The 57,671-nt window shown below is 43.1% G+C and carries 42 protein-coding genes (2 of these 42 only partly in view); 21 read left to right on the top strand and 21 right to left on the bottom strand.

The window, feature by feature from the left end:
- The 3 genes from glmS to AN394_RS01255 all read left to right on the top strand — a co-directional run.
- Positions 1 to 1,737, top strand: the 3' portion of a protein-coding gene (gene glmS / locus AN394_RS01265; RefSeq protein WP_055020628.1) for a glutamine--fructose-6-phosphate transaminase (isomerizing). Its footprint begins 84 nt before the window's first position; only the last 1,737 of its 1,821 coding nucleotides appear in the window; its start codon lies off the left edge, out of view; its stop codon occupies positions 1,735 to 1,737.
- Between the two features lie 130 nt (positions 1,738 to 1,867).
- Positions 1,868 to 3,454 (top strand): amidohydrolase family protein, encoded by a 1,587-nt coding sequence (locus AN394_RS01260; RefSeq protein ID WP_055020627.1) that lies wholly within the window; start codon positions 1,868 to 1,870, stop codon positions 3,452 to 3,454.
- 169 nt (positions 3,455 to 3,623) lie between these two features.
- Positions 3,624 to 4,742, top strand: coding sequence for an alpha/beta hydrolase (locus AN394_RS01255; RefSeq protein ID WP_152968910.1), 1,119 nt, complete (start codon positions 3,624 to 3,626; stop codon positions 4,740 to 4,742).
- Between the two features lie 19 nt (positions 4,743 to 4,761).
- Here AN394_RS01255 and AN394_RS01250 read toward each other — a convergent pair whose 3' ends face one another.
- On the bottom strand, positions 4,762 to 5,910 hold the full coding sequence (locus AN394_RS01250) for a serine hydrolase (protein ID WP_055020625.1): 1,149 nt from the start codon (positions 5,908 to 5,910) through the stop codon (positions 4,762 to 4,764).
- Positions 5,911 to 6,314: 404 nt separating this feature from the next.
- Between AN394_RS01250 and AN394_RS01245 the strand changes: the two genes are divergently transcribed.
- The 3 genes from AN394_RS01245 to AN394_RS01235 all read left to right on the top strand — a co-directional run bounded on the left by AN394_RS01245 (position 6,315) and on the right by AN394_RS01235 (position 8,689).
- Entirely contained in the window at positions 6,315 to 7,466 is a 1,152-nt protein-coding gene (locus AN394_RS01245; RefSeq protein ID WP_055020624.1) for an RNA ligase RtcB family protein, read from the top strand.
- Complete coding sequence (prfH, locus tag AN394_RS01240; protein ID WP_055020623.1) at positions 7,463 to 8,101, top strand: peptide chain release factor H; 639 nt, start codon at positions 7,463 to 7,465, stop codon at positions 8,099 to 8,101. Before AN394_RS01245 ends, prfH begins: the two co-directional genes overlap by 4 nt.
- Positions 8,102 to 8,368: 267 nt before the next feature.
- Positions 8,369 to 8,689, top strand: a complete 321-nt coding sequence (locus AN394_RS01235) for a low molecular weight protein tyrosine phosphatase family protein (protein ID WP_055020622.1) — start codon at positions 8,369 to 8,371, stop codon at positions 8,687 to 8,689.
- Positions 8,690 to 8,708: 19 nt separating this feature from the next.
- Here the strand turns inward: AN394_RS01235 and AN394_RS01230 are convergent, their stop codons facing one another.
- The 4 genes from AN394_RS01230 to AN394_RS01215 are packed head-to-tail and all read right to left on the bottom strand — an operon-like array spanning position 8,709 to position 13,050.
- Entirely contained in the window at positions 8,709 to 9,524 is an 816-nt protein-coding gene (locus AN394_RS01230; RefSeq protein WP_055020621.1) for a nucleotidyltransferase domain-containing protein, read from the bottom strand.
- Entirely contained in the window at positions 9,521 to 10,777 is a 1,257-nt protein-coding gene (locus AN394_RS01225) for a multifunctional CCA addition/repair protein (protein ID WP_055020620.1), read from the bottom strand. The genes AN394_RS01230 and AN394_RS01225 overlap by 4 nt, the downstream gene beginning before the upstream one ends.
- A gap of 15 nt (positions 10,778 to 10,792) precedes the next feature.
- The gene (gene rtcA / locus AN394_RS01220) at positions 10,793 to 11,821 is read right to left on the bottom strand and encodes an RNA 3'-terminal phosphate cyclase (protein ID WP_055020619.1); all 1,029 of its coding nucleotides are present in this window, start codon (positions 11,819 to 11,821) and stop codon (positions 10,793 to 10,795) included.
- A gap of 2 nt (positions 11,822 to 11,823) precedes the next feature.
- Positions 11,824 to 13,050 (bottom strand): RtcB family protein, encoded by a 1,227-nt coding sequence (locus AN394_RS01215; protein ID WP_055020618.1) that lies wholly within the window; start codon positions 13,048 to 13,050, stop codon positions 11,824 to 11,826.
- A 201-nt stretch (positions 13,051 to 13,251) separates the two neighbouring features.
- Here AN394_RS01215 and rtcR point away from each other — a divergent pair, with 201 nt between their 5' ends.
- The gene (gene rtcR / locus AN394_RS01210) at positions 13,252 to 14,844 is read left to right on the top strand and encodes an RNA repair transcriptional activator RtcR (RefSeq protein ID WP_235576232.1); all 1,593 of its coding nucleotides are present in this window, start codon (positions 13,252 to 13,254) and stop codon (positions 14,842 to 14,844) included.
- A gap of 96 nt (positions 14,845 to 14,940) precedes the next feature.
- Here the strand turns inward: rtcR and AN394_RS01205 are convergent, their stop codons facing one another.
- The 3 genes from AN394_RS01205 to AN394_RS01195 form a co-directional block, all read right to left on the bottom strand.
- Positions 14,941 to 18,156, bottom strand: coding sequence for a S41 family peptidase (locus tag AN394_RS01205; RefSeq protein WP_082422927.1), 3,216 nt, complete (start codon positions 18,154 to 18,156; stop codon positions 14,941 to 14,943).
- A gap of 157 nt (positions 18,157 to 18,313) precedes the next feature.
- Positions 18,314 to 19,675, bottom strand: a complete 1,362-nt coding sequence (locus AN394_RS01200) for a hypothetical protein (protein WP_055020616.1) — start codon at positions 19,673 to 19,675, stop codon at positions 18,314 to 18,316.
- Between the two features lie 28 nt (positions 19,676 to 19,703).
- Positions 19,704 to 22,118 carry a TonB-dependent receptor domain-containing protein gene (locus tag AN394_RS01195; RefSeq protein ID WP_055020615.1) on the bottom strand — a complete coding sequence of 805 codons (2,415 nt, stop codon included), beginning with the start codon at positions 22,116 to 22,118 and terminating at the stop codon, positions 19,704 to 19,706.
- Positions 22,119 to 22,256: 138 nt separating this feature from the next.
- Between AN394_RS01195 and AN394_RS01190 the strand changes: the two genes are divergently transcribed.
- The 3 genes from AN394_RS01190 to AN394_RS01180 are packed head-to-tail and all read left to right on the top strand — an operon-like array spanning position 22,257 to position 23,671.
- Positions 22,257 to 22,760: a DUF2796 domain-containing protein gene (locus tag AN394_RS01190; protein ID WP_055020614.1), complete on the top strand. Its 504-nt coding sequence runs from the start codon at positions 22,257 to 22,259 to the stop codon at positions 22,758 to 22,760.
- On the top strand, positions 22,757 to 23,224 hold the full coding sequence (locus AN394_RS01185; RefSeq protein WP_054563009.1) for a Fur family transcriptional regulator: 468 nt from the start codon (positions 22,757 to 22,759) through the stop codon (positions 23,222 to 23,224). Before AN394_RS01190 ends, AN394_RS01185 begins: the two co-directional genes overlap by 4 nt.
- A 45-nt stretch (positions 23,225 to 23,269) precedes the next feature.
- Positions 23,270 to 23,671, top strand: coding sequence for a MerC domain-containing protein (locus tag AN394_RS01180; RefSeq protein WP_054563008.1), 402 nt, complete (start codon positions 23,270 to 23,272; stop codon positions 23,669 to 23,671).
- Positions 23,672 to 23,731: 60 nt separating this feature from the next.
- Here the strand turns inward: AN394_RS01180 and AN394_RS01175 are convergent, their stop codons facing one another.
- Positions 23,732 to 23,977 (bottom strand): DUF3297 family protein, encoded by a 246-nt coding sequence (locus AN394_RS01175; protein ID WP_171037140.1) that lies wholly within the window; start codon positions 23,975 to 23,977, stop codon positions 23,732 to 23,734.
- A gap of 85 nt (positions 23,978 to 24,062) precedes the next feature.
- On the bottom strand, positions 24,063 to 24,527 hold the full coding sequence (locus tag AN394_RS01170) for an energy transducer TonB (protein WP_054563006.1): 465 nt from the start codon (positions 24,525 to 24,527) through the stop codon (positions 24,063 to 24,065).
- Between the two features lie 178 nt (positions 24,528 to 24,705).
- Here AN394_RS01170 and AN394_RS01165 point away from each other — a divergent pair, with 178 nt between their 5' ends.
- Both AN394_RS01165 and AN394_RS01160 read left to right on the top strand, forming a co-directional pair.
- Positions 24,706 to 26,790, top strand: a complete 2,085-nt coding sequence (locus AN394_RS01165; RefSeq protein ID WP_055020613.1) for a TonB-dependent siderophore receptor — start codon at positions 24,706 to 24,708, stop codon at positions 26,788 to 26,790.
- The gene (locus tag AN394_RS01160; RefSeq protein ID WP_055020612.1) at positions 26,780 to 27,925 is read left to right on the top strand and encodes a DUF1624 domain-containing protein; all 1,146 of its coding nucleotides are present in this window, start codon (positions 26,780 to 26,782) and stop codon (positions 27,923 to 27,925) included. The genes AN394_RS01165 and AN394_RS01160 overlap by 11 nt, the downstream gene beginning before the upstream one ends.
- A gap of 62 nt (positions 27,926 to 27,987) precedes the next feature.
- On the opposite strand, the gene AN394_RS22475 is transcribed toward AN394_RS01160, so the two are convergent.
- The 5 genes from AN394_RS22475 to AN394_RS01135 all read right to left on the bottom strand — a co-directional run bounded on the left by AN394_RS22475 (position 27,988) and on the right by AN394_RS01135 (position 36,265).
- Complete coding sequence (locus AN394_RS22475) at positions 27,988 to 32,934, bottom strand: S8 family serine peptidase (protein WP_055020611.1); 4,947 nt, start codon at positions 32,932 to 32,934, stop codon at positions 27,988 to 27,990.
- A 159-nt stretch (positions 32,935 to 33,093) separates the two neighbouring features.
- On the bottom strand, positions 33,094 to 34,278 hold the full coding sequence (locus tag AN394_RS01150) for an ATP-binding protein (RefSeq protein ID WP_152968909.1): 1,185 nt from the start codon (positions 34,276 to 34,278) through the stop codon (positions 33,094 to 33,096).
- Positions 34,279 to 34,284: 6 nt separating this feature from the next.
- On the bottom strand, positions 34,285 to 34,995 hold the full coding sequence (locus AN394_RS01145) for a response regulator transcription factor (protein ID WP_055020609.1): 711 nt from the start codon (positions 34,993 to 34,995) through the stop codon (positions 34,285 to 34,287).
- Entirely contained in the window at positions 34,995 to 35,378 is a 384-nt protein-coding gene (locus tag AN394_RS01140; protein ID WP_055020608.1) for a DUF3019 domain-containing protein, read from the bottom strand. The genes AN394_RS01145 and AN394_RS01140 overlap by 1 nt, the downstream gene beginning before the upstream one ends.
- The gene (locus AN394_RS01135) at positions 35,378 to 36,265 is read right to left on the bottom strand and encodes a MipA/OmpV family protein (protein WP_152968908.1); all 888 of its coding nucleotides are present in this window, start codon (positions 36,263 to 36,265) and stop codon (positions 35,378 to 35,380) included. The genes AN394_RS01140 and AN394_RS01135 overlap by 1 nt, the downstream gene beginning before the upstream one ends.
- A 354-nt stretch (positions 36,266 to 36,619) precedes the next feature.
- Here AN394_RS01135 and tkt point away from each other — a divergent pair, with 354 nt between their 5' ends.
- Positions 36,620 to 38,620 carry a transketolase gene (gene tkt / locus AN394_RS01130; RefSeq protein WP_055020606.1) on the top strand — a complete coding sequence of 667 codons (2,001 nt, stop codon included), beginning with the start codon at positions 36,620 to 36,622 and terminating at the stop codon, positions 38,618 to 38,620.
- 121 nt (positions 38,621 to 38,741) lie between these two features.
- Here tkt and tal read toward each other — a convergent pair whose 3' ends face one another.
- A complete protein-coding gene (gene tal / locus AN394_RS01125) occupies positions 38,742 to 39,695 on the bottom strand; it encodes a transaldolase (protein WP_054562997.1) in 954 nt (317 codons plus the stop codon).
- A gap of 231 nt (positions 39,696 to 39,926) precedes the next feature.
- Here tal and AN394_RS01120 point away from each other — a divergent pair, with 231 nt between their 5' ends.
- The 6 genes from AN394_RS01120 to AN394_RS01095 all read left to right on the top strand — a co-directional run bounded on the left by AN394_RS01120 (position 39,927) and on the right by AN394_RS01095 (position 47,760).
- The gene (locus AN394_RS01120; protein WP_055020605.1) at positions 39,927 to 41,579 is read left to right on the top strand and encodes a ribulokinase; all 1,653 of its coding nucleotides are present in this window, start codon (positions 39,927 to 39,929) and stop codon (positions 41,577 to 41,579) included.
- Entirely contained in the window at positions 41,576 to 42,271 is a 696-nt protein-coding gene (locus AN394_RS01115; protein ID WP_054552270.1) for an L-ribulose-5-phosphate 4-epimerase, read from the top strand. Before AN394_RS01120 ends, AN394_RS01115 begins: the two co-directional genes overlap by 4 nt.
- A 23-nt stretch (positions 42,272 to 42,294) precedes the next feature.
- Positions 42,295 to 43,794 carry an L-arabinose isomerase gene (gene araA, locus AN394_RS01110; protein WP_054562995.1) on the top strand — a complete coding sequence of 500 codons (1,500 nt, stop codon included), beginning with the start codon at positions 42,295 to 42,297 and terminating at the stop codon, positions 43,792 to 43,794.
- Between the two features lie 136 nt (positions 43,795 to 43,930).
- On the top strand, positions 43,931 to 44,515 hold the full coding sequence (locus AN394_RS01105; RefSeq protein WP_055020604.1) for an HAD family phosphatase: 585 nt from the start codon (positions 43,931 to 43,933) through the stop codon (positions 44,513 to 44,515).
- 71 nt (positions 44,516 to 44,586) lie between these two features.
- A complete protein-coding gene (locus AN394_RS01100) occupies positions 44,587 to 45,798 on the top strand; it encodes an aldose epimerase family protein (RefSeq protein WP_054562993.1) in 1,212 nt (403 codons plus the stop codon).
- Positions 45,799 to 45,810: 12 nt separating this feature from the next.
- Positions 45,811 to 47,760 carry an RICIN domain-containing protein gene (locus AN394_RS01095; RefSeq protein WP_235576231.1) on the top strand — a complete coding sequence of 650 codons (1,950 nt, stop codon included), beginning with the start codon at positions 45,811 to 45,813 and terminating at the stop codon, positions 47,758 to 47,760.
- An 864-nt stretch (positions 47,761 to 48,624) separates the two neighbouring features.
- On the opposite strand, the gene AN394_RS01090 is transcribed toward AN394_RS01095, so the two are convergent.
- Together AN394_RS01090 and AN394_RS01085 are read right to left on the bottom strand one after the other, a co-directional pair.
- Positions 48,625 to 49,020 (bottom strand): DUF4019 domain-containing protein, encoded by a 396-nt coding sequence (locus AN394_RS01090; protein WP_054562991.1) that lies wholly within the window; start codon positions 49,018 to 49,020, stop codon positions 48,625 to 48,627.
- Between the two features lie 174 nt (positions 49,021 to 49,194).
- Positions 49,195 to 49,629, bottom strand: a complete 435-nt coding sequence (locus tag AN394_RS01085; RefSeq protein ID WP_055020603.1) for a DUF4019 domain-containing protein — start codon at positions 49,627 to 49,629, stop codon at positions 49,195 to 49,197.
- Between the two features lie 503 nt (positions 49,630 to 50,132).
- On the opposite strand from AN394_RS01085, the gene AN394_RS01080 reads away from it, so the two are divergent.
- Positions 50,133 to 51,083, top strand: coding sequence for a diguanylate cyclase (locus AN394_RS01080; RefSeq protein ID WP_054562989.1), 951 nt, complete (start codon positions 50,133 to 50,135; stop codon positions 51,081 to 51,083).
- A 4-nt stretch (positions 51,084 to 51,087) separates the two neighbouring features.
- Here the strand turns inward: AN394_RS01080 and AN394_RS01075 are convergent, their stop codons facing one another.
- From AN394_RS01075 to AN394_RS01065, 3 genes are all read right to left on the bottom strand, one after another.
- A complete protein-coding gene (locus AN394_RS01075) occupies positions 51,088 to 51,585 on the bottom strand; it encodes a hypothetical protein (protein WP_235575496.1) in 498 nt (165 codons plus the stop codon).
- Between the two features lie 52 nt (positions 51,586 to 51,637).
- A complete protein-coding gene (locus AN394_RS01070; RefSeq protein ID WP_055020602.1) occupies positions 51,638 to 55,081 on the bottom strand; it encodes a LamG-like jellyroll fold domain-containing protein in 3,444 nt (1,147 codons plus the stop codon).
- A gap of 354 nt (positions 55,082 to 55,435) precedes the next feature.
- A complete protein-coding gene (locus tag AN394_RS01065; RefSeq protein WP_054562986.1) occupies positions 55,436 to 56,398 on the bottom strand; it encodes a glycoside hydrolase family 43 protein in 963 nt (320 codons plus the stop codon).
- Between the two features lie 598 nt (positions 56,399 to 56,996).
- Between AN394_RS01065 and AN394_RS01060 the strand changes: the two genes are divergently transcribed.
- Positions 56,997 to 57,671: the 5' end (the start) of a TonB-dependent receptor gene (locus AN394_RS01060; RefSeq protein WP_054562985.1), read on the top strand. 2,142 nt of this gene lie beyond the right edge of the window; only the first 675 of its 2,817 coding nucleotides appear in the window; the start codon lies at positions 56,997 to 56,999; the stop codon falls past the right edge of the window.

The raw sequence follows: 57,671 nt of genomic DNA, 5'->3' as shown, positions 1-57,671 counted from the left end.
TATGACTCGGCAGGTGTGGCTTTACTTAAAGGTACTGAGCTTAACACTGTAAAAGCAGTAGGTAAGGTTGCTAACCTTGAAGCGGCACTGAATGAAGCCGCTGTAAAAGGCACTACAGGTATCGCACATACGCGCTGGGCAACTCATGGTGGCGTAACTGAAGCGAATGCTCACCCACATGTTTCGAATAGCGAAATTGCTCTTGTTCATAACGGTATTATCGAAAACCATGCCAGCCTACGCGATGCACTTAAAGGCGACGGTTATGAGTTTTTATCAGAAACAGACACTGAAGTTATGGTGCACCTTATTCACCAACTTCGCCAACAACACGATACGCTTTTAGCAGCAGTACAAGCTGCTGTTAAGCAGTTTGAAGGCGCATTTGGTACAGTTGTTTTTGATAAAGCGAACGACAACGAAATCATCGTAGCGCGCTCTGGTAGCCCACTGGTGATTGGTTTAGGTCTTGGTGAGAACTTTATTGCCTCTGACCAACTTGCTCTATTACCTGTTACTCGCAGTTTTATTTACCTTGAAGAAGGTGATGTTGCACGTATTACCCGTGACAGTGTTGAAATCTTTGATGCAAACGGCGACGCAGTAGAGCGCGAAGTGATTGAATCAAACATTACGCAAGATGCATCAGGTAAAGGCGAATATCGTCACTACATGCTGAAAGAAATTTACGAGCAGCCACTTGCTGTACGTAACACCCTTGATGGCCGCCTAGTTAATGATACTGTAGCGATTGATGCCTTCGGCGATAGTGCTCAGCAAATCTTTAAAGATGTAAAACACGTACAAATTATTGCCTGCGGTACATCATATCACTCAGGCATGGTTGCTCGTTACTGGCTTGAGCAGTTTGCAGGCGTAAGCTGTAACGTTGAGATTGCCTCTGAGTTCCGTTACCGCGAATCATTTGTACATGAAAACAGCTTACTTGTGACCATTTCACAGTCTGGTGAAACAGCCGATACGCTTGCTGCACTTCGTCTTGCAAAACAGCAAGGTTACATGGCGTCAATGACCATTTGTAACGTGCCGGGTTCATCGTTAGTACGTGAATCTGATTTAGCCTTTATGACTAAAGCCGGTGCTGAAATTGGTGTTGCATCAACTAAAGCCTTCACCACACAACTTGTTGGCTTACTAATGCTAACAGCATCTATTGCCCAAGAAAAAGGCTTAGATCAAAGTGCGATTGTGAATGCAATCAAAACACTTCCTAACAAGTTAGAAGAAGCATTATTGCTTGCAGAAGGGATTGAAGATTTAGCTGAAGAGTTTGCTGATAAGCACCACTCACTGTTCTTAGGTCGTGGTTCACAATACCCAATCGCGATGGAAGGTGCGCTTAAGCTGAAAGAAATTTCGTACATTCACGCAGAAGCATACGCAGCGGGTGAGCTTAAGCATGGCCCTCTTGCGTTGATTGATGCTGACATGCCTATCATTGTTGTAGCACCAAACAACGAACTACTTGAAAAGCTTAAATCAAACGTAGAAGAAGTACGTGCCCGTGGCGGTATTATCTATGTATTCGCAGACAAAGACTCAGCGTTTGAATCTGACGAAACAATGCGTGTAATCAACGTAAACCATGTAGATGACGTTATTGCTCCAGTTGTATATACAATTCCATTGCAGCTACTTTCATACTACGTTGCGGTTATTAAAGGCACCGACGTAGACCAACCTCGAAACCTAGCAAAATCGGTTACGGTTGAGTAAGTTAAAGCATCAAGAGCCGGCTAATTAGCCGGCTTTTTTGTGCCTGTAATTTGCTTAATTACTGTTCACTGATGCAATTTGTATTGCAATTGATTAGGATGGTTAAACACTCTGGCTAAGGATAATAACAATGAAAAAGCGCAGTGTTTTAACCTCTATAGGATTGACCGTATTAGTACTCAGCTCGGGGATTGCTTATGGGCAATCTTTTGATCTCATCATCAAAAACGCGATGTTGCTCGATGGTCGTGGTGGCAAAGCGGTTCGCGCAGATGTTGGTATTGAAAGCGGCAAGATCACTAAAATTGGTGATATGGCGGCTGACAAAGCTCAACAAGTTATAGATGCCAATGGCAAGGTTGTAGCGCCGGGCTTTATCGATTTACATTCCCATGCTGAGCGTTCAATTGCAGAGCTGCCTCGGCTCGATAACTTAGTGCAGCAGGGTATCACCACTATTTTGGGCGGTAACTGTGGTTTTTCTCCTGTCGACTTTAAGCAATTTTTTGCGCAAACCGAGCGTTCACCTCTAGGGCCAAATTTAGCCTTATTAATTGGCCATAATGATGTTCGTAAAGCTGTTATGGGTGAAGAGCAACGACTTGCCACTGCTGATGAGTTAAAAGCAATGCAAGCACTGGTAGATAAAGCGATGCAACAGGGGGCGTTTGGTTTATCGACTGGGCTAAAATATGTTCCTGGTGTGTACTCAAACTTTGCTGAGGTAAAGGTGCTTGCCGAAACCGCTCATGCTCAGCATGGATTTTTTGCCTCTCATATGCGGGACGAAGGCGCAGAGATTGTCACGGCAATGAATGAAGTGCTCGATATTGCAAAAGAGACCGGTATTCCTGTGCATATCTCTCATCATAAGCTGATTGGTCATCCAAATTGGGGTGAGAGTAAGCACACTATTCAGATGATTCGCGATGCTCGCAAAGTGGGTTTCGATGTCACCCTCGATCAGTATCCTTACACGGCTTCTTCTACGCGATTTGCTATATTATTTCCTGCATGGTCATTGGCTGGTGGCCAAGCTGAAGTTGAAAAGCGTCTACAAGATCCAGAGTTAAGGCAAAAAATAAAACAAGGCTTGATCAAAAATATCCGTGAAGACAGAGGCGGTGGTGACCCCGCAAGGCTGCAAATAGCGCATTATACGGCAAACCCTGCATGGGATGGGCTAACCTTTGCTGAAGTATTAAAACGTGAAGGGCGAGCGCAAAGTATTGACGAAGCCGCTGAACTTGCCATGGAAATTCAAGCAAATGGCGGTGCTCAGGGGATCTTCCACGCTATTAATGAAGATGATGTTAAGTACATCATGGCTTACCCAATTACTGCAATCGCCACCGATGCGGGTGGTTCAGAGCTTGGTCAAGGCAACCCACATCCACGCGGGTACGGCACCTTCCCCAGAGTACTAGGTCATTATGTGCGTGAACAAGGGGTAATTTCGTTACCAGATGCAATACGTAAAATGACCAGTTTACCTGCAGCAAGAATGGGCCTAACTGACCGAGGAGTGATAGCACAAGGCTATGCTGCTGATATTGTTATACTCGACCCTGCGGCGGTTGCTGATAAATCAACGTTTAGCGCACCACATCAGTACGCAGAAGGAATTCAATACGTCATTATTAATGGCCAAGTCATTAAATCACCGGATGGCATGACGGGTAAAAGCGCTGGGCAAATATTGCGCCATACGCTTTAGCTAAAAGAATGACTTATATGTACTTTTATACGAAAATGTACATAAGTTATCTTTGTTTGTACCTGCAATTCTGTTAGCTTAAAAAATTACCAATATTTCTTAAGGATAAGTCGTGCGACTATTTAAGTTACTCTGTATTAGTGGTTTTTTACTCTGTACTAGCCATGTAATGGCTCAACCAGCTGCAGATGATGCGGTTACACATTACAGCCAGCATACGCATACTATCGAATCAAGTAATCTTAGTGAGCAACGCACTGTCGTTGTGCAATTGCCAAAAAGCTATCAAACACATCCCAACAAAAGGTATCCCGTTATTTATCGTTTAGATGGGGCCGGTAATTTACCATTGATTAATGCTGTGCTTGAGCGCTTACAACAAAATGATCAAGCGCCAGAGGTGATTGTAGTTGCAATTGAAAGCACTAATCGACTTAGAGATTTTTATCCGACAGTGAACAAAGAACCACAAGGGCCTGTTGGCGAAGGCGGTGGTGCAGCAAAGTTTTTAGCTTTTGTAGAGCAAGAACTGATGCCTTTGGTTAATAAACAGTATCGTACTCATGATTATAGAGTTATCGCAGGAGCCTCAGCTGCGGGTGTATTTGCTCTTTACGCTATGCAGGCTGACCCTGAGTTATTTCAAGCGCACATTGCTTATAGCCCTGCGGTATGGTGGAACTATGGCGCCCCTGCTAAGAGTCTAAATGCCTTTGTTACTAAAGCCAAAAGTATTAACAGCTATGTATATATGAATATCGGCGAAGAAGCCGGCATTATGCGCGAAAGATATGATGATATGCAGCAAACGATGCAAAATAGTAAAGTGCAAAATTTGCGCTTTAAGAGCGACGCCTTTGCAGGCGTTTCGCATAACCTAACCTCAGCTGCTGGGGCATTTAATGCGTACCATGGCTTATTTTTATCTAAACATATGCCTTTGAGTGCATTGGGCGATGATGTTTCATCAATTGATGCTTATTATCAACGTTTATCTCAGCAATGGGGCGAGCAAATAGCGCCACCAGACCGCGCTGTTAGGATGCTGGGTTACAGCTTAACGGATAACCAGCAATTTGAGCGGGCTATTGAGGTGTTTAAGTACAATATCAAAAACTACCCTAAATCAGCGTATGCACTGTCAGCTTTGTCATATGGCTATGAAATGCAAGGTAATGTTCGCCAAGCATTAGTTCAAATTGAGGCTGCAATCGCTGTTGCCGATGACTCTTATCCCTACCCAGATTACTTAAAAGAGACAAAAACGAGGTTACAAGGGCTGCTATAGTTAAGTTGCCTTAAACAAATCAATGGTCTTGGTGATAATAGCTCAGGGTTTGTAGGGCAAGCGCGAATACATCTGCGCTGTTATCACCATTAACGTTTTTAACCACAGTCACCGCGCGTTGATGTTCAACACACATAATGGTCATAGTAATGCCACCCATACTACAGCCAGAGTGCATCACAGCATGTGGCATGTCGGCCATCAATGCTTGTAGTTCAGTATTTTGTTGGTATTTTTCTCTTTGCTGATAGTTTTTGAAACCTGTCATCCAACCAATACCAAAATTGACCTGTTCACCATTATTGAGTGTGGCAGGAGTAAACATTTCATCCACGGTGCTTGCTTTTAGATAATTGCCTAGCGTGTGAGCTACTGCAAACTTGACGATATCACTTGGTGTTGCAATAAACCCACCGCCTGCCCATTTATAGCTGTGATCGGTCTGCGGTGAGTTAATTAAACGGCCCTGATCAACGCTATAAGGTCTTGCACGATGTGGGATCAGGGTAAACTGCTCATCAAAATATGTGTCGTTTAACTTGAGTGGCGCGAAGACTTCTTGTTCGATAATTTGTCGAAAGTTGCGTTTCGGATCAGCGCCTTCCATCGCAGCGCTAACTAATGTCCAAGCAAATGTTGAATACTGCTGTTTGGTGCCCGGCTCAAACCGTAGGGGATCATTTTTAAACATGGCTAAAGCGCTATCAATATCGCCATACCATTTGTTGAGTAAAAACTCATTGGCGCCTTTTTTGTAATGGCGGATCCCTGCGGTATGTGACGCAAGCTGACGGAGTGTTAAAGTTGCGTGTTTCTCTGGCCAGTTAGTTACATAGTCGGTTACAGGTTTGTCTAAGTTAATCAACCCCTTGTCGTAAAGGCGCATCATAGCGGCAGTGGCAATAAGTTTAGAGACACTGCCAATGCGAACCTTATGCTCGGGACTCATTAAAACTTGGTTTTCGATATCGGCAAAACCATAACCCTTTGCTGCGATTATTCCTGATTTATCGGCTACCGCGACAGTAATGCCCGGCACCGTTTTCGCACTTACCGCCGATTGAAAGGCGGCATCAATCGCTTGTGGTAGTTCAGCTGCGCTAGTGACATGGGCAGCAATCAACAGTGGTAAGCTGATGAGTGAGCGAGCTATACGGTGTTTGAGCATGGCGGCATCCTTTTTGAGTAACCTTGCAGTCACTCTTGTTATTATTTTTAAGGCATTTTTAGATTGCTCAAATTTTCTCTAGATGACAACCCATAGTCGCTTAATTGCACATTTTTCACGTTGTGATGAACATTTAAAAAGGGCGTAAATAACAACGATTGATTATTTTTTAGTTGCTTTCACTTTTTAAGGTGTTTACAATCGCCGCGATTTTAACCATTCACACACTGTAGAGGAGTAAACAATATGACTTATACAACTTGTTCCTTTGCAGGTCGTTTTCTTGCCTAGCTCGAAGCTATTTCTTTATTAGCTTTTCAAAGCTAAGCCTGATCAATTAATCAAAGACCTGCCAAATCATTTTTCGTTAGCATTTTTCTATTGCAGAGAAAGGAATTGGTATTATGGGCAAGTCCGTCCAAAAACTTACTGATAACGTTAGCCTTATTGCGTCTAAAGAGTCGTGGATTGAAGGGCTAGCAATACAACAATTAATTAAAACTTCTGAATTACCTGGTATGCACGCTGTAGCGGGTATGCCCGATTTACACCCAGGTCGAGGTTACCCCATTGGGGCTGCCTTTTTTACAGAAGGTAGAATTTATCCCGCTTTAGTGGGGAATGATATTGGCTGCGGTATGTCGCTTTGGCAAACCAATACTAAGTTAGCCAAGTTAAATGTAGATAAGCTCGCAAAACGCTTAAGCGATGTTGAACAGCCACTAGATGAAAGTTGGCACACATTGATTAGCGAGCGAAAACATGAACTGGCTATCACACAAACTGGTTTTGATAGCGCCCTTGGCACCATAGGTGGTGGCAATCATTTCGCCGAATTTCAGGCGATTGAAGAGGTGTTTGATCAACAAGCCTTGCTTGCTTTAGGCCTACAACCTAAACAATTGCAGCTATTGGTGCATTCTGGCTCTAGAGGGTTAGGGCAAGCTATTTTAGTTAAGCATATTGCAGAGCATAACCATGATGGCCTTGAGGTAGTAAGTGATGCCTTTACAGATTATATGGCCAAACATGACGAAGCACTGCGTTGGGCTCAGTTAAACCGAGAACTGATCGCACGGCGTTTTTTACAAGCTATTCGCGCTGGTGGCGAACAGGTTTTAGATGTAAATCATAACCTTGTAAGTCAATCACAGATTGCAGGACAAGCGGGCTGGTTACATCGAAAAGGCGCTACACCTAGCGATCAAGGGGCTGTGATGATCCCGGGCTCTCGCGGTGATTACAGTTACTTAGTTAAGCCAACGGCGGAGCAAAACGTAAACTTACGCTCCCTTGCACATGGCGCTGGTCGCAAATGGAAGCGTGGAGAATGCCAAGGCCGTTTGAGTCACAAGTTTAAAAAGGAAGATTTATATCGCACTGCGTTTGGTAGCAGGGTGATCTGTAATGATAAAACGCTGCTTTATGATGAAGCACCACAAGCTTACAAAGACTGCCAAACAGTTATTGATGACCTAGTTGATGCAGGGCTGGTTACTGTAATTGCTAAATTAAAGCCTGTGCTTACCTTTAAAACACAAGGAGCGTGCGGATGATCTTAGTGCAATTATCGTCAGGGGCGGGCCCTTTAGAGTGCTGTAAAGCGGTGGCTATGGCAGTTAAGCGCCTTGAGTGTGATGCTAAAGCGTTAGCTATTAAGGTGAATACTCTCGCAGTAGAGCAAGCTGAGCTTTCAGGCTGCTACAAATCGGTATTGCTTGAATTAACCGGTGCTGAGCCGCGAATTTTAAAACAGTTTGCTCAGCAATGGCATGGCTCGATGTTGTGGGTTTGTCAAAGCCCATTCAGAGCAAGGCATAAGCGTAAAAACTGGTACTTTGGCGGTCAACTATTTGAAATGGCAGAGCAAAAATTTGATTGCGAGATCCGCTTTCAGCAATGCCGCGCAAGTGGCGCGGGAGGCCAACATGTAAACACTACTGATTCGGCTGTTCGTGCTACCCATGTTGCGACAGGAATTGCTGTTCGCGTAGAGAGTGAACGAAGTCAGCATGCGAATAAGCGTTTAGCCCGAGCTTTGTTAATGCAAAAACTGGCAGAGCAAGCTCAGCAGGCTGCAAGCCAGCAGCAAAAGTCGCGGTGGCAACAACACAATGAGCTACAACGGGGTAATCCGATTCGTACGTTTAAGGGCCCTGAATTTAGCCAGACTCACAAAGGAAAAGGTTAGCAAACAACATGGAAAACTGTTGATACCCAAACCATCTCAAGATGCGAGTTTCAGTTGGAATTAAAAGCGATTTAGGCAAGGCATTGATTGCAAGTAATAGTGGTTCTATTGTTAAGATCAATAACGCAGTATAAATCGCTTTTAAACCAACCCTTTGGGCGCTTCACAGGCACTTACTCTCATCGTTGTTACTTCTTAAAAGGGACTGCCATTCTTGCAAAGTAACGCCTTGATATTAAACACCGGTGAAACGCTGAATTCTGTATTTTGAGGTGGCTTGGGTATCTATGTAGCCGTAACCAGTGGCGTAGCCCAACGGCAGAAAAGGTATTCAACCAATACAATGGCATTAAAGCCCGCTCTGCAGGCACAAGCCCACGAGCGAGGCACACGGTAACAACCGCTGATATTAATTGGGCAGATATAATTTTTGTGATGGAACATAAGCATAAACAACGCCTTAAAGCGCAGTTTAGCCGTTTATTACAGCACAAGCCGATTCAGGTACTCGATATACCCGATGAGTTCCAATATATGGATGAGGCACTCATTGAAACTTTAGTTGATGTCGTAAATCAATACTTGTAGAAAAACAGATACAGTGAGCTTAGGATTCACTGTACCTTGCTAATGTTTCTTTAAACAACTGATTTAAAGCATCAAAATCGACGACTTTCTTCTTTACGTTAGCTGTGTAGTTTTCATGCCGTGTTAACTCTGCTTCAATAAACTCATTAATTACAGGCACAGCTGGCGCGTATTCTTTTTCTAGGCTTACCCTTTTTCGGGCGAGCAAATCTGAAATCGCAGCATCCAATGCAAGGTTCTCTTTGACAAGCTCCCTTAGTTTATCAAACTCAATCGGAGCTGGTTCATCGTATTTTTCGAGCCACATAATCGCCAGTAGTGGTCGTAATACGTAAAAGTATTTCTTCAGCGGAACGCGCTCTTTTTTCAGATACTCTCTAAAGTTACCTTTTGCCATATGCAGGTAATGATAAATGCCTTTATGAGATGACACTATCTGTGGCATTAGCCGCTTTGCATGTGCAGCAAAATAGCCATCATCAACATACACTATGGGTGATTGTATCCACTCAATAAACGCGGGATTTGATTTGCTGAATAGTTTGAGTGCTTTACGAATATCCCAACCATTTATATCGATTTCATCGACGATTGGGTATTCAATTACATCTCTTTGCTCTTCAACATCAATTGCTACATACCAATCTTTAGCATGCGCATAAATAAAGCGCACATCATAATCACTGTTAGGACTTGCAAATCCCCATGCTCGGCTACCCGACTCAATAGCAAATAACACTTTAACGTTATGTTCTGCTTCTGCCGCTTTTATGCGTCGCATTATTTCAGCTCTTACACTGTCATCGATTGCTGAGTGTGCTGTTGTGTTATTCATTTTGTTTCCTTACTACTTTGCTCTGTGAGGTAATCTCGTAGTTGCTTTATTTCTGCTTCGCGAACTGCTTTTCCGATGGCTATGCCGCTTTTACCTTGGCGTATTGCTTGTTGCACAAGTGCTTTTTTATCTAGCTTGTTTAGTTGTTTGACTAAATCCAGTGCAAGTGTTCGCTGCGCATAAGGCCGATCTATAAAACTTGGTCCCCGTCCTTGCGCATCACACTGACACGCATCCAAAAACTGCAAAAACCGCGCAGGCTTATTTTGCGCATTTAGCTTGTCGACAAGTAATTTATGTACTGTTTTTGGTGTTAGCTGTGCGATTTTGTGACAACGCGTATGATTGTCACTGGTTAATGCTGCCAGCTCATAAAACCGTTTAGGCACTTTTAAACGCTGACAAAACGCCTTGATCACTGCTACGCCGCGTTGTTCATGGCCATGTAAATTACCGTTTAGCTCAAAGCTCGTCGCCTTGCCAAAATCATGCGTTAATGCGGCAAAGCGAGTTTCTACATCAAAATTTAGCTGAGCCGCTCTTTGCAAAACTAACAGTGTGTGGGTGTAAACATCGCCCTCAGGGTGGTGTTCTTTTGGTTGGGGAACACCACTCATTGCATCTATTTCTGGAAACACACCTAAACCATACAGCGTCTTGAAGTAAAGCTCAGGGTGAGGCTCAGCAAGTGCTTTTTCGGTTTCTTTCCAAACCCGTTCTGGCGTTAAATAAGCTAATTCACCTTGTTGGTGTATTTGCATCATTAATGCCTTGGTTTCCGGATGTATACTAAAGCTTTCACCAAAACGAGCTAAAAATCGAGCCACTCTCAGTACACGTAATGGATCTTCAGCAAATGCGGCTGATGTATGTCTAAGTACTTTGTTATTTAAATCTTGTTGGCCGTTAAATGGGTCTATAAGCTCGCCATCGGCACTCATCGCCATTGCATTGATAGTTAAGTCACGCCTTGCTAGGTCATCTTCTAGAGTTACGCTGGTACTGGCATTCACCGTGAACCCTTTGTAACCACGACCTTGTTTTCGTTCAGTGCGAGCTAGGGCATATTCTTGCTTGGTGGTTGGATGTAAAAAGACTGGAAAATCACTACCAACAGTTTCAAAACCTAGGGCTAACATGGTTTCTGGTGTTTCACCCACAACAACAAAATCTTGATCAGCTGCCGCTCTGTTTAGCAATTTGTCGCGAACTGCACCGCCGACTAAATAAACATGTTTTAATGTGTTTTCCATTGCCGATCATCCTAATTAGGTATCAGTTAATGATACCTGCCAAAGGTTATCATCAAGCTGAGTAAACGTTATCTCTACATGGAAAAGCGTTTTTATGACCTCTGCATTGGTTAAGCTGTGCAAGCTTGGTTCACTAGTTTTGAACTCGCCTTTACCGGCCAAAGCTAATGGCAAGAGCAACTGATCTGCCAGATATTCTTCTACTGCCGCTGCTGATTGGGTAAATTGTGTAACCTGTTTTACGGCTTTGAGAGCCACCTTTTGTGCTGCAATACCATGTTGACCAATAACTTCAAAAATACTGTTATGAGTGTCTGATGTTATCTGTAGCTGCAAGCTGTTTCCTGCTCCAATACTTTCTACTCGAGTTATCGTGGTTTCAGCGCCTGCCCAATCAAGGTACTGTTTTACAGTGCTAATTTCACGCTTCGCAACATGCCCCGGTAACTTGTTAACAAGTACTTTAATCGCCTTTTTGGCATCCTTAGTTGGCTGTGCAAAATGCGTAAAGGGCTTTAATGTTTCACACGGGTAAATGGTTAACTGCCATTTGCCACCACCGGCAGGGTAAAAGCCATACTTGGCAACTGTGAGCTCACAATACACCCCCATTTTTGCTAAAGCTGGCAAATAACAGTGCTCAAAAAAGCACAGTGAAGGTGACATGCCATTATGTGTGCCACCCTCAAAGGTTATGGTAGAGGGCTGCTTTGCTGTCGCTAATGCCAGTAATACAGTTTGGCATACAAGCGTTGTACTGCCTGCTGTGCCAATCGCAAAGTGATAATCCCCCGCTTTTATTTGTTTAGGCGCAAAGCGAATATGGTTTGAGCCCAATTCAACTCCTGCAGTTTCGGCATCACAGATTTGTTGTGCTGCTAACACACAGGTTAGGTGCTGGCGTAACAGGCCAGGCTTTTTTCGCTTGGCACGAATATTAACGACTTCAATGGCTTGCTTGGTTAACATGGATAAGGTGAGGGCGGTGCGAAGTACTTGCCCTCCGCCTTCACCTTGTGCTCCATCGATTATTAAATAGTTCATTATCATCCTTTTACGCAGACTATTTGCTTTAGTGTATGTACAACCTCAACCAAGTCTTGCTGTGCTGCCATAACCTTTTCAATATCCTTGTACGCATGCGGAATTTCATCAATCACCGCGGCATCTTTACGACATTCTACCCCTTGGGTTGCCGCTATTTGATCTTGAATATTAAAGACCTTTTTAGCTTTTGTACGTGACATGACTCGGCCAGCTCCATGACTACAGCTATTAAAGCTATCTGGGTTTCCTAAGCCGCGAACAATAAAAGAGCGCGCTCCCATACTTCCGGGAATGATCCCCATTTCCCCTTTTTGTGCACGTACAGCTCCTTTGCGTGTTACAAAACAATCTTTGCCAAAGTGATGCTCACGTGAGATATAGTTATGATGACAGTTAACAGCAAGCTCCGCGGTTTCAAAAGCGATAGGTATTTGCTTTTTAAGCGCTTTGATTGCGTTAAACATCATGATCTCTCTGTTTTTAGCTGCAAAATCTTGCGCCCATTCTACAGCCTCAACATAGTCATCAAAGTATTCGCTTCCTTCTTTCAGATACGCAAGATCCATATCAGGTAAGTTGATTTGATGACGCCCCATCTCTTTTTTAGCCAGCTCGATAAAGTAAGTGCCTATGCGGTTACCAACTCCTCGGCTACCTGAGTGCAGCATGATCCAAACTGCATTGTTTTCATCTAGGCAAAGTTCTAAAAAATGATTGCCTGTGCCCATCGTACCTAGGTGATTTACATGATTACTGTTTTTAATTGCAGGGTGCTTAGCGCAGATTTTCTCAAACCGCTTCTCAAGTTTTTGCCACTCACCTGCAACAACATCAGGAATATTATGCCAAGCACCTCGGTCACGAGCTCCTCTACCACGGCCCGTTCGACCATGTGGTACCGCAGCTTCAAACGCATGACGAATTGCCGCCAGATTATCGGGCAGTTGCGAAGCCGTTAACGTTGTTTTAGTTGCAACCATACCGCAACCAATATCAACACCTACCGCTGCGGGGATCACTGCATCTACAGAGGGAATGACGCTACCTATTGTGGCGCCTTTGCCCATGTGAACATCTGGCATGACCGCGATATGAGAATGAACTAGCGACATTTGCGCAATATTATTTAATTGAGCAATAGCTGCATCTTCAAACGGTACGCCTTTTGTCCATGCCTTTATAGGTACCTGTCCTTGTTGTTCGATTGTGTTGTAGTTATTACACATAATTTGAATCACTCCTAATTAATCACACTTATCTATTCCAAGAGCTGTGCCACAACTAAAAAAGAGTGTTTTTTATTTCTTAACATAATGATTTTTATGTTTTTTATTCTGTTTTTGTAGTTTGTGCTGTGTGATGAGGTACTTGACGATAGTGTTATTTGGTATTTAAATGGATACAGTTTCTATCTGTAAGGATATATTTTGAAAAGTGCGATTGTGGTGAGTATTCTCGGAACTCAATTAGACTATGTGGGTAAGCGCGTTGACCGTTGGGCAAGATGGCGACCCAATGTCAGTTTATGTAGTCAAGAAGAGTTCATCGTTAATAAGCTGTATATGATGCATGACACTCATAGCTCGCGTTTAGCGAATAATGTTGCAGTAGATATTGAGTCAGTTTCCCCAGAAACCACGGTATGCCTTGAAAATATTAACTTTATAGACCCTTGGGATTTTGAAGAGGTTTACGCCAAGCTCTATGATTGGTGCCATCAACAGCGTTTTGATACTGAACAGCACGATTACTTTTTTCATATCACGACTGGCACCCATGTTGTGCAGATATGTATTTTCTTATTAACCGAGAGTGGTCATTTTCCTGGGCGTTTAATTCAAACATCACCCGATAAGCATAATCAAAATAAAGCGACAGGTAAGATTCAAATTATTGATTTGGACTTATCTAAGTATGATCAACTTGCCACTCGTTTTGATAAAGAGCATTTAGAAGGTAATGCATTTTTAAAAGGCGGTATTCAAACTAAAAACAGTGCATTCAATAAGTTGATTGCGCAGATTGAAGTTGTGGCTATTCGTTCAGATGATCCTATGCTTCTGACGGGCCCTACGGGAGCTGGTAAAAGCCAGTTGGCAACGAGAATTTATAAACTGAAAAAGAAGCGCGCCATTTTAAAAGGTGAGCTTGTGTCGGTTAACTGCGCCACGTTACGTGGTGAAAATGCCATGGCTGCTTTGTTTGGCCACACAAAAGGAGCCTTTACAGGTGCTCAAAAAGAGCGAAGCGGTTACTTACTAACTGCAAATAATGGTGTGCTGTTTTTAGATGAAATTGGCGAGCTTGGTTTAGAAGAGCAAGCAATGCTGTTACACGCCATTGAAAATAAGACCTTTCATCCAGTGGGCAGTGATCAAACTGTTGCGAGTGATTTTCAACTAATAGCTGGCACTAACAAAGATTTAAAAGCCGAAGTCGAAAAAGGGTTGTTTCGTGAAGATTTATTAGCGCGTATCAATTTGTGGAGCTATCAGTTACCGGCATTAAAAGACAGAAAAGAAGATATACCAGCCAATATTGACTATGAAATGGGTTTATTTGAGCAAAAAACTGGGCAGCGAATTCAATTCAATAAAGAAGCAAAGCAGCTGTTTGAGCAGTTTGCTATGTCGAAGCGAGCGGTATGGCGGGGAAACTTTCGTGATTTAAGCTCTGCAATTACTCGTTTATGTACTTTAGCGAGCTCTTCGCGTATCACCGTGACTGATGTTAATGACGAAATCGCACGGTTACAAGAATCATGGCAATCTAATGTGCAACCAAAAGCGTCTAATCGCCTTGCTCACTATTTGTCAGAAGAGCAAATAGCGAATTTAGATCAGTTTGATATTGCTCAGTTAAATTATGTGCTTAGTATCTGTGAGCAGCATTCAAGCATGGCCTCAGCTGGTCGTGAATTATTTGATGTGAGTCGTACCAAAAAAGCACAAGCCAATGACTCAACTCGATTACAAAAATACTTACGTAAATTCAATTTAGCATGGTCTGACTTAGCTTAAATTATTTGTATATACAAGTTAAAAGGTAGTTCTTTTAATTAAAAATAAACCCCGCATTGCTGCGGGGTTTTTTGCTTTTTAACAACCAGTTAAGAATTAAAAGTCAGTCGGTGCTGCTGGCACGGTGAGTGGCTTTTTCGGGTTGTCTTTTAGCTCTTTTAATAGCTCTTCTACGGCACGTTCAATCGATGGATCTTTACCTTGGTAGATTAGCTCTGGGCGGTCAACAACTTTAATGTCTGGGGTGACACCTTCGTTTTCGATGATCCAGTTGCCATTGTTATCTAAAACGCGGAATGTTGCCGCGATAACTTGGCCGCCATCGACAAGGCTTGGGTTACCTGAAATACCAATTAATCCACCCCAAGTACGGGTACCAATAAGCTTACCTAACCCTGCTTGGCGGAAGTAGTAAGGAATAGCATCACCGCCTGAACTTGAGTAACCATTGATCAGCATGGCTTTTGGACCATCATGAGCAAATTGTGGTGTTTTCGTTGGCTCAACACCGCGGCGCTTCCAATAGTTAAGTGGTTTACGAGCAAGCCAAGTGATCATGTGCTCAGGAATAAAGCCACCGCCATTGTATCGGTCATCAATAATCATGGCATCTTTGGTGGTTTGCGGCATGTAGTTTTTGAACATGGCGCGGTTACCCTCAAACGCTGTATTTGGTAAGTGAACATAACCAATACGACCATTTGATAGCTTATCAACGTAGGCTGCACGAGAGTTAACCCAGTCTAAATAACGCAAACCTTGCTCGCTCGCTACAGGCTTAACGGTAACTTGCCATGCACCTTTGCTGCGCGGTTTACTGTTAAGGACTAGCTCAACTTGCTCACCTTGAGTGTTCTCTAGTAATTCGTAGAAGTTAGCTACGTCTTTTACTGAGCGGCCATTTACGGCAATGATGTAGTCGCCGTTATGTGCTTTTACCCCTGTTGTGCCAAGTGGTGAGCGGAAGTTTTCATGCCAGTTTTCACCTTGGAAGATTTGCTCAATTTTTACGTATCCAGATGGATCGCTGGCAAGTTTTGCACCCAATAAGCCGTGCTTTTTACGCTCTGCTTTTGGCATATCACCCGACTGCACATAAATGTGGCCTGAGTTAATTTCACCTGCGATTTCACTGAGAATGTAATCTAGGTCACTACGGTGTGAGATAGCATCAGCCATAGGTTGATATTTGGCTAAAATTGCGTCCCAATCTTGGCCGTGATGGTTTTCATCGTAGAACCAATCACGTAATGTACGCCAGCCTTCAACATACATTTGCTGCCATTCAATTTGCGGCTCAATTTTTAAGGTCATGTTACTAAGATCAAGCTTATTCGCTGCTAGGTCTTGTTTTGCTTTTGGCTCAATTAAGCTGTAATCGTTACCCGCATGCACTAACAGGTGCTCACCGTTGCTCGAAATAGTGTAGCTGCTTACCCCTTTAGCCACAGTTTCAAGCTCGCTGTCATGAGCTGTGCCTATTAATTGTAGGCCGCCATTAGCCAGTGTTAGCACGCCACCTTTTACAGCCGTTAAACCGCGATAATCTCCAGCCGGTGCATTTAAAGCGGTAACGCGCTGCATAAAGTCGCTGCTTTGCAGGGTATTTTTCGCTTTCTTGTCGTCATCTTTTTGTTTATCGCTGACGATCGCTGTTTCGTCACTTTGTAGTGCAATAAGTGGTTTGATGCTGTCATTTACGGCAGCGGCATAAATACGCGTTGCGCGATTAAACATGTAGTCAAACTCGTAGCTGCTAAAGGCTAAGTTAAAGTCGCGCTCAGAACTAAAATACAGGTATTGACCATCAGGAGAGAAAGTTGGGTTTTGCTCATTGGTCATTTCATCCGTTAAGCGAGTCACTTTCTTTTTATCAATATTGTAGTGCCACAGTGAGGCATAGCGGTTTTCATTGTTTTTTACATACACAATGTCTTCGCTATTTGGTGACCAAGTATACTGGCGAATACCTTCTTCATCGTAGATGCTGGTATCAATTTTGTGTTGTTTACCTGATTTTGCGTCTATCCACCAAAGTGTGTGGTTTTTATCTGCAAATAACAGTTTTGAGCTATCTGGTGACCAAATAGGTGTAAAACGCCAAATAGTTCCGTTGCTGGTTAGCTGCTTGGTGGCATTATTTTTACTGCGGTCTTTTAAGTAAATTTCGTATTCGCCACTTTCATCGCTCATATAAGCAATATAACGGCCATTTGGCGACCAACTTGCGTCAATTTCGCGGCCTTTTGCTGTATAAGATAAGTTACGTGTTGGGCCTTGTTTAACCGGTACGCTAAATAGCTCACCGCGGGCAGTAAAGAGTGCACGCTTACCATCATGAGAAATCGACATTGAGTCGATAAAGTCACTCACATTTTTTGTGTACGGCATTGCGTATTGACGCACACCAGCAATGTTAATGCTCAGCTTGCTGCTTTTTTGAGTTTTTGGATCAAAGCGATAAAGGTAACCACCGTTTTCATAAACAACAGCATTTGGGCCAGCTGATGGCCACAGTACGTCAAAGTCTTTATGGTTGGTCAGCTTTTTCGGCTCAGCGCCTTTTTGGTATTGATACAAGTTAAGTGTGTAATCTCGGTCAGATACAAAGTAAATGTTGTCGCCAACCCAGGTTGGTTGCTGATCGGTAGCGCGATTAGTGGTTAGCTGCTCTGAGGTATTGTTTTTTAGATCGTAAACCCAGACATCTTGCGCACGACCGCCACGGGTACGCTTCCAAGTACGAAATTCACGGTCAATTGGCGTGTAAACATATTTACTACCATCTGGCGAAAGCATACCGCCGCCAGTTTCTGGAATAGCCAGAGGCTGCTCAAGGCCTCCGTCAGCAGGAACCATGTATGGACGACCCATACGTTTACCCCACGGTGTGCGGTTAGCACGAAACACCACATTTTTGCCATCCGCAGTCCAATCGAGAACACGATAATCAAAACCGCCGCGTGGTGGCATTGGGCCAACATCGTTGTAGTAAGTCAGTTGTTTTAAGCCAGAACCATCGCTGTTAATTACATAAATTTGGCGGCTGCCATTGTACTCGGCTGCAAAGGCAATGCGTTTACCGTCAGGTGAAAACTTAGGGAAAGTTTCAAAGCCAATATGGTCGGTTAAGCGTTTGCTCTCGCCTGTTTGCGTATTAGCAATGTAAATATCACCACCGTAAACAAAGGTAACATTTTGGTTATGAATATCAGGAAAACGCAGTAAGCGCGTGTCTTTAGTTTCGTAAGCTGATGCCCAAGGTGCCAGTGTCGCAGCCATGGCCAGTGCCAACGTTGTTAGTTTTTTCATGGGATTACATCCTATATTGGGAACTGTTACATCATAACCATTAAGGCTTAAATAGCGATGCAGTTGCGATGAAAGGTCTGTTACAAAATATGAATAAAAAAGGTTGGCAGTAAATGCCAACCTTTGCGAGCTATGTCATACCATAAAACATAACTTCTTAGTGGTCGTGATCGTCACTTTCTTCTGCAATACCTAACCAAGTGATGGCGCTTGGTGCAAAAGTCAGTTCAAGATCACCTTCAATTTCAAGATCTTCGATATGTACTTTTAGTACGTGCTGAGCGATAGGGTCAGCAACGTAAGCAAACTCCCTATTTTGTGACACAGTCATGCTGAAGTTCATGCCCTCTGGCATTGTTGTTACGTCTTCTTCAGTGATATCTACTTTACCGGCAAGCTCCCAGTGCATGTGGCCGTCGTGCTCATGGGCTTCAAGCACGTTTAAAAAGCCTAAGCTATCAAGTACTAAAAAGTGCTCTCCGCTTGCTGAGAATGAGTAAGATACAGCACTTACGCCTTCATCAAGTTGCCACTCTAGTACTTCCATTTCAGCTTCGCTTGGATTGATACTTACAAATACACCCGATGCAATTGCAATAAAGCTTTCACTACCTTCATGGCCATATAATGTGCCAATACGTGTATCACCTAGAGCATCTATATTGGCGATTTTTTCTGCATGATATTCATCATCATGCTGGTGGGCTACCAGTACACCGTCACCACAACCAAATGCTACATAATCATGGTTTTGCGCTGCACCGTGTAAATCTGGGCAAGTAACTTCAAATGTTTGTTCAAGCTCATATTCACCGTCATGAAGGTGGAAAACACCCACTTGATCCGGCAGGATTTTAGCGTTTGAAGTGCTTTCGCTATCCGCACGGCGCAATGTTGCAACTAGGTGCTCGCCACGTGGCTCTGCAACACCATGCATATTGATGTCGTACTGAATACCAGCAAGCGTCTCTGTTTCGTTAGCAATGTCGTTATCGGTTAACACTTCTACAGAGGCAACCGTACCTGCATCGGCATTACCATCGTAAAACACGGCCATTTGACCATCATGTTTAACGATGTGAGTAGGGCGGCTGCCCGTTGTTAGCTCGTAGTCACTAAATGCAGGGCCTTGTTTATAATCATGTAAATGCTCGCCATGATCTTCACGCCATAAACCGCCATCGATAAAACCTAAGTAATCTTGGCTGCGGTTAGCAATAACTGCATAACGGTAGCTTGGTGAAACATTTAGTGAGCTTGAATCATGGATAAGCGAAAACGTTTCTAGTAGTGAGTCGTCATCTAAATCAAAGATATTCGCTTCGTTGCTATCAGCTGCTAAAACCGCTAAACGGCCCATTGAGTCAATGGTATAACCGTCATCATGATCATCACCACTGTCGTCAGGAACCTCGATAGGGTCTTTCTCAACAATATTCGTTTCTGCATCACCACATGCGGTGATCAGGGTGCTACTAATTGCCAGTGCCAATAGTTTTAATCTAAATAAGTGTGTCATGTAGGTTTCCTTTATTTGTAATTTTGTTTTAGAAGTAGCCGCGAACACCAAGCGCAAAACTGCGCCCAGGACGTGGTGCAATATCTTTTAAGAATGAGCTATGAACGCGGGCTTCTGTGTCCGTTAAATTTGTGCCTTTTAAATAAAGCGATAGGTCTTGGTTTAATACCGATAAGTCATAAGAAATACTGGCATCAACAAGGGTATAGCCGTCTGTTGTGGTTTCTTCTTGTGCTATGCGGTCTTGTTCTTGGTAGCGCGTAACGTGAATATTTGCCGTTAGGTTTTCGGTTTGATAGCTAAACTCAGTACCAAAACGCAGTGGTGGAGTACGCGGTAAATCTCCGCCGTCTTTCAGACGCGCGCGTACATAATCAGAGAATAAGTCGAGTTTAAATTCGTCGCTTAGCTGCCAAGCAACTTGCGCTTCAAAACCATGCAAAATCACATCGTCTGTTTTAAATAAATAAACCGGTAGTTCAGATGAATGATCGTGCTCTTCTTCGTGATCATGTTCGTCGCCATGGTCGTGATCATGACCGCTTTCAGCGTATAGGCCTGTGTTGATCTGGTAATAATAGTTATCTACTTGGTTGTAAAAGGCATTGAAGATAAAGCCAATATCACCTTCGGTTTTACGGAATGTCAGGTCGATATTATTTGCCGTTTCTAAATCGATAGCGTCATCTGATAGCTCAAAATGACCATCATGAGTGTCGAATAGCGCACCAACTTCATACGTTGCAGTACCAATGTGTGGGCCGAAAGATAACAGCTCAGAAGCAGACGGAGCACGCTCAGAACGCGATACCGATAAACCTAGGTTATAACCTGGTGTAAAATCCCATACCACACCTGTTGATAAACTTACCGGTGTAAACTCTTGGGCAACATCAAATACGCGTGTGTAGTTTGATTCTTCGTGGTCATGATCATGGTCGTGCTCATCACCGTCTTCATCATGTGCATGGGCGTCGATCTCAGGTAACAGCACATTATTAGCATCAATAGTAACTCGCTCAACACGGCCACCTAATTGCACTAAAAAATCGCCAAAATGCTTTTCTTCCATAATTGCAAAAGCAATACTTTCAGTAACAGAAGGAGGGGTGAATGCTTCTGAGCCTTGTGCTTCTACATCACTTTTTTTGTAATGAAAGCTAACGCCACCATTCCACTCATCAAATTGGCTATGCAGAATGTCAACGCGCAGCTCATTGGTTTCGTTTTTGAAAGTTGTGCCTACAGCACCGTGCTCGATTTCAGCGTGTTCGTAGTCTGTGTGGCCTGCACGTAAGTTAATTTTGCTTAGCCACTCACTGTCGATATTGTATTCACCAAGTAGCTGAACTTTGGTTTGTTCAAGATCAGCAAAAACAGCTTCTTCTTCACTGTGCTCCTCTTCGTGATCATGCTCTTCTTCTTCACCATGAGTATGGCCAGGAATACCGTATTGGCGGTTAAATTGCTCAACCGCAACACCAAGGTAACCTTGCTCAAATAAGTAGCTAGTACCAACAGTAAAGCCATCTGAGTCTTCATTACTGTTTTCTACTACGTACTTTGAGCTGTGCTCTGTGTCGTCAATATCGGCGGCAACAGGTACTTCGTAATCGCCTGATTCACGCCAGAATGCATCAGCATAAAAGGCAAATGACTCTGTCCCTGTGGTGGCATTAAACGAAGCAACTTTTTGCTCATCTACAGAGTTATGTTCTAGGTTCCATTCACCACGTGTTGTGCTGTCTGTTGGTACTCGGCTATCAACTACGTTGACGACACCACCAATTGCACCGCTGCCATAAAATAGAGTTGCTGGGCCACGTAATACTTCAATTTGCTGCGCTGTTGATGCTTCCGATGCCACTGAGTGATCAGGGCCAACACGTGACACATCACTTACATCTAAGCCATTTTGCGTAATTAAAACACGTGGGCCGCTCAAACCACGGATCACAGGCGTACTGGCAACCTTGGCATGAAAGTTTGTGTTAACGCCCGGCAGCTTTTCGAGGCTATCGCCAAGCGTTGATGCTTGTTGGCGTCTTAATTGTTCGCCAGATAACACACTAACAGGTGAGGCAGATTCCATTGCCGACATATGAATCGGCGTTGCTTCAACATCAATCACTTCAATCGGTGAGCGCTTTAGATTAAAGGTTGCGCTGTGGTCTTGGTCATTGGCAAGTGTGATATCTCGATGTAAGTGAGCATAACCTGGCGCTGAAATATGTAGCTCTTTTAAGCCGTTATTTAAGCCGCTGATTTCAAACTCACCTTTGTCGTTAGTTGTTACTTTTTGATCAGACCCTTCAAGGTCAACTGTGGCATTAGCCACCGCTTTACCTTGGTTATTTAAAACAACGCCTTTGATTGATTGTGCCAAAACACTGGCTGGTAATAACGCTGCTATGACGACAGCCACTCTTGAGATGTTATTCATTATTCACCATTGTAGATATGTTATAATGTATCAATTGTGCTTTAATTGTTATAATGTATCAAGTGTGAATCGACGAATGAGTTTTATTCTTTTTTGTAACAGCATGTTTAAAGTGAGGTAAATGGAGTGATTGGGGTTATGAAAGCAGCAAAATTAGCAGTGATATGCTTTATGGTTGGATGTATTTTTTCAGCTCAAGGGCATCAACACCATCATCATTCACATGGTGAGGGAGTGCTTTTTGTGGTTCATGATCAAGACAAGTGGCGGGTTAAGTTCATTTTACCGGCTGGAGATATTTTTGGCTTTGAGCATCAGCCCGAGACAGCTGAGCAAAAGCAAACCATTAAACAAACGTTAGCCCAATTAGCAAATTCACAGCAGTTAGTGACATTTAACGGCGAATGTAAGCTTACTCAAGCAAATTTTGAAAACCCATTTGAGCATCACACTCATCATGCACATCAAGACTTAGAAGTTGAATACTCGTTTAACTGTGATAAGCCCGTCTCTAAAGTCACAGTTACTTTATTTGCATGGGCTGAAGCAATATCTGTTATCGAAGCACAGTGGATCACAGAGCAAGCGCACGGGATAGCAGAGCTGACAGCAACAAAACCTTATATTGAGTGGCCGCTATGAATAAACAGCGCTTAACCAGCACACTTAATAAAGCGAAGCAGGTTTGCCTTGAGCATGGTAGAAAGTTCACCATTCAGCGCAAGCAAATACTGCAAATATTACTAACCACAGACGTGCCGTTATCGGCCTACGAATTAGCCAGTTGCTACAAGCTGCGCACAAGTTCAAGTGTATCTGTTATGTCTGTTTATCGAATCTTGAGCTTTTTGGAGTCGGTAAACCTTGTTCGCAGGCTTAATAGTGCTAACAAATATATCGCTTACGGTACCGACAGTGAGGTTTCTAAGCGTGAGACTTCTTTGTTTTTGATTTGCCGTCATTGCCAAAAAGTTGAGACTTTAGCGGTTTCACACAGTGACGTTGCAAAGCTTTTCCCTCATTTTGATGATGCAGGTTTTACCTCACAAACAAAGCAATTTGAAATGCTGGGAGTATGCAATGAGTGCCAAGCAAAACTTGCTTGATGCACTTTTTATAATTCATGTGTTCAATTTTGTAGGGATTATTCAGTGAAATTACAAGAAATAATGGACAAGTTTGCCATCGGGTTATCAGCTATGTGTGCTATTCACTGTTTAGCTGTGCCTGTGTTATTGGTTTTATTACCTAGTGCTGCAGCACTGGGTTTAGGTAACGAGCAATTTCATTTTTGGATGTTAGTTGCGGTACTGCCAAGCAGCTTATTAGCACTATTTTTAGGGTGTAAAAAGCATAAACGTTATCGATTATTGATGCTAGGTGGTGCAGGGCTGGTGTTGTTGTCTGCAGCGGTGCTGCTTGGCGAAAATGTTATTGGTGAGGCTGGCGAAAAAGTACTTACTTTATTGGGTTCGCTCTTTGTCGTCACCGGGCATTGGTTTAACTTTCGCTTGTGTGGGAAAAAACGAGGGGCTGAGTGCCTAAGCTCGTAAAGATATAAACTTGTTGGCCAACCATTGAATTGGCCAACAAGCTAATTCAGCAAAACTGAATTACTTGTAGAATACTTCTACAGTGCCTTTTACTTTTAATAGTAAAGGTTGGCCGCGGCGATCAAGGGCTTTTGGAGAAGCGACTTTGATCCAGCCTTCGCTGATATTATATTCTTCAACGTCAAAACGCTCTTTGCCGTTAAGTTTTACACCAATTTCATGCTCGAAAACTTCTTCCACATAAAATTTACTACGTGGATTGATAGAAAGTTGGTTTGGTAATTCTGGTTTTTGTGTATCAGTCATAGTTGCGATCTGCATTGAATAAATTGTGCGCCATTGTAGGCAATAGCTGGCATTGGCTCAAGTATCTACACGGCAAATTTATTGTTTACTCGCAGGCTTGTTCTGAATGCTCAACGCACATGGCAACGGCTTCACTCTTTTTGTCGAAGTCGTGTGTTAAGCAGTAGTCAAAACGCATGGTTAACTCAATTACTTGTTCATCCGTGCGCTCTGGCCATTGCCAGTCTCTCACTATTTGCCTTGCTGCCTTTCTAACGTCTTTACTAAAGCGCTTTGGCGCTGAATTTTCAATATTTAAGTTTTTCACATCGCCTTCTGGCGTTACCTGAAAGTTGACAATTGCGCAGCCACTGCCTTGTCGATTTAGCAGCCCTGTCGGGTATTGTACATGGTGCATTGGTGGCAGCCGTTGCCAGCTAGGCTTATCTGTAGTGGTATCGAGTACCTGCGCTTGAATATCAACAAATGGAAATTTACGTGATAAATCAGGGTTTGCGAATGAGCTGATTGATGCGCATACGAGCGTTAATGCTAAAAGTGATTTATACATAGTTTTCCTTAACTTGTTTGTTTTTTAATCTACCTCAAATTTAGCGTTAAAAATTATCTTTGTAAACTAAGGGCTTGGCTAAAAATTAAGGGGTAAATGTATTGTTATACTATAACCTATTTTTTATTTATGTTATTTTATAACAAATCATTTCTCTTAACTTTTACATTCAGACCTTATGAAGTACTCAACTCTTAGTTTAGCCTTAGCTGCGGCGTTTGCAGCGAATACACATGCAGCTGATAACAGCGATATCGAAACGATCACCATTGAACATAAACAGGCGTTTCGTGGTGATATTCCAACAAAAGATTTACCGCAATCGATCACTACATTAAGTAAAGACATGATGACTGATAACGGTATTACAAAGTTTCGTGATGCACTGGATTTTTCTGCCAGTATTACTCGTAAGAATAATGGTGGAGCACTGTGGGATAGCTATTCAATTCGTGGTTTGTCAGGTAACGAAAATATGCCGTCTGGGTACTTAGTTAACGGTTTTAGTGGTGGTCGCGGCTTTGCAGGCCCACGTGATGTATCAAACATTGAATACATCGAAGTATTAAAAGGACCTGGCTCGGCACTCTATGGCCGTTCGGAGCCGGGTGGTACCGTAAACATTATTACTAAAAAGCCACAGTTTTATCAGCAAGGGCAACTTCAAGCTGAGTTGGGTAGCGATGATCACAAGCGTATTCAAGGTGATTACACTAACGGTTTAAGCGATGATTTAGCGTTTCGTATCAATGGCGCATGGCAAGATAGTGACAGCTTCAGAGACTATGTACACCACGACAAATTCGTGATTACGCCTTCGCTTTATTATCAAATCAACGATAACTCATCGCTGACTTATGAGTTTGAGTATGTTGATCAACAGCAAATGTATGACCGCGGTATTGTGGTGTTAAATGGTGATTTTGATACCGTGCCTGAGTCACGCTTTTTAGGTAACCCAAATGATGCACCAACCAAGGTGCACTCGCGCGGCCATCAATTAAATTACAGCAACGATCTAAACCAAGAATGGAGCTTGTTATTAGGTGCTAGTTACCGTACTGCAACGTTAACGGGTTATTCGTCAGATGCTGAGCTTTCACCATCGCGTCAGTCATTATTTGATGATGGCAGAACCTTAACTCGCCAGCACAGATACCGTGACTATGAGTCTGATGATTTATCGCTGCGCTTTGAATTAAGCGGCCACTTTGATGTTGCCGGTATCACCAATCATGTATTGATTGGTGTTGATGGTTACGACTATGAGCTACGCACTGGGCTTTATCGCTACCGTGGTGGTAATGGTACTTATACCATTGATATTTATGAGCCAGAGTACAGCGCTACTGAAGGCCCTGAAGTGGGCATGCAGTACGAAAATAACGAACAACAAAATGCGTACGGTATTTACCTGCAAGACCAACTAGATCTAACCGATAACTTAAAAGTGATGTTAGGTCTGCGTTTTGATGAAATTGAACAAGATATTTTTGAGACTAAGTCTGGTGTGGCATCAAACAGCAAAGAAAACCGCATTAGTCCACGTTTTGGTGTGGTTTACGCACTTAATGACGACATTAACCTTTACTCAAGCTATTCAGAAGGCTTTTTACCACTGAGTGGCACCGATGCTGAAGGTAATCCATTCGGTTTTGAAGAAAGTGACTCGTTTGAGGTAGGCGTTAAATTTAGCTACGCCAATATCAGCGGTACGCTTGCTTATTTTGATGCAAGCAAGAGCAACATGCTGGTGGCAGATCCAGTAAATGTGGGTTATTCAACACCTGTCGGTAAAGCAAATAGCACAGGGTTTGAGTTAGATTTAACAGGTTCATTGGGTGACAATACCGAGTACAACCTATCTTATGCCTATGTTGATGCTGAGACTGCAACAGACAGTCTAAATGTTGATTGGTTAGTGCCAATTCCTAAAGGTAGCCCACTTGTGAACGTACCAAAGAATAACCTTTCGATTGGCTTAAACCATGACCTAAGTCTATTCGCACAAGAAATAAAGATTGGTGGTCATTATCAATATGTGTCTGACCGTTTGGGCGACCCAGCTGATCTCACCTTCCGTTTACCGAGTTACCAAACTGTTGGTTTATTTGCTAAATGGCGAGCGACTGAACGTACGACAGTATCACTGAATGTTGATAACGTGTTTGATGAACAGTATATCGCTAGTTCTTACAATGCATTGTGGGCCTACCCGGGTGCGCCGACGCAATTTAAACTTGGCGTAAGTTATGACTTCTGAGCAAGTTAAAAGCCGTATTCACAGTATCGACATCATGCGTGGTGTCGTTATTCTGCTGATGCTACTTGATCATGTGCGAGAGCGATTTTTCTTGCACATGCAGGTGGGCGATCCCATGGTGGTTGATACCACTTCGCCAGGGCTTTTTTGGAGCCGCTTTGCTGCGCACTTTTGTGCGCCAACCTTTATCTTTTTAACCGGTTTGTCGGCGTGGCTTTATAGTCACCCAGCAAGTGGTGTGGCGCGCTCGGCTCGAAGCTTTTTAATCAAGCGAGGGCTATTTTTAATCGCCCTTGAAGTGACCCTGATTTGTTTTTCGTGGATGGGTTACTACCACACCATTTGGCTACAAGTGATGTGGGCGATTGGCCTTTGTATGTTGGCGTTAGCATTACTGATTAAGCTGCCACGCAACATATTGCTGGTGCTTGGTTTGGTTATTGTATTTGGCCACAATTTACTGACCCCTATCAGCTTTACGCCCGATGAGTTTGGTTACTCGCTGTGGACTATTTTGCATGACCGAGGCTATCTATCACAAGGTGGTTTAATCGACATAAAAATTAGCTACCCTGTGCTGCCCTGGATTGGCGTTATTTTATTGGGTTACTGTGCAGGTCCTTTATATGCGCACACTCAATCAGCGGATTCACGTAAACGAGCATTGCTGCTGTTAGCCCTGTTATGTGTGGGATTATTTGCGCAGCTGCGTGGTTTTAATATTTATGGTGAAACCTTGCCGTGGCAAACGTTTAGCACCACAACAGAAACCATGATGTCGGTGTTTAACGTGACTAAGTATCCACCGTCACTCAGCTTTTTGCTGATCACGTTAGCAGGCATGTTTGTTGGCTTATGGTTATTTGAAAGACCACTCAACCGCTTTACGAATGCGCTCCGAGTGTATGGTTCTGTGCCTATGTTCTTTTATATTTTACACCTCTATGTACTGCTATTTATGTATCAAATAGGCATGCTGATCTGGGGGGCAAATCAAGGGCAATATTTAGGAGTCAGTGATATCTCAGGTATTTGGTTTATTACTTTGCTGCTGGCAATAGGGCTTTATTGGCCAACCAAGAAGTTTAGTGAATACAAGCGTAAGGCTAACAAGCCTTGGTTAAAGTATTTATAATGAAAAATGCCGATATGCTAAGCATATCGGCATTACTCTTAACTATCCTAATTAACTAATCCTTAGTTAATTCGAGATTTTTTACGACGAAGTGCCATCAGTGGTGCAACAGCTAGTAATAACCAGCCGAATGAACCGCTTGATGATTTCTTGTCTTTTTCAACCTCAGTCTCTGGAATCACTGCCTCAGGGAAAGTACAGCTACCATCGTCAGTATTGGCGCTTTCATCATAGTTAGTTGCTGAGCTGTCAGTACAGCCAAGCTCTTCACCATCAGACATCACCGATAATACAAATGAACTCATTGCTGCATCAGTTGGGTTAACGCTGTCGCTAACTTTTACTGTTACATCAATATCACCATGGAAGTGCGCCGCTGGCGTGATAGTCACAGTGCTACCTGATGTGTGACCAGATACTTCATAAGTGAAGTTTTCGCCTAACACGTCGATTTGGTTGCTCACTTGGTTTTCGTCAGCATAAAGCACGTCAAAACTAATCGTTTCGTTCTCTGCCACCGACATATCAGTTAAGGCTGCCATTTCTAGGTTACCGATAACTTCTAGGTCAAGGGTGAGGGTTTCATCATCTGCGCCAACTAAACCATTTGTAAGTGATAGTTGATGCGTTTGATTCGCCGCTTGCTCACCAATGTACGCTTGGAATTTCACGTCAAACTTAGATATTTCAGGGCCTGTGTAGTCAAGACACACAACCAGTTTGTCGTGTAGTACTTCGTCCATATTGTCGAAGCCGTACTTGTTACCGATGTTTAAATCGATAGGAATATCACCACTGATAAAGCCACGGCCGTCAGCAGCTTTCAAGCCGATAGAACCTTGTGCATCAACTAAGCTTAGGTTGTCGTAAGCAAATAGTAGCTCGTATTCACCTGGCTCATAGTCAATGCCCATTCGCATGAACATTTCAACATCAACTGATTGGCCTTCAGTTCTAGAACGCTGGATATTATCCCACTCAAGTACTAACCACTCACGCGATACCGTGTAAGTTGGTGTGATACCTGCGTTGGCGTCATAGTTACCGTAACCACCGTCAACACGCTCAGGGATCATGTTATCACCAACCCAGAATGGTGCGATTAGGTAAGGCGGCGGTGGCGGCTGAGTGTAACCTTCTGGCAGTTCAACGTGGAATGGCGTTGTACGGCCTTGCGAACCAAATGTGACTAAACCAGCTGGGTTAAGTTTAATTGAGTCAAAGTGGTACTTGTTAAAGAATGGGAATGACACATCAAGGTTGGTGTTCATGATTTCTTTAAATGTGTACTCAAACTCGTTGTAGTAACGACCTTCAACACCTTCTAGTGTACGCCAGCCAAGTTCACGTAGTTCTAGGTAGTGAGGATCTGGTGAATGCGCCGATGTTAATGAACACATTTCGTCTGTGATGTTGGTGGTAATGTTATAATTACGCTCAACATTTTTAGTCGTCTCTTGAACACCAACTAGTGCTAGAGCGTTGCTATCTAGCATTGGTGTTACTGGCGTTGAGTTAGATGCGACAATGCTGTCAGGAACAATGTCTACGCCCGCAGGGAACTCAGTGTTTAGTGCAAATTGACGCGCTTCATTTTCGTTATTAGCAATAACGCTGATTTCGAAGTCAACTAAGTCACCTACATAAGCTTTGTTTTTGTTGGCCGTAAAGGTCACGTCTTTATCAACTTGCTCGATGATCACTGGCACAAAACCAAGATTGCCTGCATCTTCAGGGTTGCTACCAATATCAAAGCCGCCGAAGTAAATATCGCCAATTTCCATATCAGGTAGGTTATAAGCAAGGTCAAGCTCCAGTTCGTCATAACCCGGTACGCTGTTTGGTCCTGTTACAGTGAGTGAGCCATTGTCTTCAGTGGTCACCGCTGTCGCAAATGAGACTTCAATACCTTCATCAACTTCGCCATACGATAGAGTCTGTAGACTCATGTATAACGTAAAATATTCACCCGCTTCAGGATCAACAATGTTACAGAAGTTAGTTAGGGTGTAGCTAGTTGACATACATAGCGTTTCTTCAAAAGACGCGATGCCATCACCATTACTATCTTTACCCATAAAGACCAATACGCGAGACTGCTCATTCATAATGCTTGCGCTGAACATTTTTGCGTCTTCAGGCACTGTCGTCCACTGAATGTGGTTGTTGTTCACAGCTTCGTCTTCACCTTCAACCTCTACGCTATCGAATGGGTCGCCTGGTGTGGTGTCGTTGAATAGGTGTACTGTTTCAACTTGGCCTTTTACTAAGCCGTACGATTGTGTTGTTAGATTACTAATTTCAGAAGTATTAAATGGACCGACTTTCATCGTCGCAGAGCGGCGGTGTGCATCAACCTTAATAAATTCAGGTAAACCTGTATCGCCAACGTAGGTCCATACAGGCATTTCAAGTACTGGCGATTCAGGGTTGCTAGACGTTAGAATTAATTGACCTTGGTTACCTGTGTAGTCAACCGTTTCTTGTGGTGTTGCATTTTGATGTGCTTCTACAGTGACAACAATGCTTTGAGTTTCGCCCGCTTTAATATCAAATTGCGCTGGCTCAACACTAATCGTACTATTTCCAATCCAGCTTTCAGTGTGTAGCGTCCAGCTTGCATCTTCAGTTGCCGTGAAGGTCCTGATAAACGTACACTTAAAGCCGCAGTCATTATCTACCATGTAAGCTGTGTTTAGTGCTTTTTCACGGCCACCAAGGCTTGGGTTGGCTGCACTCATGTTCGCAATGCTTTCATCAAGCAATAGGCCCGCTTTATCAGCACGTTCAACTTGCATTTTACCTGAACCCATTTCAGCAAGTGCCGCATCAAAGCCATCATCAGCATAATTATCTAAATAGCGAGCCATACCAAGTTGGTTGTTTGCAGTTAACATTAATGCTGATTGAATTTGCATTGGTGTCCAATCAGGATGAGATTGTTTTAACAATGCTGCTGCACCCGCAACGTGTGGGCTTGCCATTGATGTACCAGACATAGATTGCCAGTCTGAAGTCGCTGGGTTGCTAGTAAATGGTTGATCGTCTGATGATGGCGCATAGATATCAACACCCGGAGCAGCAAGGTCTACAAGTAAGGTGTCAAAGCCAAAGTATGATGGACCACGGCCAGAGAAGTAAGCTATGCGGTCTTTATCTACAGTATCTACGGTGCCTTCGGTTGCTTCAATGGTACCCATGTGGCTGTCGCCTGTGCTTAGCCAGTCAAGTAAGCTCGTACCATCGACGTTTTTAATGTGAATGGTAGGGATAGGGTAAGTCACTGAAGGAATCGTGTAGCGATCGTAAAATGATACATGGTTATAAATAATTAAACCTTCTGCACCGCCTGCCTCTACGTTTAACGATTTAGAGTATAGTGGGTAAGAACTACGCTTACATACGACAATCACGTCTTGCGCACTTTCATCGATAGCAGTTGCAGGATCATCCACTAAATCGAATGTACCTTCAGGGAATGGCTTGTCACAGTTGGCAAGTGCATAGCTTGAGCTTTCATTTGGATTTTCAAAGTCAGTTGCGGCAACGATTAAACCTGTTAGCTCGTTAAAGTTAACACCTGCACCAGCAAATGGTCCTGGCGCTGCAGTATCGCCACTAGTTAGGTTTTTAAGTTGTTTGTTACCAAAATTGACTTTGGTTGAAGGCGTATGAGCTGCAACTGTGGTTACCCAAGGTGAAGAGTGGTCAGCCGTTGAATATTCTGGGCCGCTGTTACCTGCCGCTACCGCCACAAATACACCGGTTTCAGCCGCATTCATGAACGCTTGCTCAATTGGGTCGCTCCATGGATCTTCTTCAAGGCCACCTAATGAAGCGTTCAGTACGTCAACATTATCAATCGCTGCTTGTTCTACAGCAGCTAAAATTGCGCTTGTTGGACAGCCTGCATAAGGGTCGCCAGAGTTACCCGGCCAACATACTTGGTATGAAATGATATTAGCGTGTGGCGCCATACCTGATACTTGCGGGAAAGTTACATTGGTTTCTAAACCAGATGATTGGTTTTCATACTCAGTCAGTTTGTAAGGAATATCGTAAAGGATATTACCTGCTGCTGTACCTGCAACGTGTGAACCATGGCTATGATAGTCTTCACCATTTTCTGGGCGAGTCTCTTCAAATACAGTATCAACATAGGCTGCGGTGATCTCAGGGTAAGAATAAACACCAATTAGCTTGTCGTTACACAGATCAGCAAATTCAGCAGTCGCACAGTCACCTAGGTACTTGTCGCCTAGAGGGTTGGTGTGAGTGTAACCGTCGCCGCCTACAGCTGCGAATGATGGGTGATCAGTGTTGATACCCGTATCTATGATACCTACAACCGTGCCTTCACCTTTGTTGCTGCTCGGGTTGCTAGCACTTGTGCTCCACAGTGCAGAAGCACCGGTTTGCTCAATGGTATTAAAAGTATTTAGGCTGTAGATTTTTGAGCGAGTGATCTTCTTAACACCAGCCACTTTAGCAAGGCGCTTCGCTTCATCTTGTGTCATTTGGGTGGTGAAACCGTTTAATGTCACATTGAATATGCGCTCAACATTTAGCTGTAAGCCTTGCTGACTCATTGCGGCATTAACAACTGATTGACGCTTACTTGCTAGGTGATTAGCGTAAGTTGCAATCGCAGGCTGCGCCATATTAAGCGTTGAGCGCGCTGTTGCTTGTTGCGTCTGCATTACCACATCTTTAGTGCTCGCAAGCCCTTTAACACCTCCTTGGTAAGTCGAAATAGGTGCATCGTCCAGTTGCACGATATAAGTTTGAATACCACTAATATCTTTCTCTGGTGTGAAAACGCGGTTTTGTTTTTTAACTGTGTTATTAACCTTGTCTTCCCACACAAATTCATTGCTAACGGTTTGCTTTGGCGCATAGCCTGCTGGCTGTTCTGGCCATGCTTGGTCATTTAGCGCAGCAGCAGACGTACCTACACCTAAGTAAAGTGCAGATGCGACCATCACTGATACTTTTTTCATATTGAACATGTGATCTAACTTCCCTCGAAGGATTATAATTATGAGCTCGCGCAGCGGCGAACGGTTGTAATCAGTAGGGATAGTGTTGAGTTGTGACTATAACATCAATGAAATGTAAACAATTGGCACACACTGTTACAGCTTGGTACATTTTTACCGAAAAACTGCTTATCGAAACAGAATACTTGCTCTTGCTCCGCTTAAGATTTGCGCGTTATCTAAGCTAAATTTTGCGTTATTCCATAGGCATAGTTGCTTAACGATTGATAAGCCAAGCCCAACACCTTGATAGCCTGTTTGGTGTACCGAAGCGGTTTTAGAAAATGGTTGCATGAGGCTGGCGCGCATGTGTTCTGGGATCCCTGGGCCATCATCTTCAATCACTAGCAAAGTGCCGCTTTCGCATTGTGAAAGCCTGATATGAATTTGCGTTTTAGCAAAGCGAACCGCGTTCCCGAGTAAGTTTTGCAATAAGCGTTGAAAGCTTTGTTTATCAACACAAATGGCTGTTAATTCGCAGTCAAGGCGAATAGCCAAAGGGCTATAGCTTTGAAACTTAGTAATGCAGGGCTGTAATAGCTCGTCTGGGCAGTAGTCTTTTACTAACAAGGTGGGTTCGCATTGTTTAAGCTCGGCATAAGTTAAAAACTCTTCGACTAATAGCTCAAGTTCAATAATGTCTTGCAACACACTGTGCCGATAAGCGTTGTTATCAACGACTGCTTCGAGGGCGAATTTAGCCCGCGATATAGGCGTTAAAAAGTCATGAGAAACGGCATTGATCAATTCGCGTTGGCTTTGATTACGGTTATGAAGCGCTAATGCCATGTTATCAAAGGTATCGCCAATGCTTTTTAGCAAGCTAAAACGTGTGAAGTGCACTTGTGCAGTAAAGTCAGCATTAGACATTTTACTACTGGCCTTGCGCAGTTTATTTAAGTCAAACAGCAGTGGGCCTGTAAAAATCACCACCGCTAAGGCAAGGCTAGAGTAAAACAGAAGGCTCACTAAAGACCGATAACCCTGATCAGCTGGTTGGCTGTATGGACCAATGCTTAATAAGGTCTGTCTATCATCAGCAAGCTTATGAAAGTAAAGCTTGTTATTGGCATCGTTAACACTAATTACCTGACCTGCTAAAAGTGATGCCTTTAATTGTTTACCAAGGTAAAAGTTCGCCAGAGGTGTTTGTTTAATATCAGGGTTATTGGGGGCAAGACTCAATATACTCTCTGCTAATTGCTGCTCTGTACTGTAACTTGGTGGGCTTGGAAAATAGGTTTCTAGTAACCAAGCGGCGCTCCCCAGGCAAACTGCGAGGGTTAAATACAAATAACAAAACAGGCGTAACAAACTGCATTAACCCCACGCTTGTGGAGAAAAAATATATCCTTTACCCCAAACTGTGACGATTTTTTGTGCTGGCACCGCTTCGTCACCGAGCTTTTTGCGTAAGCGGCTAATGCGGCCATCGATAGTGCGGCTTTGACCATCGTATTTACGGCCAATGGTACCATCAAATAATTGGTCTCGACTGACCAACTGACCCGCTGATTGAGCTAATTGGATCAGTATTTCGAACTCTGCACTGGTCAATTCAAGTGGCTGGCTATGCAAATAAGCCTCGCGCTGAATTGTATTAATACTCAACGAGCCAAAGCGAATATTATGCGCGTTGTGAGTGGTACTTGTTGGTTTAACAGCTTGGCTGCGACGAATCGTGTTATTTATTCGCGCTAATAAAATGGACGGGGAAACAGGTTTGGTTAGGTAATCATCGGCGCCTAGCTCAAGGCCAGTGATATGATCGACTTGGCTCTGCCTTGCCGTCATAAAAATAATTGGTGTATCTTGGTATTGTTTTAGTTCTTTAAATACCTCAAAGCCATCTTCTGATCCTAATCCGATATCAAGCAAAATTAGGTCGTACTTTTTGCAGCTTGCTTGATAACAGGCATGGCAACCACTTTCAAAGTGCTCAATGGTATAGCCATGTTCAGTTAAATAATTAGAGACTAGCTGGGCAAGTTTTAAATCATCTTCAATGTACAAAATAGTATGTTGGCTCATCAAAAAATACTCCATGCGATATCACGTCGGCGTTTTTTAACATGCTGGTGGAATAAACTAATTTCAGTGCTTTCTAATGGTTCTAGTTGCTCGCTCAGTAGCTCTAAAACAATGTTGCGATTGTTTTGCACTGTGATTGCAAAGTTTTGCCCTTGATTTGGCTTTTGGCAGAACAGCCTAATTTGTTGATCAGTCACACGAATGCACACCGTTTCGCTGACTTCGGTATACCAATTAATCGATACATCCATCACGCAATCTTGCTCTACCGTTACACAGTTTTCTGGTGTTGCCTCGATATAACCTGCCTGTGCGAATGTGCTGCTAACAAACGCGAGGCTAAAAATGAATAAGAGTGAAAAAAGCTTAGTACGCAACATCATCAGTAATTCCATGCAAAGCCAGCATAAAAAGACAGTAAGTTGCTGTCATCAACGAGGGGGCTATCGGCAATACCCGATGATAAGCGCTGGTATTTTATATCGCTTATAAATTGCCATTGTTGATTAAACTGATATTGGTAACTGGCTTTTAGATTGTACTTTTGACTAGAGTGACCTAAAAAAGGGCTAAATCCGGCTCGTATCTCTTGTTGTGCGCTGCCATAGTAGTAATCCACTAAACCAGCACTTAAATGTTGTATTTCTGCGCCGAGCAAAACTAGGTGCTGATCAAATAAAAACAAGCGCTGTGCAGATAATGCGCCTTGTAACCCTTTGTGATAGTTGGTGAGCTCCATTGACCAATACGAGCTAAAACGCCAGCTTTGCCAGTCAACAATCGCTTCAATACCGCTCATGGCCGACAGTTTACGTTTTGATATTTTAGTAATATCACCGCGGCGCTTTATCACCACTGGTGCTTCAATGCTTGAACCGGGTGGTGGCGGTGTCATTGAAGGGCGGCCACTGGTTGTTCTAATTGCAGTTAGTGCTGCTGAGTGTTTGGCAAAATACAGCCCATCTTCATTGAGTTGGGTGAATAACGACACTTGATAGTGATCGCCCCACACGGGTGTCCAAGCAAACTGAGTATTTGCAAATGAAAAGTCACCGGCAAATACTTCAATACGCGGTAGGGCATAAAGAGGAATGTCGTCTTTTTTATAAACTGGGTTGTCGAGTTGACCATAACCTAAGCTGAAACCAAGGCTTACTCCTTCATCTGCTAAATAAGCAGAGTCAGTGCTGCTTGCCATTGGTGAAAGGCAAAATGCACTAATTAGAAATAAAACTCGTAGCCCAAGTGAGCAACTACCTAGAACAGTCACAAATAAACAACCTTAATGAAAAAACTTGTTAACATTAAGTTGTTATTAATGGCTTGAACAATGAAATAATGTACCAAATTGTAGCAAGGTCTGGTTTTTGTAACCTGAATTAGTTAAGGAAATTGCTTGATAAATAAGCATATTTCACTAATTTGATTTGGTTATTTTGAGCGGTGTCGTCATTTCTTTAGTTAGAAAAAGTTATTAACAATAAAATGGTGTTAAAACCTGCGCTTAGTGGTACAAAATGGCCCTAAATACACGTCATTACTGGCATGGCGGTTTATTAAGTTGCTATTTGGGTGAGTTTTTGCGATATTATTTATATTATAATATTAACAGGAAGCTAATAAGATGACTCTGCCTAGTTCTCAATCTGCAAATGCTATTCGCATACTTGCTGTCGATGCCGTTCAACAAGCTAACTCTGGCCACCCAGGTGCGCCTATGGGTATGGCTGATATTGCAGCGGTATTGTGGCAAAACTTTCACCGCCATAACCCATTAAACCCAGACTGGTCTAACCGTGACCGCTTTGTGTTATCAAATGGCCATGGTTCAATGCTTCAATATGCATTGTTACACCTAAGCGGTTATGACGTAAGCATCGAAGATATTAAGCAATTCCGTCAGCTTCACTCTAAAACACCGGGTCACCCAGAATATGGTTATACTCCGGGTGTTGAAACAACGACTGGCCCATTAGGTTCTGGTATTGCTAACGCAGTTGGTATGGCAATCGCTGAAAAAACTTTAGCAGCACAATTCAATAAGCCAAAGTTTGATATTGTTGATCACTTCACTTACTGCTTTATGGGTGACGGCTGTTTAATGGAAGGTATCTCGCACGAAGCATGTTCGCTGGCAGGTACATTAGGCCTAGGCAAGCTAATCGCATTTTGGGATGACAATGGCATCTCTATCGATGGTGAAGTAGAAGGTTGGTTCACCGACGATACGCCTGCACGTTTTGAATCTTACGGTTGGCAAGTTATCCGTGATGTTGATGGTCACGATATGAATGCAATTGCGGGTGCAATCGAAGCGGCACAAAGCAACACTACGCAACCAACACTAATCTGTTGTAAAACAGTGATTGGTTTTGGCTCGCCAAATAAATCAGGTAGCCACGACTGTCACGGTGCACCACTGGGTCACGACGAAATCGCAGCAGTACGTGAGCAGCTAAACTGGCCGCACCCTGCATTTGAAGTTCCACAAGAAGTTTATAACGAGTGGAATAATCAAGCGAAAGGCCAAGAGCTTGAAGGTGCATGGCAGCAAAAATTTGCAGCTTATAGCAAAGCACACCCTGAACTTGCAAAAGAATATACACGTCGTGTTCTTGAAAAAGCATTACCAGCTAACTTCGCTGAATTAGCTGATGAGTACATTGCTAAATGCCAAGCCGACATGCAAAACATTGCGACACGTAAAGCATCACAAAACGCGATCACCTTCTTTGCTAACCAACTTCCAGAATTAATGGGTGGCTCTGCTGACCTTGCCGGTTCTAACTTAACGTTATGGCCAGAAGCAAAAGGTTTACAAGATACAGCTGACGGTAACTACGTATTCTATGGCGTACGTGAGTTTGGTATGAGCGCAATCATGAATGGTATTGCATTACATGGTGGCTTCATTCCATTTGGCGCAACTTTCTTAATGTTTATGGAATACGCACGTAATGCAGTACGTATGGCAGCATTAATGAAAGCGCAGAGCATTTTTGTGTATACCCATGACTCAATCGGTCAAGGTGAAGATGGTCCTACTCACCAACCAATCGAGCAAATAGCTAACCTTCGTATGACACCAAATATGACTGCATGGCGTCCGTGTGATGAAACTGAAACAGCAGTAGCTTGGCGTCAATCGTTATTAAAAGAAACAGGCCCAAGTTCACTTATTTTCAGCCGTCAGGGTACCAAAGCAATGGCACGTGATGCACAGCAAGTTGCTGACATTGCAAAAGGGGGTTATGTACTTGTTGATAGCGAACAAGCCGCAGAGCTTATCCTTATTGCAACAGGTTCTGAGGTAGAGTTAGCTGTGAATGCCGCTGCTGAGCTAAAAGCACAAGGCAAACAAGTTCGCGTGGTATCTATGCCATCAACGAATCAGTTTGATAGCCAAGATAAAGCATATCGTCAAAGCGTGCTACCAGCGGGTACACCTAAGATTGCTGTTGAAGCTGCACACCGTGACTTCTGGTTCAAGTATGTTGGCCAAGATGGTGATGTACTAGGTATGGAGACATTTGGTGAGTCAGCGCCTGGCGCAGTATTGCTTGAGCACTTTGGTTTCACAGTGGCAAACCTAGTTGCAAAAGCAAACGCATTACTTGCTGAATAATGTGACTGGCTAAAAATTATCGTAATCGCAACACGATAAACCTACATTTGTGATGATGTGTAGGTAATAAAAAAGCCCGCAAACTTTGGTTTGCGGGCTTTTTGCTGCTTAAACAATCGGTTTAAACTAATTCGCTTAAGATTGACTCTAGTTTCTCTTGGTCAATTGCGAACTGACGAATACCTTGGCTTAGCTTTTCAGTAGCCATGGCATCTTCATTCATTTCCCAGCGGAAAGCTTGCTCAGTCATTGCAGCTGGCGCTTCTGCTTTTTCTGTTGCTGGTAATAGTTTTTGAGTTAATGGTGCGTCAGTTGCAGCTAGTTCAGCAAGTAACTTAGGGCTGATAGTTAAACGGTCACAACCTGCTAATTCTTGGATTTCACCGATGTTACGGAAGCTTGCGCCCATTACAATCGTTTCGTAGCCGTGCTTTTTGAAGTAATTGTAGATATGCGTTACTGACTTAACGCCCGGATCGTTAGCACCGTCGAAATCAGCGCTTGCATCTTGTGCTTTGTACCAGTCAAGAATACGACCAACGAATGGTGAAATTAGGTAAGCACCTACTTCGGCACAAGCGCGTGCTTGAGCAAATGCAAATACCAGCGTTAGGTTACAACGGATACCTTGTGCTTCAAGTACTTTAGCTGCTTGAATACCTTCCCATGTTGAAGCAATTTTGATTAACACGCGCGATGTGTCGATACCTTGCTCTTTATATAAAGCAACAAGCTCAAGTGCTTTATCAACAGTTGCTTGAGTATCAAATGATAAACGCGCATCCACTTCTGTTGAAACTAAACCTGGCACTTGCTCCATTAATTTAGAGCCAATTAATACTGCTAGCTTATCAGCTGCTTTTGTTACAACTTCTGCTGTGTCACTGCTTTGTGCTTTTGCCCATGATACGGCTTCTGCAGCAAGTGGGCGATATTTCTCAATTTGAATCGCGTTTAAGATTAGTGATGGGTTTGTTGTAGCATCTTGCGGTTTATATTCGTTGATTGCTTCAAAATCACCCGTGTCAGCAACAACGGTTGTTACTGCTTTAAGTTGTTCTAATTGACTAGACATAGTTATCCCATTCTTATCATACAAAAGTTAATGTAGTGGCTTTAACCTATTATTTGTGCTGAAAAAACAATCTAATCTACCAGAAAAACTGCGCAATAAATCGCCCGCCAGCAGCAAATAATCCTGTTAATAATATTTTTATAATACCTTTACAATCTGGTATTGTTGATATTATCATACAAATAAAGATAATGACTAACAATGTTAGTAAGCAATTAGTGAAAGGTAATTATGTCTCGTTATACGTTGGGATTAGACTACGGGTCGGACTCGGTAAGAGCATTACTCGTTGATGTTGCGACTGGTGAAGAACTTGCCAGCCATTTAGTAAACTACCCGCGCTGGGCACAAGGTTTATATTGTGACCCAAGTAAAGATCAGTTTCGTCAGCATCCACAAGACTATATTGATAGCCTTGTAGAAGTAGTAAATGGTCTTTGGTCACAAGTTCCAGCAGGTACTGCAGACAAAGTAGTGGGTATGAGCTTTGATACGACAGGCTCAACTCCTGTAGCAATTAATAGCCAAGGTACACCACTGGCATTAACTGAAGAATTTGCAGAAAACCCAAATGCAATGTTCATTTTGTGGAAAGACCATACGTCTATTAAAGAAGCAAATGAAATCACTGAAGCTGCAACTAACAACGATGTGAACTACCTTTCACATATGGGCGGTATCTACTCTTCTGAGTGGTACTGGGCCAAAGCATTACATATTTTCCGCGTTGATAGCAGTGTTAAAGCAGCCACATATTCATGGGTTGAGCACTGCGATTGGATGACCGCGCTAATGTGCGGCACAACACACCCTGAAGTATTAAAGCTAGGTCGTTGTGCAACGGGCCACAAACAAATGTGGAACGAGCAGTGGGGCGGTTTCCCACCAAACAGTTTCTTCAGCAATATCGATCCACTATTAGATGGTGTTGTTGATACGTTAAATGCAACTACAGAGCCAAGCGACCAAGTTGCTGGCAACTTAACTGCTGAGTGGGCCGAGAAGCTAGGTTTACCACAAGGTATCGTGATTGGTTACGGTGCATTTGACTGTCACATGGGCGCAGTAGCAGCCAATGTTCGTCCTGGCGTTCTAACTAAAGTAATGGGTACTTCAACGTGTGACATCACAGTAACGTCTAAAGAACAACTAGGTGATACTTGCGTTAAAGGTATTTGTGGTCAAGTTGATGGCTCAGTAATCCCTGGGTTAATTGGCTTAGAAGCCGGTCAATCTGCGTTTGGTGATTTATACGCATGGTTCAAAAACCTAGTACTTTGGCCAACTCGCCAACTTACAAATTTATCAGACGCTGAACAAGCGTTAGTTAACAAGTTAGAAGATTCAATCTTAGTTGATCTATCAAAAGCAGCGGCAGCACTGCCTGTAACAAGCAACGATGTAACTGCGCTTGATTGGGTAAATGGTCGTCGTACGCCAGATGCTGACCAAAGCGTTGCCATGGCATTAACAGGCTTAAAAATGGGCACTGATGCACCTAAGTTCTTCAAAGCGCTTGTTGAAGCAACTGCGTTTGGCGCACGTGCTATCACTGAGCGTTTCCGTAGCGAAGGCGTACCAATCGAGTCAGTGGTTGTTATCGGCGGTATCTCTAAAAAATCAGACTACGTAATGCAAACTTGTGCTGATGTTTGGAATTGCCCTATCGACGTTTTAGAAAGTGAGCAAAGCTGTGCATTGGGTGCGGCGATTATGGCTGCGGTTGCTGCGGGTGAGCACGCAACAGTGGCAGATGCTCAAAAAGTTATGGCGTCGTCTGTATGTCATCAGTATTTACCAAACCCTGAGCGCGTTGCTGTGTATGACGAGCTTTATGCCAACTACCAAGCACTTGCAAGCTATGTAAACGGAGACAAAGCATGAGTTTTACTGAACTAAAACGTGAAGTCTATGAAGCGAACATGGAGCTGCAACGTCGTGGCTTAGTAATTTATACCTTTGGTAACGTATCGCAAATCGACCGCGACAAAGGCGTGATTGCAATTAAGCCAAGTGGTGTTTCGTACGACCAAATGAAAGCCGACGACATGGTGATCGTCGACCTTGAAAACAACATTGTTGAAGGTTCTATGCGTCCGTCTTCTGACACTAAAACGCATGTTCATTTATATCGCCACTTCGATGCAATTGGCGGTGTAACACACACGCATTCGACCTATGCAACTGCATGGGCGCAAGCAAAACAAAGCATTCCTTGCCTTGGCACAACTCACGCTGACTATGTACATGGTGACATCACCTGTACTCGTGAGTTAACCGATGAGCAAGTGAATGGCGATTATGAATTAGAAACCGGTATTCAAATTACTGATGCGTATCAAGACCGCGATCCGAAAGCTGCACCTATGGTGATTGTTGCGGGTCATGCGCCTTTCACGTGGGGTAAAGATGCCGCTCAGTCTGTATACCATGCCGCGCTACTCGAAGAGATTGCACGCATGGCGTATTTAACACGCACTTTAGATCCACACGCAGCTGAACTTAAAAAAGCAGTGATGGATAAACATTATCTACGTAAGCACGGTAAAAACGCGTATTACGGTCAGAGCAAATAGCAAGAATTTAGAGGATTATTAACATGACGACGATGACGAAAGAAGTCTGGTTTGTTACCGGCTCACAACATCTTTATGGTCCTAAGGTGTTAGAAACGGTTGCCAAAGACAGCGAAGCAATTGTAGCGGGCTTAAACAGCGAAGCTAATCTACCAGTAAACTTGGTATGTAAGCCTACCGTTAAGTCACCTGAAGAAATTCACGCTGTTTGCCAAGCGGCAAATACGGATCCTAACTGTGTTGGTTTAGTTTTATGGATGCACACTTTCTCACCTGCGAAAATGTGGATTGCAGGCCTAAGCGAATTACGTAAGCCTTGGTTACACCTTCATACTCAGTTCAATGCAGCCCTTCCTTGGTCTGACATCAACATGAACTACATGAATACGCACCAAAGTGCACACGGTGACCGTGAGTTCGGTTTCATCGGTACTGTAATGCGTAAAGAGCGTAAAGTTGTTGCAGGTCACTGGCAACGTGCTGACGTACAACAGCAGTTAGATGACTGGTGTCGTGCGGCAAAAGGTTGGGCAGAAAGCCAAACACTTAAAGTTGCGCGTTTTGGCGACAACATGCGTCAAGTTGCAGTTACTGAAGGTAACAAAGTTTCAGCGCAAATTACTTTTGGTTATGAAGTACACGCGTTTGGTGTCGCTGAGCTTGTAAAAGTGGTTGATACTATCACTGAAGAAGAAGTTGATGCACAGTTAGAGCTTTATAAGCAAGACTACGTAATTGCTGATGAAACTCTACAAGACGATTACGCAGTGAAAATGCTACGCAACGAAGCACGTTTAGAGCTTGGTATGGAGCGTTTCTTAGAGAAAGGCGGCTTTAAAGCATTCACTAACTGTTTTGAAGACTTATCAGGTCTTTCTGGTCTTCCGGGTCTTGCTACACAGCGCCTAATGTCGAAAGGCTATGGTTACGGTGGTGAGGGTGACTGGAAAACAGCTGCTATGGTTCGCATCATGAAAGTAATGGGTGAAGGCCGTGACGGTGGTTGTTCATTCATGGAAGATTACACTTACAACATGGGTGAGACTGACCAAGTACTTGGCGCGCACATGTTAGAAGTGTGTCCTTCAATTGCAGCACAAAAACCACGTCTTGAAGTTCACCAGCACACTATCGGTGTTAAATGTGATGTAGGTCGTTTATTGTTTACTGCAAAACCGGGTGCTGCAATCAACGTATCACCAATTGATATGGGTAACCGTTTCCGTATTCTAATCAACGAAGTAGATACAGTGGCTCCGCCAGCTGATTTACCTCACTTACCTGTTGCTTCAGCGCTTTGGGAACCAAAACCAAATCTATCTGTAGCATCAGCTGCATGGATCCACGCCGGTGGTGCACACCACACTGCATATAGCCAAGCAGTAACAACCGATATGATTATCGATTTTGCTGAAATGGCTGGCGTTGAAACTATGATCATCGATAACGATACGACGATCCGTGGTTTCAAAACAGAGCTTCGTCATAACGCAGCTTACTACATGCTAAAACGTGGCGTGTAAGAATTAGTACTTTATGTACTAGAACGTGCTGTGTGTGAGCACGTTCACCCCAAATTTTGTTGTCGATTAAGCCAGTGATGAGCCTCGCTCTTCGCTGGCTTATGCTATTGTGAAGCGAAACATTTTAGGAGTAGATATGATCGATTTAAGCGCCTACCAAGGCATTATTTTTGATATGGATGGCACCTTAATTGACTCAATGGGCAGTCACTTACAGGCATGGCAAAAAGCTTGCGAAGCCTATGGCTACCCATTCGATTACGACTACATGTACAGCTTAGGTGGCATTCCGACCGTTAAAACAATTGAAATGCTTAACGAAAAATTTGGTTTAGAACACGACCCTCTAGTTGTGGCAAAAGATAAACACCAGTTTTGGGTTAATTTACAGCACCAACCGCTAGTAATTGACGAAACAGTCGCAGTACTTGAAAAGTACCATGGTGTATTGCCTATGGGCGTTGGCACAGGCGCTGACCGCGAGCATGCAATTGATCATCTAACTGATACCAATTTAATAAATAAAATTGGTGCGTTAGTGACTGCCAGTGATGTAAGTAAAGGCAAGCCAAATCCAGAAACATTCTTAAAAGTAGCAGAGCAATTAGGTGTTGAGCCAAGCCAATGTGTGGTGTTTGAAGACACGCAAATTGGTTATCAAGCTGCCAAAAGTGCTGGAATGGATTGCATCATGGTGAAAGACGGAAAAATTCAACTTTAGCGATTAAAGTTGCAATGACACCCTTATTTGTATTATAAAACTATAAATACAATTACAAAAAGGTTATTCATATGTCATTGCAATGTGTTTTCCAAGGTTTAAAAACAACTCATCAAACAGCCAGTTCGAACACGAAAAAGTCGCGCGGGCTTTATGCATTGTTGGTGACATGTGGGATTGCCCTTACACCAGCTTGTGCTCATCAAGGAGACAATATGACTACTTCCCCTTCAGCATCAATGACGGCCTATGGCGTACTGGCTGATCAAACGCCGGTTAATCAAGTAACGCTGACTAACAGCAATGGTATTAGCGTTGATGTAATCAACTATGGCGGCATTATTACGCGTATTGAAACACCTGATGCAAAAGGCGAAATGGGTAATATTGTACTGGGTTTAGATAACCTAGAAGCATACACAAAAGCGACAACTTACTACGGTGCAATCATCGGTCGTTTTGGTAACCGTATCGCAAACGGTAAATTCACGTTAAATGGCACTGAATACCAATTAGCAACTAACGATGGTGACAACCACTTACATGGTGGTGTGCAAGGTTTCGATAAAAAAGTGTGGAACATGACACCGTTCACGACGCAAAACAGTGCTGGTGTTACCTTAAGCTTAGTGAGCCCTGATGGCGACCAAGGCTACCCGGGTGAAGTGACGACTGAAGTAACTTACACGCTAACGAACAACAACACGTTAGATATGCAGTTTATTGCTACAACAAGCAAGCCTACCATCATCAATATGACGCAACACAGCTACTTCAACCTAGCGGGTAAAGGCGACATTCTTGATCACCAAATGCAAATTAACTCAAAAGCAATTACCCCTGTGGATGGCGGCTTGATCCCAACTGGTGAGTTGATGGATGTGGCTGGCACACCGTTTGACTTCCGTACAGCTAAAGCAATCGGTCAAGATATCAAAGCTAGCAACGAACAACTGAAACTTGGTAAAGGTTATGACCATAACTTTGTGCTTAAAGACACGCCAAGCAATGAACTTATTGAAGCAGCGACGGTTTACGAAGCAAATTCTGGCCGTACGTTAACAGTTTACACAGAAGAGCCTGCTGTACAGTTTTACTCAGGTAACTTCTTAGACGGTAGTACTGTGCAAGCGTCTGGCTTAGTGCATAATTTCAGAAGTGGTTTTTGTTTAGAGCCACAGCATTTCCCTGATGCACCAAATCAGCCAACGTTCCCAAGCACAACATTATTACCGGGTGACGTGTATTCAACACGCATCGTGTACGAATTTGGTACAAAATAAAGGAACACAATCGTGAAAACAACAAAGCTTAAAAGCGCAATGCAAAAGGCTGGCTTAGCCAGCGTATTTGCCTTGTCGTTTGGTGCACTGACTGGTTGTCAGACTACAGCTGAAGACAACACAGCTAAGAAAACTGACGTGGCAGCCACAGAAAAAGCGCCAATCCAAGATAATGGTATTTTTACCAACCCACTTTTTCCTAATGGCGCCGATCCATGGCTTGAGTATTGGGATGGTAACTATTACCTAACCACAACAACATGGACATCTGAGTTAGTGATGCGTAAATCACCAACACTAGCTGGCCTTGCTGATGCAACACCTGTCAATGTTTGGTCTGATTCAAACCCTGAGCGTTGTTGTAACTTCTGGGCGTTTGAGTTCCACCGCCTAAAAGGACCAAACGGCTACCGTTGGTACATGATGTACACAGCTGGTACTGATGGCACTTTAGATAACCAACACTTAAACGTATTAGAAAGTGCTGGTGACGATCCTATGGGTCCATACGAATACAAGGGCGCATTAATGCCTAACGTATGGAACATCGACGGTAACTACTTAACATACAAAGACAAGCTATATGTGATTTACTCACAATGGCAAGGCGATCAGCAATTAAACATTATCGCTGAAATGGAAGATCCGTGGACACTGAAAGAGAACTCACCGCATACAGTGATCACGCGTCCTGAGCTAGATTGGGAGATCAGTGGTCGTAAAGTAACTGAAGGTGCTGAAATTTTACAGCACAATGGTCGTACGTTTATGACGTACTCAGCGAGCTTCTGTAATACCCCAGATTACAAACTAGGTATGCTTGAGCTTGTTGGTGACGACCCACTTAAAGCGAGCAGCTGGAAAAAATACGACAAGCCAGTATTTGAGCGTACAGAAGAAGTGTTTGGGCCTGGTCACAACGGCTTTTTCACATCGCCAGACGGTACAGAAGACTGGTTAGTTTATCACGGTAATGATTCGGTAGAGCACGGTTGTAGTGCGACTCGTTCATTACGTGCGCAAAAATTTACTTGGAACGACGATGGCACGCCAAGCTTTGGTAAACCATTAACACCAGGCGTTGAAGTAGCACCGCCATCAGGTGAATACGGTCCACTGGTAACGCGAGTACAAGGTCAGCGCTACCAATTAGTGAATGCAACTAGCGGCTTATGTTTAGACATCGCAGCTGATCCACAAGATGCACGTGCTGTGCAACGTCAGTGTGCAAGCACCAATGGTCAATGGGTTATTGATGCAACAACAGATGGTTTTGTTCGTTTAGCTAATCGTGAAGACAGCAAGTTCTTAGAGCTTGAAAGCTGTAATGACGCAGATAATGCTAAAGTACAATCTGCAGCATGGCGTAATAACTTCTGCCAGCAATGGAAAGTAGCACCAAGCACAGATGGTAATGTATCTATTACTAACCGTTACACAGGCAAACCATTAGCGGTTGCTGGTTGTTCTGCTGCACAAAACCAAGCGGTTTTACAGCAAAGTGACGCAACAGCGTGTGGTGATTGGCAATTACGCCCTATGGGCAGTGTTGTAGTATTAAGCCAACAAAGTGGTAAAGCACTTAGCGTAGCAGATACGGTTAAAGCGGGTACCAATGTTGAGCAACAAGCTTACACGCATAAAGATGCACAGCAATGGTTCTTCACACCAACTGATACAGGCTATGTAAGCCTTAAACAAAGCGCTGACAGCGAGTTCTGTGCTGCGGTAGCTGATAACGCCTTAGTACCAGGTGCCAACGTAGAGATGGCTTCTTGTGCAGCGAAAACAGCACAGTGGCGCATTGCTCCAGTAGAGGGTGGTGGTGTGATGCTTATCAACCGCTACACAAAACAAGCGCTTGGTTTAAGTAACTGTGGTTTAGCTGAAAACACTAACTTCGCACAACAACCTGATTTAGGTAACAAGTGCCAAGTATTCCATCTGCGTGAACCAAATTAAGTTATAAGTAAAAAATCGACTCAACCAAAGCCACTTCATTTATGAGTGGCTTTTTTTGTGGTCAGCCTTCAGCTTTCAGCTGTCAGTTTTTAGCCGAGCGGTGGGGTATGTTGGTTTGAGTGAGGCGAAACCCAACATAATCCATCTAAACCTTTTCATGCCTTTACATTGCATATAAAGCCCACGTGTTGTTGTAAACGTGAAATTTATTTCGCGCGTTGTTTTGGGAGCTTTCAGCTGTCAGTTTTTAGCTGAGCGGTGGGGTATGTTGGTGATATGCTTGTCTGCTCGTAGGGGGTTGATTTCATGACTCGACAAGCAAGCGTGACGCCTACGACATTACTTGCCTGCTTATTCTTTGGGAGGCTTGGTTTGAGCGAAGCGAAACCCAACATAATCCATCAAAACCTTTTCATGCCCTACATTGCATACAACACCCCATGTGTTGTTGTAGGCGTGAAATTTATTTCGCGCGATGTCTTGGGAGTTGTCAGCCTTCAGCTGTCAGTTTTTAGCCGGGCGGTGGGGTATGTTGGTGATATGTCAGTCTGCTCGTAGGGTGTTGATTTCATGACTTGCCAAGCAAGCGTGATGCCTACCACATTACTTGCCTGTTCATTCTTCGGGTAGGTTGGTTTGAGCGAAACCCAACATAATCCATCTACACCTTTTCATGCCCTACATTGCATACAAAACCCCACGTAGGAGGTACTTTAGTGCCGAATTTTGTCCATCACATAATCTTCACGGCTAAAGCCGTTCTACAATGCAATCCTAGAACCTAGAACCTAGAACCTAGAACCTAGAGCCTAGAACCTAGAGCCTAGAACCTAGAGCCTAGAACCTAGAGCCTAAATATAACCCCTAATTAATAAAATAACCGATAGGTTGCCACTGGCCACTACTTTTGCTGAGACTAATTGTTTCAATGGCCTGCTCTTTATTCATAAATTGGCTTTGAAACTGAATGATCACGTATTCACCATCAGGTGTTCCGGGTAAAGAGTCATAATTCATCAGGCTTAAATTCTTACGTAAAATCACCTTGCCAAGCGGTACCCGAACTTGTTTTAACGCTTTACTCCAGTTGCTTTGTGGCATCGCTTGTTTAAATAATGAATCTGCTTGCTGCCAACTTTGCTGATACTGACCGTTGTCGATTAGTGTAAGCCAGCTTTTAGCGCGATGAATAACTTCGAGTTCTTCAGCGTTTGCACAAAAGCAGCGTAAAAAAGTGATCAATAAGAGCATTTTTCTCATAGCAATTCCATTTACTTGTTGTTTATTGAATTCGTCTTGAAATGTTTTTATGTTTCGGCGACGAACAATAAATACTATTCATCAATTGTGCGGTTTATTTTCCCGCAGATAAGCATTTTAACTGTCGATAAATCTTACAGCACAAAACTCAAGGGCGCTTTGCGCTGCTCTAAACTAATCGATCAGATAACCTAATGGATGCCAGCCATCGGCGGCTTTGCTTAGGCTGAGCGTTTCAACTACTGCCTCTTTATTCATAAACTCGGTTTGAAACTTGACCACTAAATACTCACCATTTGGCAGGCCGGGTAATGAGTCATATTTTGCTGTGCCAAAATAGGTGCGAGACATAACTCGGCCTAAAGGAACGCGTATTTGAGTTAAGGCTGTTTGCCAGCGAGCTTTGGGTGTGGTGTTTTGAAAAACCTGATCAGCTTGCTGCCAGCTCTCGTGGTATTCTCCAGAATCAACCAAGGTTAACCATGCTCTCGCTGTTGAAATAGGGCTTGTTTCTTCAGCTGAGGTGAAAAAGCACACCAATAACGATGCCAGTAAAAACAGTTTTTGTAGCGTAAATCCATTTACAGAAAGTAATAAAATTTGACGCATAAGACGCCCTCACTTCGTTCATAGGGTGAATTCATAATACGAATGAGTTGGTTAATTTCTATACTGAAAAAGTGCTAGGGAAGGCTTTTTAGCGGGATTTAAGTGCTGTCTTTTATTTGAGCGATCTTTGCAACTGAGTTCGTAAAGTGGCGATGTAGATTAAATTGTTAAGTTTATGTTGTTGATTTATTGAGCAAATTAATTCGTTTTAACAGCTGCTAAATGTAACGACAATGACCCTAAATAGCACTTATTTTTACTGCTAAGGAAGTTTCGTATTTGCGTGCTCGATAATTCAGAGCCCGCATAGTTACTGGATTTCGGACCCTTTTTGGGGTTTTATGAGATAAGTTAGAAAGGGGAAAGTTGGCTATAGCCGGGAAGGCAAAGTCCAAACCTAAAAGTCATTATTCATAGGTTGGAAGCCTTGCTATTTGTCGTAACTTGAAAATCCCGATAATGCAAACTACCCTCAACGGTGAACCAATAAGGGTAAACTTTATATGGATAGTTCGCTTAATTTATTACGAAAAAAAGCTGAAAAGGATCTGAATCAAGCAACACTTGAAAGCAATGTTGTTTTGGTTGAAGACAGTGATCTTGATTTTACTGTTATCAACAAAGTGCTATCACCTAAGTACAATCTCAGGCGCTTCTCATCAGCCGAGCAATTGTTAGAGCTATTAGGTGATTTAAAAGCCTCACTTTTTTTACTAGATTACCGATTGCCTGGTATGGATGGGATTGATCTGTGTCAGAGAATTCGCAGTGTTCCTGTGTTTGAGCATACCCCCATAATCATGTTAACTGGCGAAAATTATACAAGCTTTGAATATAAATTTTGGGACGCGGGATGCAATGATTTTATTGCTAAACCCTACAGTGCAGTAACACTGCAAAAACGTGTTGAAAAAGAGCTGAAATACAATGCTTTGCTTGAGCAACATAAAGAAGCCTCAATGATTGACTCGCTAACTAAAGTTTTTAATCGACGCTATTTAGAAGTGGTGATGAATCAATTGAGTGCAAGACATGAGTCACCCGAAGTCTCTGTGTTATTACTGGATATTGATTATTTTAAAAAATATAACGACCGTTATGGCCATTTGGCAGGTGATGCAGCGCTTGTATCAGTTACTAACACAGTCAAAAGAGCATTAGCACGCGACACTGATTTTATTTCACGTTGGGGTGGTGAGGAGTTTGCCATAGTCCTTCCACACACTAACTATGATGGCTGTAAGTTGGTGGCAAAACGAATAATAGACTTATTGCACGAAGAGCATATACCCCATGAAGACTCACCGAGTGGTCACTTAACTATTTCAATTGGTGGGGTGACTGTTCCGGAATCTCCAAGAGATTGGAAGAGACTTTTCTTAAAGGCTGACGAAAACCTGTATGAAGCCAAAGAGAATGGGCGTAATCAATTCTGTTTAAAGCCTAAATTCTAAAGTTTTATACCAAGACACTCATTAGCACTCCAGGGTCGCTGATGCCTGCTTCTTTTAGCGCATCGCTAATTGATTGGCTAAGAGTCATTATTTGCGTTTGAATTTCCATAACCATCTTGGTCTGCGTTTCAACTTGCACTTTTACAGCTTCATCTTCTTGGTTTTTGAGCGCTTGCAGTTTGGCTAATTGCTCTTTGGCAAGTTCGAGTTGTTCTTTGAGCTTTTCGAGTTGCTCAACCATTTTGCGAATATGTGCGGGGAGTTCGCTAGATACTTCTTCTTTTTGAGCGGGCTCTACTTCACGACCAGAGAGTTTGTTCATCTCTTGGCTGCTGAGTTTGTAGCCTACTTTTGAGTTGGTATTACTGACTGCTGTATCTGCGTTTGAGATAGTTAACGCACTTGCTAATGAGTTAATAGCCATAATGAGAGCGATGAAAGTGAATGATATGTATGTATCGGCAAGGGGTACTAAAGCTTTAGAAAAAAGCCGGGTTTTCACCCGGCCTTTCCAGACAACAAATAGTTGAGGTGAGGCAGCTCACCTCACTTTGTTACTCTTGTGCAGCAGCTGCATCAAAGAGTGCTTTTACTTCTTCAGCGCTAATCGCACCGTTGAAAATTTTCAGTTCATCGATAGCACCGTTATAAGGTGTATCCCAGTAGTTAACACCGAGTGCAAACTCATTTGTTTCACCAGGAACCGTGAATACACGCGGGAAGCCATCGGTTTCTAGCTGTAATTCACCGTTAACATACATCTTCAACACATCACCGTTCGTACCATCAACAGTGAATGCAACATGTGTCCATTCTTTTGCTGGAATACGGCTATCTAGTTCTGCATTATCGAAGAAGGCACCGTTATTTGCCCATAAACGAGTTAGGCCTGTACCTGCCATAGATGGCACATAACTTAACCAAGAGCCTGCACTAGCACCTGCGAAGAACGCTGTAGTGTAATCAGTGAAGGTTTCAGGTTTTAACCACATAGACACAGAGTAGTCATTAGTTGTGATTAGGTTATCCGGTAAACGAACACCTGAACCTTCAAGGAATACTGCTTGACCCATGATACCGTCAACAAAAGTTACGTTACCACCAGTGTTGTTGATAAAACCACCCGTTGGTTTACCCGCTGCATATGTGCCGTTTAATGCACTTAAGTCACCTTCGAAGCTGTATTCAGCAGGTGCAAGTGATTTTAAGGTTACATCGAATGACTTAGTATCAGTAAAGTCTTTGTAGTTAATAGTTGCAGTTAATGTCACTACTTGGTCGCCAGCAGAGGCGCTAGGTTGTGTCACAACAGCTGTGCCATTAACCGGTTTTAAGTACTCTTCGTTGTTTGACGTCCAGCTAATACCAGATACAAATGGGCCTACACGCGGTAACTCAAAGCTTTCACGTACTGCCGATACATCACCTAAATCAAGCGCATCAGTAATGAAGCTCTCAAATTCAGTCGGATCTGTCAGGTTATTGATAGCCGCACCATTAATGTCTAGGCCGTTTAGTGCGTAGTCATAGACGATGAACTCATCAATTTGACCTTGGAAAGGTAAGTCCCAGCCGTAGTTCACACCAAGGGCAAAGTTACCTGTTTGTTCACTAAAGAAATCGGGGCGAGGCATCGAACCTGCACGCACACCATCACGATAAAGTGTTGCAGTACCATTAGCATAAGTGATGGCAATATGATTCCAATCCATCACTGCTGGAGAGTCAGAAATGATTTGGTTCCACATTTCAGCACCATCATCAGCTAAATAACGGCTCCAAAGCATCGGTGTTGTTGTAAAGTGTGTACTACCTGGGATCAAGCTCATCCAACGCGCATCTGATGCTGCAGCAAAAAGTGTTGGAGAGAAATCTGTTAGCACTGTTGGCTTAAACCAATACGAAATAGTGTACTCATCACCCGTTACTAACTCATCAGGTAAGCGAACACCCGTTGCACCATCAAAGTTAAATGCTTTGCCTGTTTGACCCTCTGCGTATGCAGCTGTACCGGCACCTACATTTAATAGGTTGTTATCTGTTACACCCGCATCATCTAGGTTACCTAAGCCATCACTGAGTGATTCTTCAAATGCATAGTGTGCAATCGCATTTTTAAATTCTGGGCGTGCTTCTAGATTTACATTAAATGTCTTAGTGATGCTCTCGCCGTTTAAAGAGATATTAGCAGTTAAAGTAACTGCTTTATCACCGCGATCTGGCGTTGGAATAAATACTGATCCTTCACTGGTGATGTAGTATTCATCACTACTTTCCCAGTTAATTACAGCACCATCTTTACCTTTGGTTGGTAATGAGTAGCCTTCGTCAGCAATTGATAATTCAGTTTTAATATCTAGCGCTTCTTGAACAGTGCCCAGCACGTTTGCAGTATCCGTAATTTCATCACGTTTACTTGCCCAAATGGTAGCGCCTTCGCTTGATGTAGCTGATACAGTTACAGCCATTGCTTTAGTTGCATCATCCCATTGCCATTTAGCCACGCCAAAGTAAGTACCAGAATCTAACTCAAGTTTAATATTTGAGTCATCAATCATGTACCAGATACCTGGATCATCACCGGTTACTGAGTGATCTTCGTTTAGTGCAATATGCATTGAACGAATCGCATCTGTATTTACATCAGTGCCATGACTGATAAATTTGTAATAACCGTAAAGTTCATCAGCAACCACCATGTTATTGCCTTCAAGCGGTACATAGCGCTGTGGTGAAGCCATAGGCCAACCTAATGAGTTAATAAACATTTCATGTACACGAACTTGGTGTGCTTCAGTATTTTCAGGAAACTCAGTAGACGTTTGTGGAAAACGCGTATGCGTGATTAACAAGTGACGACCAGTTGCTTCATCGTAGTAAGCAGAGTTATGACCTGGTGATTGATAACCCCATGCAGGTGCTGTTTCGCCAAGTTCTTGCGTGTACTCAAAGCCACCCATTAGTTTTTCACCAACTTCTAAGCCGCCTACTGTCGCAATGTCGTTACCTGCGTTATCTAGGTAAGGGCCATCTGGTGTTTTAGAACGAGCAACGCGGATGTTGTAACCGCCGTTTAAGTCAAGGCCACCCGTAGAATAAAATAAGTAGTAATATTCACTTTCTGGGCTGTACATTACGAAAGCGCCTTCAATGAAGCGCCCGGCGCCACCAAGAAGGTGTTTTCCATAACCTTGACCGGCTTCTGGCATACCTGTTTCTTCGTCCATAGCCAGAATAAAAATACCACCATGATGAGAACCGTAAACCATCCAAAGTTTGCCGTCTGTGTCATAGAATGCAGCCGGATCGATGACATTTGGATCTATGCCACCATCATAAGTCGTTTGGCCATTATCAAGTGGATATGCAGCAAACTCCGCTTCTGTACGATAACCGCTGCGCAGGAAAATACCTTTGTTTGTATACGGACCTTCGATATTGTCAGCTTCAGCTAATCCTAAATAACCGCGGTCCCAACAAACTTGATCATTGGTTATGTCGGCTGTGTTGGTATTGTCTTGTCCGCAGCTATTATAGTAAAACCAAAACTTACCATTTGGTGATTGAATTACATCGGCAGCCCAGTTGCTTGGGTAACCATCGGTCCACTCAACGCCTTCGGCAATTTCTTCTAAGTAATTGTAATCAAATAACGGACTTTCATTAACTTGTAATACATCTTGTCCGTCTATTCTTAAAACAGAAGGCGAAGAAATCATTTCCCAGTTCAAGAGATCTGTTGATTTAGCGGCAGCAAGGTGTGAACCAAAAATATAATAAGTGTCGTCAACTTTAACGACAGAAGGATCGTGCACGCTTACATTGGTAACCATTACGCTACCTGATTCAGTGTATTCAACACTGCTGCTTACTGTCGGTTTCGCACTTTGCGGGTCGGCAACCGCTGGTGCTGTGTCAAGCTTAGTACCATCTTCTTTGCCACAACCTGTAACAGCCAAAGAGCAGGCTATGACCATGGCTAATTTATTTAATTTCATTTTATGTGTCCTCTTGAAACTGGGATTCATTTTTTTATTCGATTGTTGTCAATAAAATTGCCGCGTGCCTATATCAAACTAATAAGAACGTAGTATTGTAATTTTATAGTACGATTTAAAATGTGCAAATACTTTTGCAAAGGTAATTGATATGTAAACACGAAGTGTCAGTGTTTACAATATGTACAGCGTGATTTTAATTTTTTCAAGTTGCCAGTTTTGGCGTTTTTTTCGCTGTTTTTGCTCTATTAGAGAAGTTTTTTGCTTATCTGAAAGTGAGGATTTCCCGGTAAATTTGTTTATTTGTATTACATTTGAGCACTAAAAAGGGCTCTTAAAGAGCCCTTTTTGAGATTACTTGTCTTGTTTACTTAGACCTTCAGTGGTCATGATAATACGTTTAAGTGTGCCATCTTCGTTGTAATAAAGCGGCTCAATCGCCACTGAACGGCGAAAACGCCCGCCACTTGGTTTGCCATCAATTGGTGGTACGGCACCAGTATGGTAAATAAAGTAGTCTTTACCTTTGTATTCGATGATTGATTGGTGGTTGGTTTCGCTGTTACCTGCGATCTCATTCAAGATACCTTTATATTCCCACGGGCCATGAATGCTTTTGCTCATGGCATAACAGATCTTCTCAGGGAACTCACATGCGTACGATACATAGTAGTTGTCGTTTTTCTTATGAACCCATAACGCTTCGGTAAAGTTTGGTAAGTCTAGCGTTTTAATTTCACCATCAAGAGACAGTAAATCGTCGCTTAGCTTTACGTATTTTGGCATTAAGTTACCAAAGAACATGTAAGTATCGCCGTTTTCTTCTGTATAAATAGCAGGGTCGATGTCGTCCCAATCATTTGGCGTATGTTTGGTCATATCATCGGTAACCAGTGCGTGACCAATTGCATCTTTAAATGGACCTGTTGGTGATTTAGAAGTTGCAACACCAATTGCAAAACCTGGTTTTGTGTCGTTGTGACGAACGGTTGTAAAGAAGTAGAAAGTGCCATCACGCTCAATCATGTGTGAAGCCCATGCTTCGCCTTTAGCCCATTTAAAGTCTGTTGCTTTCATGATTGGGCCGTGCTTTTTCCAGTTCACCATATCTGTTGATGAAAAGGCTAACCAGTCATGCATTTCAAAAAACACATCATTATTAGGTGCTTCATCATGGCCTGTATAAAGGTATACGGTGTCATTGTGAACAAGTGCAGCAGGGTCTGCAGTAAATACATCGGTGAATAATGGGTTTTGTGCAACAGCTAAGCTGCTCGAAAAAAGTAATGGTAGCGCCAACGCTTTCAATTTCTTCATGAGTGTCCTTAGTAACTAATAATTGTTGTTTGAACTGCAGCTTTTTCTACCCAGAACTCGCTCTAAGTGACCAGATAATACACTGTGTATGCCTGATTATACTGAGTAACTGATTGTTTACATCGAAACAAACCAGTAAAAGTGCAGCAAAAAATAACTCTATATTGTATTATTGTATTTTAATCATAGTAGCATCAAAATACGCTGGGTAAATAACTTGTTAGCCTTTTTTGTTGCTCTGGATGAGTGAAAGACAAATTAAAACAAGCAAACGAATAATCGCTAAGTGGCTGATAATAATGGGTCTTAATGAATTCCCAAAACAAAAACGCAGCATGCTTTGAGTTTGTAACATGTTATAATTGCAACGTTTTTTGTAAACATAATGGCAGTTATTTTAATTTGGCTTTTTGAGTTGACTGTTAAATAATCATACAATATGATTAAAGTTCAGGCAGCAATGTATTAACATAAAAATATAGACACACTCGCGCACCGTTTTGACAACACACGATGCACAATGCAGTGGTCACTCTTCGGTAACTGAATGGGGAAAGTTCAGCGGACCGATATAACTATAATTTGGAGAACACCGCTTATGTTTAAAAGAACACACATAGCCAGTGCTGTAGTTATGGCATTTACCTGTCAATTTGCTTTTGCACAGGAGGAAGCACCAAACACTCCTGAGAATAACGTCGATGAGATGGAAGTTATTCAAGTATCAGGTATTCGCGGCAGTTTAAACAAAGCGTTAGATGAAAAACGTGCAAGCGTTCAAATCGTGGATGCAATTGTTGCTGAAGATATTGGTAAATTCCCTGATAACAACGTGGTTGAAGCACTACAACGTGTGACAGGTGTACAAACAACAGGCCGTGGTGCTGGTGAAGTAAGCGCGGTTTCAATCCGTGGTCTTACTGATGTTAATACCACAGTTAATGGTCGCGCTATCTTTACAGGTGCGGGTCGTGATGTGGCGCTGCAAGACATTCCTGCAAGTTTACTTTCAGGCGTAACAGTTTATAAAACCCGTTCGGCGGACCAAATCGAACGCGGTATCGCAGGTGCGATTGATATTAAAACTCACCGTCCTTTCAACTTCGAAGGTGAAAAAGTTGTTTTAGCGGCACGTGCGATTTACTCAGATCAACCAGATGAAGTTGATCCAAATATTAGTGCATTACTCTCTAACCGTTGGGAAATCGACGGCGCTGGTGAATTTGGTGCACTTTTCAATATTTCTTATGCTGAAACACATTACCGCGATGAC

It is taken from the genome of Pseudoalteromonas sp. P1-26, from assembly GCF_001401795.1.
Classification (GTDB): domain Bacteria; phylum Pseudomonadota; class Gammaproteobacteria; order Enterobacterales; family Alteromonadaceae; genus Pseudoalteromonas.
Note: the sequence above shows the minus strand (reverse complement) of the source record. Positions and strands in the feature narration are given on the sequence as shown.

Bases quoted from the DNA above. Each gene is read 5' to 3' on its own strand.
- AN394_RS01200 (WP_055020616.1), bottom strand. From the start codon at position 19,675: ATGACACACTTATTTAGATTAAAACTATTGGCACTGGCAATTAGTAGC.
- AN394_RS01245 (WP_055020624.1), top strand. From the start codon at position 6,315: ATGGGCAAGTCCGTCCAAAAACTTACTGATAACGTTAGCCTTATTGCG.
- araA (WP_054562995.1), top strand. From the start codon at position 42,295: ATGACGACGATGACGAAAGAAGTCTGGTTTGTTACCGGCTCACAACAT.
- rtcA (WP_055020619.1), bottom strand. From the start codon at position 11,821: ATGAACTATTTAATAATCGATGGAGCACAAGGTGAAGGCGGAGGGCAA.
- AN394_RS01230 (WP_055020621.1), bottom strand. From the start codon at position 9,524: ATGAATAACACAACAGCACACTCAGCAATCGATGACAGTGTAAGAGCT.
- AN394_RS01115 (WP_054552270.1), top strand. From the start codon at position 41,576: ATGAGTTTTACTGAACTAAAACGTGAAGTCTATGAAGCGAACATGGAG.
- AN394_RS01255 (WP_152968910.1), top strand. From the start codon at position 3,624: ATGGCTCAACCAGCTGCAGATGATGCGGTTACACATTACAGCCAGCAT.
- AN394_RS01140 (WP_055020608.1), bottom strand. From the start codon at position 35,378: ATGATGTTGCGTACTAAGCTTTTTTCACTCTTATTCATTTTTAGCCTC.
- AN394_RS01090 (WP_054562991.1), bottom strand. From the start codon at position 49,020: ATGAGAAAAATGCTCTTATTGATCACTTTTTTACGCTGCTTTTGTGCA.
- AN394_RS01080 (WP_054562989.1), top strand. From the start codon at position 50,133: ATGGATAGTTCGCTTAATTTATTACGAAAAAAAGCTGAAAAGGATCTG.
- AN394_RS01195 (WP_055020615.1), bottom strand. From the start codon at position 22,118: ATGAATAACATCTCAAGAGTGGCTGTCGTCATAGCAGCGTTATTACCA.
- AN394_RS01160 (WP_055020612.1), top strand. From the start codon at position 26,780: ATGACTTCTGAGCAAGTTAAAAGCCGTATTCACAGTATCGACATCATG.
- AN394_RS01215 (WP_055020618.1), bottom strand. From the start codon at position 13,050: ATGTGTAATAACTACAACACAATCGAACAACAAGGACAGGTACCTATA.
- AN394_RS01070 (WP_055020602.1), bottom strand. From the start codon at position 55,081: ATGAAATTAAATAAATTAGCCATGGTCATAGCCTGCTCTTTGGCTGTT.
- AN394_RS22475 (WP_055020611.1), bottom strand. From the start codon at position 32,934: ATGTTCAATATGAAAAAAGTATCAGTGATGGTCGCATCTGCACTTTAC.
- AN394_RS01105 (WP_055020604.1), top strand. From the start codon at position 43,931: ATGATCGATTTAAGCGCCTACCAAGGCATTATTTTTGATATGGATGGC.
- AN394_RS01120 (WP_055020605.1), top strand. From the start codon at position 39,927: ATGTCTCGTTATACGTTGGGATTAGACTACGGGTCGGACTCGGTAAGA.
- AN394_RS01165 (WP_055020613.1), top strand. From the start codon at position 24,706: ATGAAGTACTCAACTCTTAGTTTAGCCTTAGCTGCGGCGTTTGCAGCG.
- AN394_RS01145 (WP_055020609.1), bottom strand. From the start codon at position 34,995: ATGAGCCAACATACTATTTTGTACATTGAAGATGATTTAAAACTTGCC.
- AN394_RS01175 (WP_171037140.1), bottom strand. From the start codon at position 23,977: ATGACTGATACACAAAAACCAGAATTACCAAACCAACTTTCTATCAAT.
- tal (WP_054562997.1), bottom strand. From the start codon at position 39,695: ATGTCTAGTCAATTAGAACAACTTAAAGCAGTAACAACCGTTGTTGCT.
- AN394_RS01100 (WP_054562993.1), top strand. From the start codon at position 44,587: ATGTCATTGCAATGTGTTTTCCAAGGTTTAAAAACAACTCATCAAACA.
- prfH (WP_055020623.1), top strand. From the start codon at position 7,463: ATGATCTTAGTGCAATTATCGTCAGGGGCGGGCCCTTTAGAGTGCTGT.
- AN394_RS01205 (WP_082422927.1), bottom strand. From the start codon at position 18,156: ATGAAAAAACTAACAACGTTGGCACTGGCCATGGCTGCGACACTGGCA.
- AN394_RS01260 (WP_055020627.1), top strand. From the start codon at position 1,868: ATGAAAAAGCGCAGTGTTTTAACCTCTATAGGATTGACCGTATTAGTA.
- AN394_RS01085 (WP_055020603.1), bottom strand. From the start codon at position 49,629: ATGCGTCAAATTTTATTACTTTCTGTAAATGGATTTACGCTACAAAAA.
- AN394_RS01250 (WP_055020625.1), bottom strand. From the start codon at position 5,910: ATGCTCAAACACCGTATAGCTCGCTCACTCATCAGCTTACCACTGTTG.
- AN394_RS01170 (WP_054563006.1), bottom strand. From the start codon at position 24,527: ATGTATAAATCACTTTTAGCATTAACGCTCGTATGCGCATCAATCAGC.
- AN394_RS01225 (WP_055020620.1), bottom strand. From the start codon at position 10,777: ATGGAAAACACATTAAAACATGTTTATTTAGTCGGCGGTGCAGTTCGC.
- AN394_RS01190 (WP_055020614.1), top strand. From the start codon at position 22,257: ATGAAAGCAGCAAAATTAGCAGTGATATGCTTTATGGTTGGATGTATT.
- AN394_RS01065 (WP_054562986.1), bottom strand. From the start codon at position 56,398: ATGAAGAAATTGAAAGCGTTGGCGCTACCATTACTTTTTTCGAGCAGC.
- tkt (WP_055020606.1), top strand. From the start codon at position 36,620: ATGACTCTGCCTAGTTCTCAATCTGCAAATGCTATTCGCATACTTGCT.
- AN394_RS01185 (WP_054563009.1), top strand. From the start codon at position 22,757: ATGAATAAACAGCGCTTAACCAGCACACTTAATAAAGCGAAGCAGGTT.